The following is a 57,671-nucleotide window of genomic DNA, read 5'->3' as shown; positions in this document are numbered from 1 at the left end:
AGCCCGCGCTCGATGCCCTCGCCTGGGAAGCCCCGGCCGCCCCTGCGGTCAAGCCGGCCTCCGAGCGGCGCAAGGAAGCCAAGCTCCGCGGCTATGAAGGCGAGGCCTGCCCCGAATGTGCCAATTTCACGCTGGTGCGTAATGGCACCTGCCTGAAGTGCGATACCTGCGGCGGCACCACGGGCTGCAGCTGAGGATAGACTGAGAAAGTCCCAAGGTGCGATGGATGTCCTTGAACATCCATCGCTGCTGACGAAGATGGCGTAATTTCAAAGCCTTGGAAAATTCGGATGATGCACCCGCCAAACCTGTTTGGCGGGTGCATTTTCTTAAGGCAGCGCCTGATCGTGGCTCTTGCAGCCGCCGACCGGCCTGCTTACCGCCAACCGAGCGCGGGCGCGATCTCGGTCAAGATCGTCTCGATGACATGAGCGTTGTAGGCAACGCCGAGCTGGTTGGGGACGGTGAGGAGCAGGGTATCGGCCTCGGCGATCGCCTCGTCCTGCCTGAGTTGCTCGATGAGCACCTCGGGTTCGGCGGCATAGCTGCGCCCGAAGATCGCGCGAGTCCGCTCGTCGATGAAGCCGATCTGGTCCTCTCCATCGCCGCCCCGGCCGAAATACAGCCGGTCCTCGTCATTCGTCAGCGCGAAGATGCTGCGACTGACGGAGACCCTGGGCTCGCGTGCATGGCCGGCCTCTTTCCACGCCGCCCGATAGGCGCGGATCTGCTTGGCCTGCTGGATATGAAAGGCCTCGCCCGTCTCGTCGTTCTTCAGGGTCGAACTTTGCAGGTTCATCCCGAGCCTGGCGGCCCAGACCGCGGTTGCATCCGACGAAGCCCCCCACCAGATCCGCTCGCGCAGGCCCTCGGCATGCGGCTCCAGACGCAGCAGGCCGGGTGGATTGGGAAACATCGGCCGCGGATTGGGCTGGGCGAACCCTTCTCCACGCAACAGGTTCAGAAAGACCTCGGCATGCTGGCGGCCCATGTCGGCGTCGCTCTTGCCCTCCGCCGGCTGGTAGCCGAAATAGCGCCAGCCATCGATCACCTGCTCGGGCGAGCCACGGCTGATGCCGAGTTGCAGGCGCCCTCCTGCGATGAGATCGGCGGAACCGCCGTCCTCGACCATGTAGAAGGGATTCTCGTAGCGCATGTCGATCACGGCCGTGCCGATCTCGATGCGCTTGGTCCTGGCTCCCACGGCCGCCAGCAAGGGGAAAGGCGAGGCAAGCTGGCGCGCGAAGTGATGGACGCGAAAATAGGCGCCATCCGCACCCAGTTCCTCCGCCGCGACGGCCAGGTCGATCGACTGCAGCAGCGTATCGGCGGCAGATCGCGTTTGCGATTGGCTTGATGGTGTCCAGTGTCCGAACGAAAGAAAACCGATCTTCTTCATGCGAAATGTCTGCCTGCTGAATGCCCAAATGCGTCCGGCGGCGGGAAACGGCGCCGCTGCATTTCAGATATAGGGAGCTGAAGTCCATTCCAGCAGTCCCCCGGACCGGATCATCGGCTCGCGGCCCGTGACGGCAAATGGCCCCATCGAGCAGAGGACCTTGTCTGGCCATATCGAGCTCTCCTTGTGCCCCTAACGCTCCCAGCCTTGGCTGAACGGGAAACGCTCCGCCCAGATGGCCGCCAGCCGGGGATCGGCGTCCACCCGGCGTATTACCTCCGCCAGACCGGGCGCGACCTCATAGAAGCGCCGCCGCCCGGGCGACCAGCGCGACGCCGTTGCCACATAGAGGTCGAGAACCGATAGATCCTCACCGAGGAGATACTTTCCTGGACGCAATTGTGCCTCCATCAATTCCCAGCAGCGGGCAATGCGGTCGAACAAGCGAGCCTTGACGCCGGTGTGGTGCTCGGCGTGGTCGATGATGCGAGAAGGATTATCGGCAACCCAATAGAGGGCATAGATTGCCGAAGACACGAAGGTCATCCAACGCAGGAAGGTCGGCCGCGCTGGCTCGTTCAATGCCGGTGCCAATCGTGCTTCGGGATAGCGATCGGCCAACCAGATCAGGATCGCGGCGCTTTCGCTTATCACCTCGCCCGTCGGCAGGGCCAGCGCCGGCACTTGCAGCATGGGATTGATAGGGGCGAGTTTGTCTGCTTCCTCTTGCCCTTCCCAGGGAGAACATTCCTGCACGCGATAGGGCAATTCGAGAAGGTCGAGAGCCGCCTCGATCGGAACGGATCCCGAGCCAGCCGCTCCATAGACGACGAATACCTCGGTCACCGCTCTTCTCCTCACAGGGCGCGCTCAAGCGCCGGCCAACAAGCTCACCCGCTCCGAATCAAGACTCGGGGCTCATGGACTCCGACGTGCCTTCATTGAGAGGATTTGCCAATATCCTGGGCTTCAACGGAAGATATTCTGTGTCTTGAGCTCAAAAAAGGGGCATTTCCGGGCCAATTCCTGCCCTCTTGACCTCAAGCTCTTTACATCCCCGGCCATCGCCGCCATGCTCAGGAGGTTCGCAACCCACGAAAGGAGGTGATCCAGTGTCTAACCTTACGAAGATCCTGGAAATTTGCGCTGGCTCAGCCAAGGTGGTCTCCGCCACTTGACGTTCCAGCTACCGAAAACCTGGATCATCCCCGGATGATAAGGTGAGCGCTTCGGTGCTCCCGTCATCCGCAAGAACCGGCCGGCGCGCGAAGCAATTCGCGCGCCGGTGCCGTTTCAGGGTCTCACGGCTCCCTTCGCTGGCAATCATAGGCAGGATTAAAGCTACTCCTTGAGATCGCGGGGCACGCAGCCACAATCTGGAAGCATCGCGTTTGTCGGGACGAGCCCCCGCCTCCACCTCTCGCACAGCACTCCCCCGGACGCATGGTCGCAGAGCGGTTCCTCGGCAGCACCGATCCTTTACAGAAGAAGGCGCCTTGGCTACGCAGGTTTCGCGGCCCCTGCCCCGCGCTTCTCAACGCAGCGTCGGCGACGCGCCTTTCCGAGGACCTCCCATTGAGCCCAGCCGTCACGACCTATGCCGCTTTGGTGATCGCAGTGGTCCTCGAAATCATCGCCACCTCGCTCCTCAAGGCTTCGGAGCAATTCACCCGGCTGTGGCCGACGGTGATGATGGGGCTGTGCTATATGGCCGCCTTCTATTTCCTCTCCTATACGCTGCGCACCATGCCGGTCGGCATTGCCTACGCGCTATGGAGCGGCATCGGCATCGTGCTGATCTCGCTGGTCGGTCTCGTCATCTTCAACCAGTCACTCGACTTGCCGGCCGTCATCGGCATCGGCCTGATTCTCGCCGGTGTGGTGATCATCAACCTGATGTCGAAATCGATCAGCCACTGAAGCGTTTGCGATTTGGCGGAATCGCCAGGAATCGCAAAGACGCGTCGAACCAAAGAGTGAGAGCAAACAAGCGTTTCCGTCTAAACGCGCTTTGCTCGCGGCAGGCTCAAGCGCCCCAACGCGCAGGACGCTTCTCCAGGAAGGCCTCGACGCCCTCGGCGGCATCCTCCTCCATCATGTTCTGTGCCATCACCTCGCCGGCAAAGGCATAGGCCTCGCTGAGCGCCATCTGGTGCTGGCGATAGAACATCTGCTTGCCATAGCGCACGGCCGTGGGGCTCTTGGCCAGAATGTCCGCCGCCTTGGCCGCAATGGCGGCATCAAGATCGGTTTCGGCCACCGCCTGGTTGATCAGGCCCCAATCCGCCGCCGTTTCAGCATCGACGAAGCGACCGGTCACCAGCATGTCGAAGGCGCGCTTGGCCGAGACATTGCGCGACAGGGCGACCGTCGGCGTTGAGCAGAACAGTCCGACATTGATGCCGGAAACGGCGAAGCGAGCCCCCTGCGAAGCGATGGCGAGATCGCAGCTCGCCACCAGTTGGCAGCCGGCGGCCGTGGCGATGCCGTGTACCCGGGCGATCACCGGCACCGGCAGCGCCTGGATTGCCTGCATCACCCGGCTGCATTGGGCGAACAGCCCCTGATAATAATCGAGCCGGCGATTGGCGTGCATCTGGCGCAGATCATGCCCCGCACAGAAGGCCTTGCCGCTCGCCGCAAGGACGACGCAACGTACCGTGCGGTCGCCGGCGATCGCGTCGAGCGCCTGCTGCAGCGCCTCCAGCATGCCCTCCGAGAGCGCATTGAACTGCTGCGGCCGATTGAGAGTGAGAGTCGTCACGCCAGCCTTGTCCTGACGCAGCAGGATCGGCTCGGAGGGACGCTCCAACGGCGCGTTCTGGATCGAGACGGCGACAGTCATGGCAACACTCCGCAGCAGACTGGCCAGTCTACGCGCCTTGCCGTCACGCTCGCAATGTCAGACTGTTTTTCTCAGGCCGGCTTGCGAATACGCAGAACAGTGAACAGACGCACAGGCGCTACTTCACGGCGCTCGAGCAGCTGCGCCTCGGGGCGGCTGGCCAGCCAGTCGGTGATCACGGCATAGGGGAAATAGGGCCGCCAGCCGAGCCAACCACCCGCGCCGATCAGCGCCTTTTCCGCCCGCACGCGCCAACCGTCTTCGGCCGAGAAATGGTTGAGAATGATCATCTCGCCGCCCGGCCGGGTTACCCGCCACATTTCCTCGAGGACTTGCTGGGGCGAAGGCGCCACGCTGAGAAGATAAGGCGCCAGCACCACGTCGAAGCGGCCTTCCTGGAATTCAAGGGCCTGCGCGTCCATCACCCGGAGCGCCTTGACCTGGTCGAGCCCCTTGCGTTTGACCCGTTCGCGGGCGATGTCGAGCATGGGGCGGGCGAGATCGATGCCGAGGATGCGCAGATTATCCGGCATCAGCGCAAGCTCGAGGCCCGTGCCGACACCGGCGACCAGCACCTCGCCATTGTTGCCGGCTGCCTGGGCGACGGCCCGCGCCGCCGCCAGGCGCCCGGGATGGAACGGCCAATCAAAGAAAAGGTCGTAGAAGCGGGCCCAACGATAATAGGTGCGCGCATAGGACGGCTCCGCAGCCGTATTGCTATCTCTCCCAGCCCATTCCATCGGGAAAAGCCCTTTCACCTTGCCGACCACGGCACCACCCGGCCCAGCCGAAAGGTGTTCATGATCTTTGGCGCAAAACGTGCTTCGTTGAAAACGACGCCTTGCCGCCCCCTTGTTTCAACGCCCCGCCGATTAAGCCAAATCGCAAGACGCTTTCGCGGGTGATGGCCGGTTCCGTCCGGCGCCCGCCTCCCGAGCCGAATGCCGATTTCCAAGGCATCCGAATGGTGCCTCCTGCGCGACGGCATGGCACCTAGTCTGTTTACGCCTCTTTCTTTTCAAAATATGCCGTGAAGAGTCAAGGATTCGAATGCTCGTCTTCCCGATGCAATGTCGCAGCCGAGCCGATTACTGAAAAACTCGCAGAGTCATCCGCAGTTCCCTATCGAGGCTGCACCACTCGCCTTCCGGTTCAGCGCAGGAGCTTCAGCGATCCGGTCAGTGAGCGGATCCATTTCGTAGGGCCGGCAAGGCCGAGGCCGTCGACCTCCTCCTCGGCGAGATCTCGCTCGGGCATGGAGACGCCATACTCGGCGAACACATGCAGACTGCGGGCAAAGGCGGGAAACGGCACCACAGCCCGTTCATCGGCGGCAGGCAATGCCTTGAGCATGATCGCGCGGATGGTTTCACCATCCGCCTGCAGCACGGGCACGGGCCGGTTGGCGCTGACGTCGATGCGTCGCGCCCGACAGTCGACGAGCTGGGTCGCTCCCAATCCCGGCATCCGGGCACCGAGACCAACACAGACAGCGCCGACCGTATTGGCCACCAAGCCAATCGGCAGAGCGGGGTTGACGATGATGGCCAGGCGGATGTCGTCGCTCACGGAGGTCTCCTCGCTGCTATCGAAGAGGTAGGGATAGCGCAATTCCACCGGCCAGTCTTGCCTTTCTGTTCTGTTCTTTTAGAAATCCTGGTAGATTATACCTAATTTGTCATATCATAAGGTAGATCATGCCTCATCCTGATCTCGAACCCGCCGATACGCGAATCCTGACAGCGTTGCAGGAGGACGGGCGCCTCACCAATCAAGACCTGGCCGACAAGGTCGGGCTCTCGACCTCGCCCTGCTGGCGGCGCGTACGAAAATTGGAAGAGGATGGCGTCATCCAGGGCTACAAGGCCGTGCTGGACCGCCGGAGGCTTGGGCTCGGCGTGCTCGCCTTCATTCGCGTGAAGATCGACAGCCACAGCGAGGCGGAAGCCGAGGCCTTCTCCAACGAGGTCCTGCGGCTCGAGGAGGTCGTAGCCTGCTATTCGATCGCCGGCGATGCCGACTTCCTGCTCCAGGTCGTGGCGACAGATCTCGATGCCTATGCGCAATTCGCCATGGCTACCGTGCGCCGCCTGCCCCGCATCAAGGAAATGCAGACGACCTTCGTGCTCAAGGAAATCAAGCCGCTCCGTTCCCTGCCGGTCGAGCTGGCGGCACCCTGAAGCCTGCTCCTCTCATCCGGCTTGCAAGCCTCCCGCCGATGCCGAGCAAAGGCGGGAGGAACCGCTTCAGACGACAGCGCTGACCTGGATCTCGACCAGCAACTCGGGCGCGGCCAGGCGCGCTTCCACGGTGGCGCGCACCGGCAAATTGTCCTTGTCGACCCACTGGTCCCAGACTTCGTTCATCTGGTCGAAATGGGCGATGTCCCGCAACCAGATGCTGGCGCTGATCAATTTGGACTTGGAAGTGCCAGCCTCGGCCAGCAGCGCGTCGATCTGGGCAAGAATGTCGCGGGTCTGGCCGACAGTATCGGCGGTCTCGTCGCGGCCAGTGATGCCGGCGGTGGTGATGATGCCGTTGACGATGACGGCCTCGCAAAACCGCTTGCCTGGGTGCAGACGCTTGATCATGGAAGTCTCCTGTTGGAACGGGGTGTCAGAGAATGGTCTTACCGAAAGCCGAGAGGATGAAATTGGCGCATTCGGCACCAATGGTGGGGGGCAGATCGCGATCGATGCCCGAGACACTGAGTGAACGCAGTCGGCCACTGAGCGCCGCCATTTCCATGGCCGAATGGGTCTCGCGCACGGTGATGCCGCCGATACCTCCGCTCCAGTCCGACATGTCGGTGGCAGTCGGCGAATAGCAAAGATGGAAGCCACGCGTGCCGGCGCAGGCGATGGCGATCGCCTCGCGCATGGCATGGCGCAGCCCCACCGCGTCGATCTCCGCCATGGTGAAGATACGCATGCGCGAGGCCTTCAGTGCCTCGACCTCGCCCGGATCGGCCTCCCGCAAGCCGAGCAGCACGACATTCTCCGCCGCGATATGAGGCGGCAGGCGCGTGAGCAGGCGGCGCAGCACGGCATTTTCCGCAGGCCTCCCCTCGCTTTCGTCGGGCATCATCGCTGCCTCGGAGTCGATCCAGATCAGCCCGAGCGCATCGTGGCGCCGCCCCGCAGCCTCGACGAAGGGGATGAGATCGGCCCGCCCGGCAGCGGTGGAAAGCACGATCGAGGCGCCGGCCACGGCCGGCTCGAAACCGAGGCGCTCGATCCGCGCGCCAACATTGTGGGCGGAAAGCAGCGCATCGCCAACCTCGTCGGTTTCGACCGCATAGCCCCTGCTCTGCCCTTGCTCCATCACGTCCCGCATCGGAACTTTCTCCACATATTCCGACGTCATCACCGTCAGCAGCGCGCCGTAGTTCAGGCGGAAGCTGACATCCTCGCCCACCTTGAGCGGCGGGTCGGCCTCGGTGAGGTCGAGCACCAGATGGTCGCTGGAGGCACCCAGCACCCGGACGCCCGGCCGGGTCGGCATCAGGCCTTCGGCGATGACGTCCTCTCGCCCGATATTGGCAATGCCCCTGAGGCGATCGCCCTCGTCGATGAAGACGGGCACATTGCCGAAAGCATCGATGCCGGACTTGCCGATCGGCATGGAGGGTTTCACCTTCACCTCCAGCAATTCGCCCGTCAGCTCGAAGGCATCGCGGTCGAGCGCCTCCCAGGGCTGTTCCAGGAAGGTGTCGCGTCCGCCCTGCAGGATGGCTTCGCCGATCCTGAGATTGTTGACCCCGGCCGGCATGCCCCCCGCCAGCAGCAGTGGCAGCGAGGAGGAATTACCGCCCGAGACCCAGTCGAGATGTCGCCCGGTGACGCTTTCGACCTTGTAAGCGTGGGCGACGAGCTGGTCGAGATTCTCCCTGGTAGGGATGATGGCACCGAAACAGGTGAGATTGGTGCCGACGCCGGCGATGCGCACGCCGGGCAGTTCCATCACCGCTTCCACGGTCGGGATCAGGTCGTTCGGCCAGATCCCTTCCCTGAGATCGCCGAGATCCACCATCAGGATGACGTCGTGCACCCGCCCAAGCCGCTCGGCCACGCGCGAGACCTCGCGCATGAGTTGAAGCTCGGACTGTAGGCTGACGTCGACCGTGCGCACCAGTTCCTCGACACGTGAGGATGGCGGACTGCGCAGCAGCATGATCGGGCAGTCGATGCCGGCATCCCGCAGTCGGCGGATATTCTCGAAACGCGACTCGGCGATGCCGGCGACGCCCCCTCGCAGCATCGCCCGCGCCACCTGCGGCATGCCGCAGGTGCCCTTGGTCACGCCGAAGGGCGTGATGCCTGCCTTGGCACAGGTTGCCACGATGGTGCGGGCATTGTGTTCGATCCGGGCGAGATCGATGGCAATCTGGGGATCCGGCATGGCGTCAATTCCGGTAGAGCAGGCCTGCAGTGTCAATCTCCGGGCTGCGCCCGGCAACGAGATCGGCGGTGAGCTTTCCCGAGCCGCAAGCCATGGTCCAGCCGACATGGCCGTGACCGGTGTCGAGATAGAGATTGGCGTAGCGCGCCCGGCCATGCACCGGCACCGAGCCCGGCATCATCGGCCTGAGGCCGGCCCAGAGCACGGCCTTGCTCTCGTCGATCGCACCGGGGAACAGATCGTGCGCCGTCTTGAACATGGTGGTGAAATCGGCCGGCTTGTAGCTGCGGTCATAGCCGGCGAATTCGGCTGTGGAGGCGATGCGCAGCCGGTTGCCGAGGCGCGAATAGGCGATCAGCCGGTCCTCGTCGACCCCGCCCATGGTCGGGCCCTTCTCGTCGTCGACGGGAATTGTGGCGGTATAGCCCTTCACCGGATAGACGGGCACGTCGATGCCGATCTTGCGGGCGAGCAGCGAACTTTCGGGCCCGAGCGACACCACCACCGCATCGCAGGCCACCGGCCCCTGGTCGGTCAGCACGGCCTTGACCCTGTCGCCTTCGGCATCGAGGCCGGTCACATTGGTCTTGAAGCGGAATTGCACGCCATGGCGCTCGCGAGCGAGCTCGGCAAGGCCGCGGGTGAACAGGCAGGAATCGCCGGTCTGGTCCATCGGCGAGTAGACGCCGCCGGCAATCTGCTGCTTGACCGCGGCGAGCCCTGGCTCCAGCGCAACAAGGCGCTCGCGGTCGACGACCTCGATCTTGAGGCCACGCTCGGCGATGTAGCCCATATGCTTGGCGCCGGCTTCCAGGCTTTGCTGGGAGCGGTAGAAGTAGAGGATGCCCCTGCGCTTGTCGTCATAGGCAAGGCCGGTCTCCTCCTGCAATGCGTTGATGCATTGGCGCGCATAGAAGGCGAGCCGCAGCTTGACCTCTGTGTTGGCATTGGCACGGGCCTGCGTACATTGCAGCAGGAAGCGCCAGGTCCAGGCCAGGAAATTCGGGTCGAGGGTGAAGCGGACCTTGATGCCCATGTCGGGCTTGTAGAGGGATTTGATGAAGGTCACGAGCGCCGCCGGCGATGCCCAGGCGGTCGAGTCGCCCGGCGATACCAGGCCGGCATTGCTCTGGCTGGTACCGCAGGCAACATCGGCATGCCGCTCGATCAGCGTGACCTCGTGGCCATCCTTTGCCAGATACCAGGCCGCCGCCGTACCGACGACACCGCCCCCCAGAACGACAACCCTCATTACGCCTCCCTTACGGAGTTTTCCCCCGTATTATCAACTTATTATCGTACCAAGCGGATCTTCTTCCTTATCCTTGGCAAGAGAGGCGCTCAGCTCACCGTCCCTTGCTTGAAGGTCGGCGCAAAGCCACCGGAATCGCCGTCGTTGAAGCGAATGACACGCGCCTCCTCCTGAAACTCCGCACAGGACTGCCGCCAGATCACCCCGGGCCAGACCAGTTCGACCGAGGCGTCCTGTGGCCGGTAGAGCGCCGTATAGAGCGTGCCGTAGCCCCTGCCATAGGAGGTCTGGTAGACGGGCGGCCGCAGGAAGCCGGCCAGGACGTTCTCGGTGCTCTGATGTAGGGCCAGCGCCTTCTCCAGGGCTGCCTCCCTCTCCACCGATTTGGTGGTCTGGGCATGGCGCGCCCATTCGACGCCGTGCTGATGGTTGGTGCTGACGAGCTTGGCCACCACCTCGGCGGGACGGTCGGGATTGACATAGACGGTGGCGTGATGTCCTTGGCGATCGATCAGTGCCACCGAATAGGACATGTGCACCGGAATGCGCCGCAGCATCTCGATCGCCTCGGCGGTATCAGAGGCGAATTCCAGCACATAGCGCAACACGATCGGAATGCCGAAGCCAGGCCCCGCCGCTGTCCGCCCGCCGAAGGAGAGCGAGACGGCAAGGCCGTCCTCGTTGATGCCGTCGAGCACGCCCCACAGGCAATCGACCACCGCCACCACCCGCTTGCCGTTGAGGCGGGTGGCGAGCCAGGAGCCCTCCAGGAGACGCGGGCTGTAGTCGTAATTGCGGATGAGGGCCGGCTCGGGACTGGTGATGAGCGCCTGCGAGCAGCCGCCGACATAGACCGGCGGACACCACATCGACAGGAAGCGGGCTTCCAGGTCGCCATCGCCCGCTGCCGACACGATCGCTTCATAGGCCGGCAGCAATTCCGGCATATGGGCACGCATCGCCTTCAGGCTCGACAGATAGGTCGGGCGGGCCCTGATGCCGTCCCGCATGAACCAGCGGCTATAGGCATGCCAGTGACGATCGAACAGCTGGCGCCATTTGGCACCGGGCTGGTCCTCGTCCACGGCTTCGAACAGGAGATCCATGATCGCACTTACAGGATCTTGAAGGAGCTGGCCGATGGCGTGTCGTCGCGCTGGACTTCCGTCAGCGGCTTGGTGGCATAGAGCCGCTTGATGCCCTTGATCCAGTTCAGCGCACGCTCGTTCAGGTCGAACTCGTCGTTCATCACCCGGCCTCGCGTGATCAGGATGCCGAGATCAGCCCCCTCATAGCGATAGTCGCCGGGGCCTGTGATGCGCAGGAAGAAAGCCTCCTGTTCGTTCTCGATGGCCTGGCGGTGATAGTCGAAGCGGTCATAGGACACGCTGCCGTCGGGCGCCATGTGATAGATGCCCGACGAAGGCGCGTGGGTGACGATGTCGACGATGTCGTCGGTCGCCTTGATCACCACCTGCGACCAACTGTCGATGAATTCCTTCTGGGCCCAGCGATTGTTCAGTTCCTCAACATCGATCTTGTACTTGATGCCGGAGAATTCCATCAGGTGGAACATGAAGAGCGGCGCATCGGCATAAGCGAAAGCCGCATGATTGGTCATCGACGAGGCGCCGCAGATGCGCGGGTTGAGCTCGCCCAGATAGACTTCGTTGTCCTTGACGTCGATCAGGAAGTCGAGGTCGAAATAGCCGCGGTACCCCTCTTTCACCAACTGGTTGCCGAAGCGATAGGCCATGTCGCGCGCCTTGGCGCGGATGGTCTCGGAGAAGGCGCCGGGAAAGATCTCGTTACCGCACCAGCCGCCCTTATAGGGCGTCAACTCGGGCTGACCGACGACTTCGGTGAGCAGCGGACCGACCAGCGTGCCGGATTTGGTGGCGCAGGCTTCCATGGTGGCGCCCCGGCACTTGATCCGCTTCATGATCTTGACCTCGTCCTCGGCCGAGATCTCCTTGGCGTATTTGTTGTAGTCGTCCTCGCTGGCGATGAAGAAGGTGGTGTGGCCGCTGTCACCGAAGGCAGTCTGCACCACGAGATCGGTGCCGATACCGGCCTTCTTGGCGGCGGCCAGCAGTTCCTCATAGCTCTTGGCGCCGGCCAGCGTATTGGGCACGGATGGCACCTTGGCCTTGTTGCCTATGCGCACCGTTTCCATCTTGTTGTCGCAGCGCTGGCGCAGCGACGCCTTGGGGAACCATACCTCGATGCCGAGATCGTTGCAGATCTCCTCGGTCGTCTCGTCGAACATCAGGAAGGTCGCCACCGCCCTCCCGCCGCGGCGCTTGATGTAGTCGATCACTTCCTTGTGCTGGAGAAGATAGTTGTTGATGTCCTCGATACTTTCGAATTCAGCGTGAGGGATCTCGCTGGGAACGAAGACATTGGGGTGCCGGCCGTCGAAGCAGTCGATATAGCTGATGAATTTGAAGTTCCTCACCCATTCATCAATGCCGATCAGGTTGAAATTCGTCGCCGATATGAAATAGATCGGCTGCTCGTTGCGATGCATGACAACGCGCAGATCGGCAACATTACGAATGGTCTTCATTGCGAACCCCTTATGCTTTCCTGATCTTATCTTGTGCTTCTTCTTATACTTTTTCTTGGGCATACAGTCAGAACCTAGCAAATTTGCTCGCTACCGTGTCAAGCGTGTCGTGACGTGCTTGACCTCGAGATAGGAAGACATCCCCCACGGCCCGAGCTCGCGCCCGATGCCGCTTGCCTTGAAACCACCCCAGGACGTCTGGACGAAGATCGCCTGCGGGCTGTTGATCCAGACATGGCCCGATTCCAGCGCATCGGCGACGCGATTGGCCTTGTCGAGATCTTCGCTGACCACGGTGGCGACCAGGCCGAAATCGCTGTCATTGGCGAGTGCAACGGCTTCGCTTTCACTGCCGAAGCTGCGCACGCAGAGGATGGGGCCGAAGATCTCCTCGCGCCAGAGCGAGCTATCGGCGGGAACATCGCCGAAGATGGTCGGCTCGACGAACCAGCCCTGGTCGAGCCCGGCCGGCTTGCCGCCGCCGGTCAGCAGCTTCAGGCCGTCGGCCTTGCCGCGCTCGATATAGGACAGCACCTTGTCGTGCTGGGTCTTCATGGTGATCGGGCCGATCTGCGTCGTCTCATCGAGAGGGTCGCCCGGCTTGAGAGCTCGCGCCGCGGCCACGACCGCCTCGATAAGGCGCGGTGCGATCGAGCGTTCCACCAGCAGACGGGAGGTGGCCGAGCACATCTGGCCGGCATTGAAGAAGATGCCGCCCAGCACGCATTCCACCGCCTGGTCGAAATCGGCATCGTCGAAGACCACGATGGGCGATTTGCCGCCGAGTTCCAGGCTGACCGATTTGGTACCGGGCGCACCAGCTGCCATCACCCGGGCGCCAACCGCATTGGAACCGGTGAAGGAAATCTTCGCCACGTCCGGGTGCACCGTCATCGGCGCCCCCACCCGCTCGCCCGTCCCCGTCACGATGTTGAGCACGCCGGGCGGCAGGCCGATCTCCGCGGCGATCACGCCGAGTTCGAGCTCGACCACCGGTGTGATCTCGGACGGCTTCAGCACCACGGTGCAGCCGGCCGCCAGCGCCGGCGCCACCTTCCAGGACGTGGTCACCAGCGGGAAATTCCAGGGCACGATCAGGCTGGCGATACCGGCCGGCTCGCGGCGCAGGCGCGCGCCGAAGGCCGCATCCGGCACAGGCACGGTTCTATTCTGGCTGGCTTCGAGATCGGCGGCCAGTTCGGCATAATAAGCGAAGGATGCGGCCGCATCCGCCATATCGATGCGCGCCTCGCCGAGCGGCTTGCCATTGTTGCGCGAGGAGATGCGAGCCAGTTCCTCCGCCCGTTCGGTCAATCGATCGGCGATGGCCTTGAGATAGTGCCCGCGCTCGCGCCCACCGGCAGCGCGCCAGGTCGGGAAAGCCGCCTTGGCCGCCTCGACGGCCTTGGCAACATCGGCGGGGCCGGCCGCCGCGACCTGATGATAGGCAGTGCCGCAATAGGGATCGAACACCGGGATCTGCCCAGGCTCGACCGGATCCTGCCAGCGCCCGTCGATGAAGAGCTGGTGCTGCATGGCCGGCCTCACGCGTTGAGGGCTTGAGCCAGCGACGAACCGGCCCGGATCTCGATCACAGTGGGCACGTTGCGCGTGGCAGAGGCGGCAAGTTCCTGCGTCAGTTCCTCGATGGTGTCAGGCAGTGCCGCCGCACATCCAAGTGCACGCGACAGGCCGACAAAGTCCGGCGTGAAGATGTCGACGCCGATCTGCGGGATGTCCCTGTCCGCCATGAAGGCCTTGATCTCACCATAAGAGGTGTTGTTCCAGATGATCACCGCCGTGGCGATCTTCGCTTCGACGGCGCTCGCCATCTCCTGCAGCGAGAATTGCAGGCCGCCATCGCCGATCAGGCAGACGGAGGGCCGGTTCGGGGCACCAAGCTTGGCGCCGAAGGCTGCCGGCAGGCCGTAGCCGAGCGTGCCGTAGCCGGTGGAGGAGTTGAAATAGGATCGCGGTTGCGGTGCCTGATAGAACTGGTTGACGGCGTAGACGGGCTCGGTCTGGTCGCCGGCCACCACCGCGTCCGGCAGCGTCCTGGTCACGATTTCCATCAGCTTGCCGTGAACGCGGCAGGCCGGCCACAGACCCGCCTCGACCTTCGCTCGCACGGCCTTCGCACGTGCTTCGCCATCCCCCGCCGGGCGTCCTTCGCCAAGCGCGGCCAAAAGCGCTGCCGAGGCCAGCTTGGCATCGGCCGCGATCGGCAGGTCGCAGCGCAGGCCGGCCGCGAGCTGGAGCGGATCGATGTCGATGCGGATCAGCGGCCCGCCGAATGTCAGCGGTTTGGGCTCGGGATACATTTCCGTCTCGCCGAACTCGGTACCGATGGCAAGGATCGCGTCGCTGGCCGCCAGTTCCGCCAGCAGCGGCTCCATGCCGAGATTGCCGTTGAGGGCGAGAGGATGGCCGGGTTTCAGGATGCCGCGGCCATTGATGGTGGTGAAGACAGGCGCATCGAGCCTGCCGGCGATGGCGGTGATCTCGGCCGTCGCATCGGCCGCGCCGCCTCCAGCCACGATAAGCGGGCGCCTGGCGGCTTTGAGGATGGCGGCGGCCTTCTCGACATCGGCGGCGGCGGCAGAGGCCTTGGCCGGCAATGGCCAGGCCTGTGTCGACAGATGGCCGGCGGGCGCAACGATGACATCGAGCGGGATCTCGATATGCACCGGGCGCGGGCGCTGCGAATTGAACACGGTGAAGGCACGCGCCATCACCTCGGGAAGCTGGGTGGGATCGAGCAACGTATGGCTGAAGGCAGCGACCCCGGCCACCAGGTTGCGCTGGGAGGGCAGCTCATGCAGCCGCCCCTGCCCCATCGCCAGTTGATCCCGTGCATTCACTGCCGAGATGACCAGCATCGGCACCGAATCCGCATAGGCCTGGCCCATGGCGGTGGCGATGTTGGTCATGCCGGGACCGGTCACGATGAAACACACGCCGGGCTTGCCCGTCACCCTGGCATAGCCGTCGGCCATGAAGCCGGCGCCCTGCTCGTGGCGCGGCGTGACATGGCGGATCTTCGTGGCCGGCAGGCCCCGATAGAGCTCCACCGTGTGCACGCCTGGAATGCCGAAGATCAGATCGACGCCGTAGGACTCCAGCAGCCTGACAAGGTATTCGCCGGTGGTGAGGGACGAGCCTGACATGTGATGCACCGATTTTTGAGATCTATCGCCGCTGCACGCCGGGAAGCACGCAGAGCATTTCGAACAGGAGATTGGCCGCGGTGATCGCGGTATTGCCGGCCGGATCATAGGGCGGCGATACCTCGACGAGATCGCAGCCGACCAGGTTGAGGCCCCAGCAGCCGCGGATGATCTCGAGCGCCTGTATGGTGGTGAGGCCGCCGATTTCCGGCGTGCCGGTGCCGGGGGCGATGCTGGGATCGAGGCTGTCGATATCGTAGGTCAGATAGACGGGCCCGTTGCCGACCTGGGCGCGAACCTCTTCCATCAGCGGCGTCAGTGACTTGTGCCAGCACTCCTCGGCCTGCACCACGCGGAAGCCCTGCTCGCGCGGCCAGTCGAAATCGTCGGCCGCATAGCCGGTGCCGCGCACGCCGATCTGCACACAGCGCTTGGTGTCGAGCACGCCGGCCTCCACCGCCCGGCGGAAGGGCGTGCCGTGGGCGATCGGCTCGCCGAACATGTGCTCGTTGATGTCGGCATGGGCATCGATATGGATCAGGCCGACGGGACCGTATTTTTCGGCCATGGCGCGCAGGATCGGATAGCTCAGCGTGTGGTCACCGCCGAGCGTCAGCGGCCGGCAGCCGTTCTTGATGATGTCGCGATAGGCGTTGGTGATGATGTCGACGCATTTGGGCAGGTTGAAGGTGTCGATGGCGACATCACCGATATCGGCGACCTGCAGGCTGTCGAACGGAGCGGCACGGGTGGCCATGTTGTAGGGACGGATCATGCAGGATTCGGTGCGGATCTGTCGCGGTCCGAAGCGCGTGCCCGGCCGGTTCGAGGTGCCGATATCCATGGGAATGCCGACGAAACAAGCGTCCAGCCCTTCCGTGGTCGGCTGCGTCGGCAGCCGCATCATGGTGGCGGGGCCGCCGAAACGCGGCATCTCGTTTCCACCGAGCGGCTGGTTGAAGGATTTGGCTGTCATGACTTCCTCCGATGGAGCCGGCGCTCGCCACCCCCGCGACCGCCCGCATCCTGAACTTCGAGTAACTGGGAACAAGGCCCCCAGTTTCTGGTAGCCGGTAATCCCCTACTCGTCCACGCGCGGCAGGATGAGGCAGGGCACCGGGGAATTATGCGCGATCTTGCTGGAATTGGAGCCGAGGAACACCCGCATCACAGGTCCGAGGCTGCTCGATCCCACCACCAGCAATTCGGCATTTGCCCAGAGCAGCGAATCGAAGGCGGCTTTCCAATTCTTGCCGTCACCGATCTCCCCTGAGATCGCGACCGGGCCGTCCCAATGATCAAGAACGGCGGCCTGTGCGGCGCTCGCCTGTTCGCGCAGGGTGTTGGAGACGATATTCTCGGCATCATAGCCTGCGCCAGTCGGATACATCTGCTTGTCGCGCACCACCAAAGTCACCAGGCGCAGGGGAACGCCGAGCAACTGGGCAAGCTCAGCACTGCGCCGGGCCAGCCCCGGCGAGGTGGCGCTGCCGGCAAAGGCGCAGCTCAGCCGCCGTACCTGTGTCCTCGCATCAGCCGAATACCCCCTCGGCGCCACGGCAACCGGCAGATGAGCCGAGCGCAGCACATCGGTGGTGACATGCCCTTCCCCGAAACGGCCGAGCGGAGCGGCACGGGTCGACCCCAATACCAAGCAATCCGCATCGATGTCGGAGGCGACCTGCAGCAGACCGTCACGCGCCGATGGGGCGGAGACGATGACAAATTCGGCCTGGACGTCGGCAGGCAGGCTCGCTCTGGCTTTCTCCTGCGCCTTGGTGGCGTGCTGGTGCAGGAAGTTGCCGTATTCGCCATCGACACGAGCCGGCGAAGGCGGCCCCCAGGTATCGGGTGTGACGGTGCATACGACCAGGGAGGCGCCGCAGGAACGCGACAGTACCGCGCCGAGGGCGAGCGCCTCGCGCCCGCCCTGATCGGCGGAAAGGCCAACCAGATATTTCATTGGGCTGCCTCGCCGACTGCATTGTCAGGGGCCTCCAGCCGCGAATGGCGGGCCGAATAGGTAAAATAGAGCAGAGCGGCGATGGCGATCCACACGCCTGTAATGGCGAAGACGATGCCGCTCAGCCTCAGGATGAGATAGATGCAGGCGACGATCGAGAGGATCGGCAGGACAGGACCGAACGGAACCCGGTAGCCGCGCTGCATGTCCGGCTGGGTATAGCGCAGGATGAGCACGCCGGCTGAGACCACGGTGAAGGCCACCAGCGTGCCCATGCTGGTGAGATCCCACAGCAGCCCGGCCGGAACGAAGGCGGCGATCAGCGCGACGAAGACCGAGACGATGACGGTGCAGGCGACCGGGGTCATGGTGCGCGGGTTCACATCATGGAAGATGGCCGGCAGCATACCATCGCGGGACACCGCGAACAGGATGCGCGACTGGCCATAGAGCACGATCAGCGTCACCGAGAAGATCGAGATCACCGCACCGGCCGCCAGAAGATTGGCGGGCCAGCTCTGGCCCGTAATGTTCTGCAGGATGGTGGCAAGGCCGGCTTCCTGCCCGCCGAACTGGCTGGCCGGCTGCACGCCGAGGGCCGCGACGGCCACCAGCACATAGAAACTCGTGACGATCACCAGGGCGGAAATGATGGCCAGCGGCAGGTTGCGCTTGGGATTGATCACTTCCTCGCCCGCCGTCGACACCGCGTCGAGGCCCACGAAGGTGAAGAAGATCGAGGCCGCAGCCGCCTGCACGCCGTTGAAGCCCTTCTCGCCGAAGAAGGGCGTGAAATTGGTGGCGTTGAAGGCACTGCCGGCAATCACGATGAACAGCGTCAGCACCGCCAGCTTGATCAGTACCATGATGGCATTGGTGCGCGCCGATTCCTTGGAACCGCGCAGCAGCAGCAGGCAGCACAGCGCCACCAGGATCACGGCGGGCAGGTTGATCAGGCCGGAACCATCGGCGAAGAAGGCCATGGCAAAGGGGTTGTCGCTATCGGGAAGCGTGATCGGTCCCTTGGTCATCCAGCCCGGCAGCACGATGCCCGTCAGGTTGCTCAAGAGCTTTTCGACATATTCGGCCCAGCCGACCGCGACCGCTGCGGCGGAGATGCCATATTCGAGCACCAGGCAGGCGGCCACGAAGAAGGCGACGCCCTCGCCCAGCGTGGCGTAGGCGTAGGAATAGGAGGACCCGGAGACCGGGATCATCGAGCTCATCTCGGCATAGCACAGCGCCGACAACCCTGCCGTGACGGCCGCGATGACGAAGGAGATCACCACCGCCGGGCCGGCAACGGGCACCTGCTCGCTCAGCACGAAGAAGATGCCGGTACCGATCGTGGCGCCCACGCCGAACATGGTCAGCTGGAACAAGGTAATGGAGCGACCGAGATGACCGTGGCCATCACCGCTGTCGGCAGTATCGGCGACCAGTCGGCTGACCGGCTTCTTGCGGGTGAGCCGCTCGATGAGGGATGACGCCATGCTTTCACTTCCCCTGGATTGCCCTTGCAGGTGCCTTCTTATTGTGCGCCAGTGTAGCTCCGGGCCCAGCAAAAGTGCTGCCAAATTTCCGTCACATTTCAACACTTGCTGCTGCCGGAGCATGGCGGCACGCAAGTTTGTGCCGCTCGGGGGCCGTGCTCCGTCTTGACGAGATCACCCGCAAGGTATCCTCATGCCGCCTTGAAAGTGGGCCCGCTGGAATCGCGGCGGGCGGTCGAGCGGCAGGGAGCGAAGCATATGAAAGACGACGATGGCTCGATCCGGCTCGACCAGGTCGACCTGCGCATCCTGGCGCGTCTGCAATCGGATGCCCGCGCCACCAACCAGGAACTTGCCGACGCGGTTGGCCTGTCGCCCAGCCCCTGCCTGCAGCGTGTCAAACGTCTCGAAAAGGCAGGCGTGATCTCCAGTTATCACGCCAGCATCGACATCGCCAAAGTCTGCCGCCATGTCGACGTCATCGCCGCCGTGACCTTGAACAGCCATGGCCTCGACGACTTTCTCACCTTCGAAAAGATGGTGATGGGCATGCGCTATGTGGTGGAATGCACCAAGGTCAGCGGGCCGATCGACTATCTGGTGCGCTTCGTCTGCCCCGATATCGGCTCCTATCAGATGCTGTCGGACGAATTGCTGAAGCTCGGCCCCAAGATCGGCAATCTATCGAGCTATATCGTGCTGAAATCGACCAAGCCGTTCAAAGGCGTGGCGCTCGACGACCTCGTCGCTCCACAGCCTCGCACGACGCCCCGCTTGGATTTCTCGGCGAAAACCGCTACCCGGCAAGCGGAGTGAACCGATGAGAGCTGGAAAATCATGTCAGGCCTTCACCCCGAGGTGAACGATCTCTCGCCTTCTGCCCCGCGGCGCGACAATTCCCGTTTCCTGATCGCCGGCATCCAGATGCCGGTGCCCGTCACCGGCCAGAACATCGCGGCAATGGCTGCACAACTGGAAAAGGCGATGGCGCTTTATCCCGGGGTCGACATGGTGGTGTTCAGCGAACTCGCCGCCCACGGCCCGCTGCATGCCTGTGCCTCCCCCGACCCGCAGGCCGACGAGGCCATCTTCCAGGCCCTGGCCGCCAAGCACCGTATCTGGATCATTCCGGGCAGCGTCTTCGTCGAGCGCGAGGGCAAGACCTTCAACCATGCCGTGGTGATCAATCCCGCCGGCGAAATCGTCGGGCGCTATGACAAGATGTTCCCCTTCATGCCCTTCGAGGCGGGGGTGACCGGCGGCAGCGAGTTCCTGATCTTCGACGTACCTGGCGTCGGCCGCTTCGGCTTGTCGATCTGCTACGACATCTGGTTCCCGGAAACCACGCGCTCGCTGACCTCAGCCGGCGTCGAGGTGCTGATCCATCCCGTGCTGACAGGCACCACCGATCGCCAGGCCGAGCTCGCCATCGTGCAGGCCACGGCGGTGATGTTCTCCTGCTACGTCTTCGACGTGAACGGCCTGGATGGCGGCGGCATCGGCCGCTCGCTCGTCGTCGATCCAACCGGCGTGGTGCTGCATCAATGCGGCCAGGCCACCGAGATCTTCCCGATCAACATCGACCTCGGCCTTGTCAGGCAGGTCCGCAATGAAGGCGCCAATGGCCTCGGGCAGGTGCTGAAGTCCTTCCGCGACAAGAATGTCGTGCTGTCGACCTACGCCGACAACGGTGCCTCAGCCTATCTCGACAGCCTGGGGCCGCTGGTCCCGATGCGCAAGCGCGACTGGGCCTGAGCGGTTCAGAGCATCTCCAATCCCTGCTTGCGGCGTGGCGGCGCAAAGGCAGCGTCGAGGCTGGCGCGATCGGCATCGCTGAGCTTGATCGTCAGCGATCCCAGATTCTCCTTCACCCGTTCGGGATGGCGGCTCTTGGGGATGGCGACGATCCCGGGCTTGTCGAGCACCCAGGCGAGCGCGATCTGTGCGGGGGTCGCCCCATGGTCTCGCGCGATCGCGTCCAGCACCCGGTTCCTGGCCAGCGCTCCCTGCTCGATGGGGGAATAGGCCATGATCGGCATGGAGCGCTCGCGGCAATAGCCGATCAGGTCGTACTCGATCCCGCGTCGCGTCAGATTGTAGAGCACCTGGTTGGCTTGGCAGTCCGGGCTGATTGCCTCGACCTCCTGCATGTCGTCGACGTCGAAATTGGAAACGCCCCAGCGCAGGATCTTGCCGGCCCGCTTCAGTTCGTCGAAGGCCGCGATCGTCTCTTCGAGCGGTGTCGAGCTGCGCCAATGCAGGAGATAGAGGTCGATGCGGTCGGTGCCCAACCGCTTAAGGCTCTCCTCGCAGGCGCGAACCGCCTGGCGGCGACCAGCATTCGAAGGCAGGACCTTGGAGACGAGATAGACTTGGTCGCGCCGTCCCGCGATCGCCTGTCCGACGACCTGCTCGGCACCGCCGCTGCCATACATCTCGGCGGTATCGATCAGGCCGATGCCGAGGTCGAGCCCGGCGCGCAAGGCGGCGACCTCGGCTCCGGCCTCCCGCCTCGCCTCGCCCATGCCCCAGGTGCCGAGCCCGAATACGGGCATAGCGGAACCATCCGGCAGCCGGGTGGTGGAAATCGTCATGGTCTTACTCCCCGTATCGGCGCCCGGGATACTGCGATCCTTGCCGCAGCGACGATCCTACCGCCCGCTCCGCCGGATTTCGACCCCTATCCGCCGGTCACGCGCGACCAACTGCCAAAAGAGAGTAACCGGCATGGAAAGCGGCAATTACCCTCGCTTCTTGCCTCGATACCGCCGATTTTCCCTACCTCTTTGCGGTAGATGAAGAAGAAAAAAGGAGTGACGGAAAGGCCATGCCGGCGATCGGAACCGACAGGCTGCGGCGGTCGCTAACCCCCTCAAGGCCTCTCCTCACGTCATCCGGCACTATGACGGCGGCATGACAGCTACGTCTCCTAGCCGCATGGTGGAATGGATTGCTACTTTCGGCCGAGGCGAAAACCGTTTTTCCCACACCACCCCAAAAATACCCCGCAAATTTGCCGGTCTGCATTTTGAGATCGATTTCATTAAGTTGTGTGAGAGCAATCTACCTTCCATTCGCACGACCCCAGTGAGCTAGGCATCCATGAAAGAGCCGAAAGACCCGGCCATCGCAGCGGCACTCGAATATGAGTTCGCGACGCATGACGCGATGGCCAATCTCAGGGACCGTAGATCCCCGGCAAAGGTCAAGGCCTGCCTCCGCTGGGCCGACGCCCTGCTGCAACTCGAAGCCCTGCCCGAATCCGACCATCGCCGCGCCGGCGATTTTCTGGCCATGCGCGGCAAGATTCCGATCGAGGCCCGCAGGATCATCACCGATGCCATGGTGCGCCTGGATGCCGCTGCCATGGCGGCCGAGTGCCGCTTCGCCAAGACGCAGACCAAGCACTGATCCCGATACATTTGAACCGTCTCCGAACCGCACCGCGCGCCCTCGCACGCGGTGTCGTCGTGTTTGACGGCCTATGGTGGGGTGTCGAGGCAGGCAGCAGAGATCGGAATGTCGGCTCGGCCGGGCGGACCTAAAGTCATCGTGAACCCATCATGATGACGAAAGGACGAGCCTATGTCCGGCCTGCCACGCCCCCAGCCTGCTTCCTTGCCTGTTCCAGACGACTATGGCGCCGACCGGATCGCCTCCTATGATTGGCAGGGGCTGACCCGCCAACTCGACGATTATGGTTGCGCCGTGTTGGATGGCCTGCTCTCGCCGGAAGAATGCCGGGGCATCGCCGATCTCTATACGCAGGAGGCGCATTTCCGCAGCCATATCCATATGGCAAGGCATGGCTTTGGCCGCGGCGAATATCGCTACTTCGCCTATCCCCTACCAGCGCTGATCGGTCAGCTCAGAACCGCGCTCTATCCCCGCCTTGCTGCCACCGCCAACGCCTGGAACCGGCGCATGGGCATCGAGACAGCCTATCCGGCGGCCCATGCCGATTTTCTGGAGGCCTGCCATGCGGCCGGCCAGAACCGGCCGACTCCCCTGCTGCTGCAATACGGGCCCGGAGACTTCAACTGCCTCCACCAGGATCTCTATGGCGACCTCGCTTTTCCGATCCAGGTCGCCATTCTGCTTTCGCAACCCGGCCTGGATTTCACCGGCGGCGAGTTCGTGCTTACCGAACAGCGTCCCCGCATGCAGAGCCGGGTCGAGGTCGTGCCCTTGCGCCAGGGCGATGCCGTCGCCTTCGCCGTGCACAACCGGCCAGTCCAGGGCAGCAGAGGGTCCTATCGCGTCAATCTACGCCACGGTGTCAGCCGCGTTCGCTCGGGACAGAGGCACACATTGGGCCTCATTTTCCACGACGCCCGATAAGGCGGCACCGGGAAGGCGGCATGCTCCGCCTTCCCGGTGCCTGGCGATCAAGGTTGCGCCGAGGCAGAAGAACGCGGCACGATCTCCTGGCCATTGGGCGTTGCGCCGACGCGATCCACTCTCACCACGTCGCCGGGATAAACCGGGTCCGCTTCGTTCGCCTCGATGGTCTGCGTCTTGTCCCCGACCCGCCGGATGATGGCAAAGGTCAGCTTGCTGTTGATGTTGCCGATCTGGGAGACAACGGCCTGCGGCGCCTGCACCTCGGCGTTGTAGATGAGTCCCTGCGTCGTCGTCGTCTTCTCGGCATTCACCGAGATCTTGCTGCGGACGTCCGATATCTCGGTCAGAATGTCGTTGCGCCGCTTGTTGTGCAGGTCGACGACATCGCGTTCGGCCTTCGAGATATCCTGCTGCGCACGCAGGATCAGCAGATCGATATCCAGGCGGTTGCTTTCGAATTGCGAGACGTTCTGATCCAGCGCCAGTTTGCGCGAGGCGACGGCCAGCCCCTTGGACACCAGGCCGTTGACGTTATCCAGTTCCTGCTTGGCCAGGTCGAGCTGGCGCTCCAGGGATTGGCTCTTGGCCTTGAGGGATTCGACCTCGGAACCGAGCAGCTTCTTGGTCTGGTTGATCGCATCCTCCTGCGAGCGCAATGCCTGCTTGCGCGCCTCGAACAGGAGCTGCTCCTCCTTCATCATCTGGGCGATCTGCGGCGTGTCGGCCTGGCTCATCAGCTCCTTGGGGAAGGTAATGGTGTCGCTATCCCGCAATTCAGCGTCGAGGCGCGCTTCGCGCGCCAGCAGCCCCAGCCGTTCCACCGCCAGGGTCCGTAGATCGCCGCGATTGACCAGGCTCTCGCGCTGGAAGCTGAGAAGTCCGAAATCGGAGACACGCAGCACGCCCCCCGCCGTACTGATGGCCTGGAGTACGGTGAGGCCGGGCTTGTAGGGATACTGGCCAGGCGTTGTCACCATGCCCAATATGTAGAAAGGCCGGTAGGTCGACACCTCCACCGAGGCATCCGGCCGGTTGGAGAGGCCGATGCTGGCCTGCAGCTTCTCGCCGATCAGGACAGACAGGTCGCCCGTGCTCTTGCCCGCCGCCGGGACCTCGCCGATGAGCGGCAGGGATACGTTGCCGGACGCGCCCACGACGAATTCGCCTGTCAACGCCGCCCATTCATGCACCTCGCTCGAGGAGGCGCGCCAGTCATAGACCCTGATCTTGAGCTTGTCTTCCGGCCCAAGCAGATAGGGCTCGGCCAGCGCCGTCGTCGCAACACCCATCGTGGCAACCACTGCGGTCAACAAGCCTGTCACCAGGCGACGCAGGCTTGCGCGTCGTGTTTTGCGGCAAAACGAGGCCCTGTGAAATGCTGAGAAACTCATGAGGTTCAATACCGTCCTTCAATGAACAGGCCTTACGGGAAGGCCTGATCCGGTCTGCTTTGAAATAACGCAGTGATGCAGTCACATCGACTATGCCTGCATGCTTTTTTCATGCACGCGCCGCTCGACATAGGCTCGCATTTTCTCAGTGAAGACTTCCTTGCCGAAACCCGCCGCATGGGCCGTAATCGCCGAGGGGTCGATATCCGTCTTTTCCAGGCGCTCGATCGCATCGATGATGGCTTCCACGCTCTGAGTTTGAAAGAACACCCCGGTCCTGTCGGCAATCACGGTTTCCGTCGCCCCTCCCCGCCCATAGGCGATCACGGGACGCCCGCTGGCCATCGCTTCCACCGGCACTATGCCGAAATCCTCCTCGCCGGGAAACACCAGCGCCCGGCAGCGGGCATAATGGTGCTGCAGCGCGCTGAAGGGCTGCGGTCCCAGGACCGAGACGGTCGGCCCGGCCATGGCCTTGACCTTGGCGAACATCTCGCCGCCGCCGATGATGACGAGTTTCCTGCCGGTTCGGTTGAAGGCCTCCACCGCCAGGTCCGGCCGCTTGTAGCTGACCAGTTCACCCACCATCAGATAATAGTCTTCGAGTTCGGACGTCTCGACGGGGCGAAACGCCGCTGTATCGACGGGTGGGAATATGACATCTGAATCGCGTCGATAATAAGACTGGACGCGGCGAGCCACGGTCTTCGAATTCGACACGAAATGATCGACGCGTGACGCAGAGGCTGCATCCCAGTTGCGAATATAATGCGCGATCGGGGGCATCATCATGCGAGTCAGGAAGCCGCTACGCTCACGGTAGTCGTGGAACATGTTCCAGATATAGCGCATGGGCGAATGACAATAGCAGATATGGACTGCATCCGCCGGCGGAACGATACCCTTGGCCGGTCCGGATTCGCTGCTGATCACCAGATCGTAACCGCGAAGGTCGAGATTCTCGAGAGCCATCGGCATCAGGGGCAAATAGGATTTGTAGAGGCGATGGGCAGCCGGCAGACGGCCGATGAAGGATGTCGACACCTTATGGCGGCGGATCACCGGCGATACGGCATCGGGCCGATAGACATGGGTGAAGATGTCGGCCTGCGGAAAAAGCTCGCAAAGCGCTTCGATGACCTTTTCGCCGCCGCGCATGCCGACGAACCAGTAGTGTACGATTGCAACTCGCATTGCACCAATTCTTCCTGCGGGCCCCAAGTCGAATGCCCAATTCAAAGCACAAATACAGTTTTCGCAGCTGGCACCAAAGCATTCGGGCGTACGACGAAGGGGGTAATCCGCCCCATCCCGCCGGAGCACGAAACGCCCGGCAAACTGTGACGGGGTGACCGCAAGCCTTGCGGATTAGCACATGCGCGCCGGCCACGATGTGCGTTCTAGCACACATCCCGCCTGGGTGGGCTATTCGGCCATTTTTGGCCTGAAACCCGCCAAATTCCTAGCGAGTCCCCGCAAGACTGCGCTTTCGATACTATCCTTTCTCTCCCTTTGAAGGCACCCTCCGCGACCATGATGCGCTCGCGGCGGTTCCGAAAGCGGGGCGATCCTATTCGAGAGGCTAGGATAGGCTACCTATACACTCCCCCGGGATAGGGAAAAATACGGCGGAGAAGCAGAAAATTAGGCCAGCCTACCTTCCAAAGAGATAGGCCTAACTCGTTTCTGCGACGCAACATCACCCTTCACCTACCTCCTAAACAGTATGGATTTAATCAAACTCTATCCTTTTTGGATAGGGGTATGCCTCCAACTCAACGCAACGGTAGGTACTAACCCCCCCAAATTCCAATAGCCCTAATCCTTGATTTCCAACACGAAATTCAGCAATTCAGGATCAATAAATTCATCCAAATCAAAACACGCTTCGGCTTGTGTTTACAAACGTCGGCAAAAACTTCCAAACGCCGCACCAAGCCCGATTTTGTTTTGGTTGCCGCAGCGCAACATGCTGAACGGCAACTCCACCCGGGATGAATAACATAGCGTAACGCAGCACTCTGACCGAGGCGAGAGATGGAAAACTTGGCTAGCTCGAACAGTCTTAGCCGTATACCCGGCAAGGACGATGCTTCCTTGTTCAAATCAAACAAGCAAAGAAGCGGCCTATCCCTTGAATTGGCAAAGGGAGGCAAGCGCGTGCTCGACATTGTCACTGCCTCAGCTGCACTCGTCTTCCTGCTGCCACTTTTCATGCTGCTGCTTGGTGTGCTGCTCGTCCTTCAGGGCCGGCCGATCTTCATTCGACACAACCGTGTTGGTCGTGGCGGCGCACTCTTTCCGTGTCTCAAGTTCCGCTCGATGGTGACGAACTCGGACGAGGTGCTGCGCGAGCATCTGGCCGCCAACAGTGCGGCCCGCCAGGAATGGGAAGAGACCCACAAGCTCAAGAACGATCCGCGCATCACGCCGCTCGGCCAGTTCCTGCGGAAGTCCAGCATCGATGAGCTGCCCCAGCTCCTCAACGTTATCCGTGGCGACATGAGCCTCGTTGGTCCCCGGCCGATCGTCCGCGACGAAATGGTGCGCTATGGCGCCCATATCGAGGACTATCTGAAGGTACGGCCCGGTCTCACCGGCTTGTGGCAGGTCAGCGGCCGCAGCGACGTGTCCTATCAGCACCGTGTCAGCCTCGATGTCCGCTATGTGCGGGAATGGAGCCTGTGGAGCGACATCGTCATCATCCTGAAGACGATTCCCGCCGTGTTGCGTCCCTCCGGCTCCTATTGAGCTTGGTCCAAGAGTCGGCCGCAGTTCAAGCGATCGAATAACTGTCAGCCTTGCGCCCGAAGCACCACCGACTTCGGGCGTCTTTTTTTGACCGCAGCGGCTGGCTCAGCCACCGTCCCGCGCGCTGGTCCTCAGGTCGCTTGCATCGAAAGGGAAGGCCTGCGATGAACGTCGACACATTGCCGCAACCGAGCGCCATTGACCCGGCCTTCGCCTCACGAACTCCTTCGGCAACCATGATCGAGCCTCTTTCCTTTGCGATCAACGGGCGCTTCCTCACCCAACCGGTCACCGGCGTGCAGCGCTATGCGCGGGAAATCACCGCCCATCTCGACGAACTCCTGCATCAGCAAGGAGCCCGGGCCAGCCTCTATCTGCCTGGCAGCAGTGACGTTCCCGCCTATCGAACCATCCAGACCAGACGGTCCCAGCGCTTGCGCGGGCATTTTTGGGAACAGATGACACTGCCCCTGCTCGATCGCCGCTTCCTGCTGAATTTATGCAATCTGGGACCGGTTGCTCGTAGCAAGCAGATCGTCTGCATCCATGATGCCAATGTCGCCAACATGCCGACGAGCTACAGCCGGGCCTTTCGCGCCGTTTACGGGACGCTCCTGCCCCTGCTCGTCCGGCGCGCCGCCGCGATCACCACGGTCTCGCATTTCTCGGCAGGAGAGCTTGCCCGCCATTTGCCGATCGCTCGCGAAGACATCGTCGTTCTGCCCAATGGTCACGAGCATGTCTTTCGCTGGAACGCATCCCGCTCCTCGATTCGCACCAAGCACCGGTTCGAACGGCCCTACGTCTTCATCATCGGCAGCCGCGCCCGCCACAAGAATGTCGCGATGGTGCTCGATCTCGCACAGGCTCTCGACGAGCGCGGCATCGACATTGTCTTGACTGGCGGCCAATCCAGCATTTTTGCCGCGGAGACACACCAGACTCTTGCGCCGAACGTACGTTTCATGGGTTTCGTCGACGATGACGACCTGGCAGCCTTGCTGCAAGGCGCATTGTGCCTGCTGTTCCCCTCCTTCACCGAGGGATTCGGCCTGCCGATCGTCGAAGCAATGGCGCTGGGCTGCCCCGTGATCTCATCCGATCGAGCCAGCATGCCGGAAGTGTGCGGCGATGCGGCATTGCTGGCGCCGCCCGACCAACCCGCCGCCTGGCTGCGGCATATCGAGAATCTGGCCGCGTCCGAAACCCTGCGTTCGACGTTCGCCGAACGAGGGCGCAAGCGCATCGAAGCCTATTCGTGGCGGAAATCGGCCCAAGGCTATCTCGACCTCATCCGCGAGAGGCAGTCCGGAAAAGCATGACGTATTCCAGGAAGTCATGCCGTCGCCACAACATGTTTTCAGCGTATGATTTGAGCTTGGCCTGCCCCGAACGGGCGTGAGCCAAACCTTCCACCATCATGACCAATAGTATTGCGAGCCAAGCATTGCGACTTGCCTTCCCTAACTCTATAAGCGCGACATTCGACCTGAACTCTGCATTGCCTGCGCGGAACCACCCGCGCGGCAGCGCTCTGCCTCCAGGCTTTCCGCAATGTGACATGTTCGAGCGCGCTCGAACCGGATCGTTGGGATTGCCCGCGATCCCGTCGTTCCAATGTCGCCCTGTTCATGGATTTTGTTGAAGGTTCGAGGCCGCTGACATGCTCTATCTCAGGCCGCTGAATGATCAGCCCACGAGTTTCGGCTTGCGCGACATCCTTGTCGAGATCATGCGCTATGCCCGCGGCCTGGTGCTGTGGTTCATCCTCTGCGTTGTCGCCGCGATCATCTACATCGTCAGCACCCCGCCGGAATATTACGCAGCTTCCTTCGTGATTCTGGAGCCCAGAAGCTCGTTCTCGAGTTCCCAGGGGGTGGATCCGGGCCTTCTGCAGACCAATCTCGATAATTCGCAGATCGAGAGCCAGATCCAGATCGTGAAGTCCGAACGGGTTCTGCGCCTGGTGTTCCAGACGCTGAATCTGCAGAACGATCCCGAATTTGTCGGCCCGCTGCCGGCGCAGGGCGTGACGCCGGATCTGGTCAAGCGCCACGATGCAGCCGCCTTCACCACGTTCAGCGACCGCGTCACGGTACGTCGAATCGGGCAATCCCTGGTGCTTGAGATCGGCTATCGCTCAAAATCCGCCGCCAAGGCCGCTTCGATCGCCAATTCGATTACCGCAGCCTTCATCCGCGACCAGATCGATGCCAGGTCGCTATCCATGCAACGCAACAATGAATGGCTGCAAGGGCGCATCGACGAGATCAAGGGACAGCAACAGGCCATCGAGGAAGCGGTGCGCAAGGGCGTCCTGCCTGATCGCCAGTTCTCTGCCTCCGACGCCCGCATCATCAGTTCTGCCGCAGAACCCCTTTCGAAGGCTTATCCGCAAACGAAACTGATTCTGCTGCTGGCGGCTTCCTTCTCCCTGCTGACGGGTCTCGGCGCGGTCAGTATTTTTCACACGCTCAACCGCACGCTGCGCGCCAAGCGGCACGTGCAGCGCGAGCTCGGTCTCAATTGTATCGGCATCATCCCCTTTGCGACCGACGAGCGCGGCTCCGGCCTGCCGCACAGCCTTGCCGACCTTCGCCGGGATCTGGCCAAGCTGCCGAAAACATTGATTGCCGCGATCAAATCGCTGCGGCTACTCAGGCGGCGCCAAACCGATTCGGGCGACAACTACTTCGCCTATGCCACCTCGAAAGCCGGCACGCTTTCCCCTTTCGCCGAAAGCCTGAGAGCCGTGCGCACGGCGGTCATGGGCAAGGAACAGAGTTCCGGCGCGCGTGTGATCGGCATCGCATCGTGTCTGCCCCATGAAGGCAAATCCACCATCGCTGCCAACCTGGCCCATCTGTTTGCCGCGAGCGGCCGCCACACCATGCTGATCGACTGCGATCTGCGCGACGACGCGCTAAGCCGTCACTACGCGCCGGATGCCCGTTATGGCCTGAGCGAAGTCCTGCAACAGCGCGGCAAGCAGATCACCGCCTCCGCGATCAATCTGGTTCCTCGTCTCGACTTCATTCCCGCGAACAGGGCTGGCGGCTCGGTCGATATCGATCTCTTCATCGGTTCATCCGTCATGCAGGAACAACTCAACGCGCTGAACGCCTATGATTGCGTCATTGTCGATCTGCCTGCGATGAGCCTGTCTTCCGACGTCAAGGCGGTGGCACCGCTCCTTGATACGATGATCTTCGTCATCGAAGCGGGCCGTACCACCAGTGACGACGTAACCGAGGCTCTCGATACCTTGCAGCAGGCCAATGGCAAGGTGATGGGCGCCGTGCTCAACAAGGTGCCGAGGCGCGATTGGCCGGTACTCCTGCGCCGCCCGCGCGCCTGAGCTGGCACACCGGGTCTATCGGGGTCGTTCCCTCAGCGTTGCGTCTTTCGTCAATTCAGAATCGCTACTTTGTCATCCTGCGATCCGGGCCAGCATCCCTCTCGGGGATCCTGCTCGCACGGCCGCAGCAGCAAGAAACGAACTCGCTTGCCGTTTGGCCGATGGATGCCAGTAGCGACGCCATTTGCCATCGCAACCAAGCCAATCGGCTTGCCTATTTACCCCAACGTTCGCCTCCGCCTATTTCGGGGTACCGCCTTCGAGTTAGAGAGTACCTAAATCGGTCCCGACTTTCACTCGCTTCCTATCAACATTGCTAGATTGAATCAGAGCAGGGCTTGCAACATTCTGCAGATGCTCATGATGGCATTGCAGTGCTCTAGACCAAGGAAATACCAGACTGAATCGTCGAGGTGGCGGCAATTCACAAGTCTTTCCTTCGCGGAACATCCTGGTTTTGTCAGGCATGACCAACGGACATCGGTCGAATTCATGATCCCAGGGACGTGCTCTTCATTCTGTCATCCCTGACAGTAGCTGCCTGAATCTTGGACAGAATTCAGTCATACCCTATCCGTTCATACGTTGTGTGAAGTGTACGAATTGAAGCCTACAAATCTATCTCCCTCGGTGCCCTTGAGGCAGCTTGGTCAATCATATGGCCCCACCATGGTAGTAAACAGTCCACCAGGACAAATCGCTCTTATAAACCATAGGACATTACAGCGCGACTGCATCAGCCGTGTCCTGGCGGTAGAGTTTCCTGAACGAAAAATCTTACCATTCGCGCGCCTGGACGAATGGAATGCCGTTGCGGATGCACATGAGGAGGTCTCGCTCGTCATCATCTGTGAAGGCGAAGCTCCGAGTGATCTGACCTCGCTGGCTGCAGCAACCGCGCATATGCCCTCAGCCGCGATCATCATCCTATCGGACTCCGAGGACCCAGCCAGTATTTTCAGGGCTCTCGACCTCGGTGTGAAAGGCTATATTCCCAGCACGCTCGGTGCCGAGGTCGCCATCGAGGCAACGCGCCTGGTCATCGCCGGGGGTGTTTTCGTGCCTGCCGCCAGTCTGATCCGCGCTGCGGCCGAGCCGGCTCTCGCCCGTCAGGAGCAGCCTGGCCGAAACTATCCGCGCATTTCCCCCCGCCAATTGTCGATCATCGCTGCGGTCAGTCGCGGCAAGTCCAACGCCGCCATTGCGACTGAGCTCAACCTGCGCGAAAGCACGGTCAAGGTCCATATCCGCAACATCATGAAGAAGTTGAAGGTGAAGAGCCGGACGGCAATTGCGCACAAATCCCGCGATATCCTGCGCGCCGAAGGTTATGAGCTCAACAGCGCATCGGACATGCAGCGCCTCACCTTGGATATCGCCCGGTCTTCCTGACAGGCAGCCATCTTTCTTCACTCCGTCGGAACTGAGAAGGGAATCGGCAGCAGACCCCGATGGCGGCTGTCCGCCTTCAGACGTCAGAGCCGCAGCCTATCGGCAACCGGCTCTGTCCTGCTCTTGCCGTGCTGGTGGCGTCGGTCTGCCAGCACGGCCTCATATCGGTTTTCCCGGCAGCTTGCCTGCCCCGCCCTGTCCCAGCGGAAGGAAGAGGCCTTCCTTTTGTCCCTGCCAGACCAGCACCCGGTTGCGTCCCTGCTGCTTGGCCCGATACAGCAACTTGTCGGCCCAGCCCAGCAATGCAGTAGGCTTGTCCGTCTGTGACACGAACGCCACCACCCCGCCGCAGCTGATGGTTACCGCTTCGGCAGTCCGTGACCTGGCATGCGGCAGATCGAGATCGAGCACCGCCTGCCTCAATCTCTCCAGCAGTGGCTCCAGTTCATGGAAACCCGGCAGCAGCATCACGAATTCCTCGCCACCATAACGGGCGACGACGTCGTAGGGGCGGCCGACGGCCCGCGCGAGCGCCTGGGCAATCTGCCGCAGCGCTTCGTCGCCAGCGCCATGACCGTAATGGTCGTTATATTCCTTGAAATGATCGACATCGATCATGGCAACGCTGAGCGGATCGCCGGAACGGACGGCATGCCGCCAGGCCAACTCGAAAGCCTTGTCGAAATAGCGCCGGTTGGCGATCCCGGTCAGGCCGTCTCTTTCGGACAGGCGCTCCAGCTCATTGCGTTGCGCTACCAATTTGAGATGGTTGCGCACGCGGGCCCTGACGATGGCGGGACTGATCGGTTTGAAGACATAGTCGGCGGCGCCCAGCGAAAGCCCACGTTCCTCGTCCTGTTCATCCGTGAGGGCGGTGATGAAGATCACTGCGATATTGGCGGTCCGAGGCTCGGAACGCAGTCGGCGCAGTACCTCGTAACCATCCATGCCGGGCATCGAGACATCGAGCAGGATCAAGTCGATGCTTCGTTCGTCCTGCGCACGCTGCAGAGCGGTTGGCCCATCCTTCGCCAGGAGTATTCGACATTCACGCTGCAGCAGCTCTGCCAGTATCGTCCGATTGATCCGGTCATCGTCGACGATCAGCACCGTCTGCGGAAAAACATCACTCACTCTTGAGATCTTTCAAACACCCGTTGTTCCAGATCGGCGTTCAATTGCCGCAATAGGGTTTCCGCTTCAACCAGTTCAAGTTCCTCGAAATGGCTCAGGATCGCTCTTGCTCTTTCGACTTCGATGGTTCCGGAGAGCTCGGCGATAACCTCATCCAGAATGGCATATGCGGCATAGTCACCGCTTTGCAACAAAGGTTTTGCGGCTGCGATGAGGTCAAGAACCTTGCGCAGACCGCCGCACACCGGCCCTGACCTCCCGGCTGTAGTTTGTGCTGCAATACGATCGATCTGACTGAGCAGCAATGCCAGATCGTTCCGGAACGCGGGAAGAAGAAGCCGGACCTCATCGAGGTCCCCATCGCGAGAAATCTCCTCGATCTTAGCTGCGGCCGCACACAATTCATGGGCATCCAGATAGGAGGCAGCCCCTCTGACGGCATGCGCCAGTGCCGCAACGGCTGCGACATCCCCTCGCAATGCCGCCTGATCAAGCTGCGTGGGAGCTTCTTTGAAATCGCGAACGAACCCTTGGAGCAGGCGTTGCAATCGCTCGCGGCTATTGCCCAGGCGTTTCTGAGCCGCAGATAGATCCACGCCGCTCATTGACGCGAAAATATCCCCCGAAACAGGCCCTTCCGTCATGTCGGGTGTCTCGTTTCCGGAATCCTGTGCGAAGGATGACGCAGGAAGCAATTCCATCAATGTCCGGTAGAGGGCCAATTCGTCGATCGGCTTGGTCAGATGCGCGTTCATGCCTGCCGCGAGACTGGCTTCACGATCCTTCGTGAGGGCCTGAGCGGTCAAGGCAATCAGGGGCAGACAAGCCCAGCGCTCTTGTGCGCGAATCCTGCGTGTGGCGGTCAGGCCGTCCATTTCAGGCATGTGGACGTCCATCAGGACGGCGTCGTAGGCCGCCGTTTCCAGCTTGTCCAGGGCGTCGCGACCATTCACTGCGGTGTCCACGTGCATGCCGGCCAATTGCAGGAAGTCGCCGACGACCTCCCGATTGAAGGCATTGTCGTCCACGACCAGAATGCGCCGGCCCGCGAGTGCCACCCGGATCTCGTCTTGCGCCTGCGGCGGCAAGATCTCGCCCGTCTCCTCGCCAAGAACGCCAGAGGTCCCGTTCGCGGCATCGTGAAAGACCCCGACGATGGTGTTGAACATCACCGACACGGTGACCGGCTTGACCAGCACGCCGTGCAGACCGAGCTGCTCGGCTCGTCGAAGCACCTCTTCACGACCATAGGCCGTCACCATCAGAACGGCCGGCGTGCTCTTGAGCCTTGCATCGGTCTTGATCCGCGCCGCGGTTTCCAGGCCATCCATGCCGGGCATGCGCCAATCCATCAGAACGACTTCGAAGGGCCGTCTCTCCTCGCGGGCCTGGCTCAGCGCCGCCAATGCGGCCTTGCCGGAATCGACGACATGGCTCTCCATGCCGAAATCATGCACCATCCCTGCCAATGTTTCGCGTGCACTGGCATTGTCATCGACGATCAGGACTCTTTTGCCCTTCAATTCCCCCGAACGCAGAGTCCCCTCATAGGGGGCGGCGCTACGGGGTGACCTGAGCTCGACCGTGAAATAAAAGGTGCTGCCCTTGCCCAGAGTGCTCGACACCCAGATTTGCCCGTCCATGCCTTCGACGAGGCGCTTGCAGATGGCCAGCCCGAGGCCCGTGCCGCCATATTTGCGCGAGACATGCCTCTCCGCCTGAGCAAAAGCCTGGAACAGGCCGGAGACCTGATCGGTACCGAGGCCGATCCCGGTATCCTGCACGGCAAATTGTAGCCGTACGGCGTGTGAGGCATCCGCCTGGCTGGCGTCGACCGACACCACGATTTCACCCTTATGGGTGAATTTGACGGCATTGTTTACCAGATTGATCAGCACCTGCCCGAGCCGGAGCGAGTCGCCGACAAGGCGGGAAGGCACATCCGGCGCCACGGCATAGATGATCTCAATGCCCTTCTCCTCGGCTTTCATGGCGGTCACGGCGGAGACTGATTCAAGCACGGCCTCCAGTCTGAATTCGCTTTCCTCCAGCTCGAGCTTGCCCGCTTCGATCTTTGAGTAGTCGAGAATATCGTTGAGGATGGAGGTCAGCGTTTGTGCCGATGCGCTGATCTTGTCGAGATAGTTGCGCTGCTTGGGGTCCCGCTCGGCCTGGAGTGCCAGCCGGGTCATGCCGAGCACCGTGTTCATGGGCGTGCGGATTTCGTGGCTCATTACTGCCAGGAACTCACCCTTGGCTGCCTGGGCAGCTTCTGCGGCCTTGCGAGCCTGGATCAGAGCCTGGGCCGTGCGCCGCTCCTCGGTGACATCCTGGTTGATGCCCAGCGCGCGCAATACCGAGCCGTCATCGGCACGAAAGACTTCGGCCTGGCCTCGAATGTGCCGGATGGCGCCATCGGGAAGCACGATCCTGAATTCGCTCTCGAATGTGCCCGTCCTGGCGATGGCCTCCTGCCATTGTGTCAGCACCCGGTCGACGTCGTCGGGATGGAGCAACGAAAGCCAGCGCTCGAGGCTGCCGTCGAAAGCGTCGTGCTCCAGCCCGTAGAGCACATACATCTGGTCATCCCAGATATATTTCTGTTCCCGGGCATTCATGTCCCATATGCCCACGCCGCCGACCTTGATCGCAAGCTCCATACGCTCCTTGAGGGCAACGATGAGATCCTCGGCCTGCTTGCGCGCGGTGATGTCCTGCATGACACCGTCCCAGATCACCGTGCCATCGGCCTGGTAGCGGGGAGCGGAACGGCAGTGGAGCCAGAGAATTCTGCCATCGCGCGTGCGGGATCTGAACTGGCAGTCGAAGACGTTGCCGCGCGAGAGCGAATCTTCGAGCAATGCGTTGTAGCGAGGCAGGTCGTTTTCATGGATCGTTTGAACGAAAGCCCCTCGCCGTTCCATGATCTCGCTGGCCGGCACGCCGGTCAGCGCCAGGATGCCGGCGCTCACATAGGGCAGTGACAATTTTCCGTCGGGCGTCTGCACCAGGCGATAGACGGCCCCATGCGGCAGGTTGTCGACAAGGGAGCTGAGCTGGGCTTCCAGTTCCTTGCTTTCCGTGATGTCGCGCATGAGCCAGATGGCATGATCGCCAACCTGGGTTGCCGCCACTTCCGCCAGGCGCGGCGCTCCGTCCTTGCGGAAAAAGCCGGACTGACCGGTGCGATAGGTCCGGCCGGCCCGATCACCGCTCGAATCGGAGACAAGAGCATCCAATAGATCGCGACCGAAAAGCCGCGACCACGCATCAGGAATCGATAGCTCTTCCCTATGGTACCCGGTGAGTTCTTCGGCAGCACGGTTGACCAGGATCCCGTCACCGGTCACGAAAGCGGCCCCGATCGGCAGGTTTTCCATCATCTCTGACAACCACCGGACGCGCGCCGACAATTCCATTTCGATCTGCTTGCGCGCGGTAATGTCGGTGTGGGTTCCGATGATGCGCAGAGGCGAACCATCCTCGTCGCGCTCGATGGCCTTGCCGCGATCGAGAATCGTGCGCCAGGATCCGTCCTTGGCCCGCATGCGCAACTCAATGACGAAGTCCGGAGCTTCGCCGCTTATGTGCCGTTCCACCGCCGCCCAGCTCGCCTGCAGGTCGTCCGGATGGATGCGATCGACGAATTCCTTGAGCGTGGGCCCGATTTCGTTCTCGGCATGCCCCAGTATTGCCTTCCACTGCCGAGAATAGAAGACATTCCCGGTACGCAGATCCCAATCCCACAATCCGTCGCCCGCACCATTGAGCGCAAATTCCCAGCGCGCCTCGCTATGGCGCAAAGCCGTCTCCGTGGCGCGGACATCCGTCATGTCGCGAGAAACGCCGATCAAGCCGATCACGTCGCCATTCTCGTCGCGCCTTGGAACCTTGGTCACGAAGAAATGGCGCCTGGCGCCGTTGACGACGAAGGTTTCCTCCATGGTCACGACCTTGCCGCGCGCCATGATCTCCCGATCGGTCTGCAGGATCCGGGCCGCATTTTCCGGATCGATAACGGCCGTGAGATCCTGCCCCAGGATCTCGGGCGCCGGCCGCCCCAGGAAACGGGCCGTCGCCTGGTTGAGCATCACGAAGCGGCCTTCGAGATCCTTCAGGAAAATGGCATCCGTGGTGCCATCGAAAACCGTCTGCAGCAGATCGGTGGTCTTGCGCAGCTCGGCCGTGCGCTCAGCGACTCTGACTTCGAGCTCGGCATTGTGCCGGCGATTGGCATTCTCGGCCTCGACCCGCTCGCTGATGTCGCGCACGGTGGCAAAGAAGGTCTTCCGAGCCTGATAGAGATGGCAGGAAAGCCGAACCTCGACTGGGAAAACCGAACCATCCTTGCGGCGATGCCTGGCATAAAGTGTCGTCGCAACGCCCGGCTCGGCCTCGGCCCACACGCGCCTCGCCCATGCCAGGTCGAAATCCTCGACGATGTCCGGCACCGACATCCGCAGGAGTTCCTCCCTGGTGAAACCAGTGCTGAGGGTTACGTGATGGTTGACGTCGAGGAATCTTCCCTGATCGTCGTGGACGAAGAAATCGTCAGCCACGTGCTCCAGCAGCAAGCTGAAACGATTGTCGCCAAGGCGCTTTTCGGTTTCGATCCGTTTGCCGTCGCGCTGCACCTCACTCCCGCTGAGGAAGAGCAGCCTTACATCATGCTCGATCTCGTTCCGGAAACGGATGAGCAGGCGCTGATAGGTTGAGGAGAACCCCGCCTCACCCTGTTTTTGAACCATCAGCGTGCCGAAGACCTCTCCCTTCGGCCCTCGGATCGACGCGCCGAGGAAAGCCTGTCCCGCCGCGATTTCGACGACAGTCCCTGCCCGTCGGCTTTCCAGATCGGAAGCGTTTGCTCCATGTTCGCCGGTTTCGCGTGCAATCGCCGTGCTGAAACGCTGGAGAGCGACCTCGCTTGCCGTCGAAGCGGCTCGATGTGCTTGACCTGGCCCATGGCTGACGGCGATGATCTCGCCGCCTTCGCCGAGCCCTCGCATGACAAAGGCAGTCGCGTGCTCCAGGAGACCGACCAAGATATCGGCGGCGGCGACCCATCCCTCGAGAACAGCGGCAGGAATGGCCAGCTTGCTCCTGTCCGCGATATTCCCTTGCCGATCGTTGCTTCGCCTGTTCGAAGACATGCCTGCTTCCCTTTGAAACGCGCTGCGCAGAGAAGCTGCCCATCACGCAAGGCACGGCGCCAGGGCCAATCGATCACGACATCGAGCCATCGCCATCCGGAGCAAAACGCCTTCAAGCCTGAATGCGCCTTGCTCCAGCTTCCTTGTGTGGCCGCATCCTTTTCCAGGCGGCTACATCAACTCGCAAAACGTTTCAGCTTCCCAGGGCCCTGAGCCAACGCTCGAACGACGGCAGGCTGTCTGCGTCCCGGGTCCCCTCCTTCATCAGGCGGCTCGGCGCAGGCGCGCTGCGAGCCTGACGTGGACTGTAGCTGAACTCCCGGCTGAAAGCGCGGCTGAAATCGGCTGCGGAGGCAAATCCGAAACTCTCGGCAATTTCAGCGATCAGGCGGCGGTCCGAGGGATCACTGAGTGCGGCATGGGCAGCAAGCAGGCGTTGCTTCTGGATATAGTGAACCACGCCGCCGCTCGGCTCGAACAACTGGTAGAGATGGGTGCGTGATATGCCGAGCTCCCGGCACAGCAGCTCAGGGGTAATGGCGGTCGTCTGCAGATTGCTGCGAATGAAGCGGCGGGCACGTTCCATGGGTGCCACCGTTCCTTGCTTGCTGGCCACCACCGCCCGCTCTTCGGTGGAAGCCACGCAAGCCAGGATCATATCCCTGGTGGCATTGACCACACCGAGTAGGTCATCCTTGCTGAACTCGCTCAGCCGTGCCTCCACGCTGTCAACATGACTGACCAGCAGGCCAGCAAGGTTGCGCGACAAAATCCGGTTGTTGTTGGCATCGAGAATCGCAGTGGAATCGGCAAAAAGATCGCGTGGCAAATACAGGGCCAGGCTCTGCGATTCGAGCATCCTGCCCCGGAAAGCATGGCCCAGAGAACGGATCTCTACCGTTCCCGGCTGGCTCTCGGCGACACGCCCACCGACTTCGGTCCAGGCTTTTCCCTCGCGCCGGAAGGTAATCACCCAGTGGTCGACGAGACTGGAACGAAGCTTGGCCGCGGAGCGGTGGTAGCTGTGGGCAGCTGCCTTCTGCTGCACAACCAGCATGCCGCCGAGATTCCATGCGACCTGACGCGCAGCAAATCCCTCTTGCGCCGTTACGCCATCGGGCAATGTCAGATCGGCGAGCGGCGCATTGAGCATCTGCCAAGCATCGAACTGCTCGCCAGGCGGGAATTCGTCGGTCGAAAAAATCAAGGGCGTCAGTGCAGGCGGCGGCGGGCTGTCATTTTGCTGCGCACTGGGTTGCCGCGACCAACGACGGCGTTCCTTGCCGGAACGCGACGCCTGGGCTCCTGAAGCCGGCCGCTGATCGTTGCGGGACGCGCCATCGTCCATTCTGCTTTTCTCGCTTTCGCGGCAGGCTCACGCAAAAGCGGGAGCTCACATATTTGCCGACGGCGCCTCGCGGTGGCGGCCGCACTCGTTATTATGAACAACAACGGAAATCTTCAAAAGAGACTTTTCAGCACGCCTCGCCCACCCTCCTTTATCTTATGCACAAGTGAACTGCCGCATCCTGCCTGTTGCCGAAGGCGGCATGTCGCACGGTAAGGTTGCGTCTCGCCCAGGGGATATTTCATAAAATCATACCGCTCTGACTGCCAGATCATAGAAATTCTTTTCGATTATACAGAAGCGCAATTCCGTCGCAAATTCCCCCTGCCCCCTCGCCGCAGCCACTGCTGGCGCACGCGAACAGGAGGTAGATATACGGCAAAAGGGCTCGAATCCTCGATCTCCTATCCCACACCGGAACTGGCAAGGCGTAGGGGGGCCCTACGCCGTTGGAGTCACTTCTCTACCAAGTCCGAGCCTGACTGCCTCGGAATTTGTACTCACTGCTATGTCTGCGGACTCCAAGCTAACGACCAAATCATCGATCTCGCATAACTTGCCCCTTAGTCAGCATAGTACCAACACGTTGCGGATTGAACATGAACATCGCCCTCACAAACGCTTCCACCATCCTCGACAGGCGGCGGCCCCTGCAGTACCAGCGCGACAGGCGGGTCTTCGATGAGGGCGGTGTCGAAGCTTCTTCCGTCCGCAAGGACAAGGACGCCGCGGCTGAGAAGGCCACGATCAGCATTATCAACGACAACACCTTCACGCGCGACTGCCTGACCCGCTGCCTAGGCGACGCCGTCAGCGAATTTCAAGTCCGTGCCTATGGAAGCATTCGCGAATGGCAGGATGCAGCGGCCAAAACCGCTACACCGATCATCCTGCTGTGCGCCACTGGGCGCCAGGCAACCGAAGCCGCGCTTCACCAGGGCCTGGATAGCATTCTGCAGGCAGCGGCCGACGCCAGGGTGATCGTGATCTCCGATGTCGAGGATCCAGCCGGCATGGTCGCTGCGTTGGAACGTGGCGCCAAGGGCTATGTCCCGATGAGCCTTGATCTAGACGTGACCGTCGGTGCCGTCAATCTCGTCAATGTCGGCGGTACGTTCATTCCCGCCAGCAGCCTGCTTTCCGCGCGGAGCGCCAGTTCGCCTGCTGCGGAAGCCAAACCGCAGAGGCGAGCCTCTGCCTTGCTGACTGAACGGCAGCTGACCGTACTTGAAAATCTTCGCAAGGGTGACCCGAACAAAGTCATCGCTCACAAACTCAACATGAGCGAATGCACTGTGAAAGTTCACGTACGGAACATGATGAAGAAGATACAGGCTCGCAACAGAACCGAACTCGTCTGCATGACCAGCGAGCTCTTTCAGTCTTGAAATCACGATAAAACGCGATCGAAACCTGGAAACTACCGACACGGAAAGTCTCGAATAGCCTGACAAACACTGCCCCGACCTCGGATCCCGATGTGCCCAATGCCGATCACCGATGAAGTCTTAACAAGACCACTGACGTGCTATAGCATTATTGGCGACCTCGATTTCGTAGTCTGCTGCACCGAGGTGCGCCAATGATTGTCAGGCACGACAAGGGTACATTGGGAAGAAGCATGCCGCTTACGCGTGACAGAGGCATTCATCTCCTCGGGCGTTCTGTTCAGGAGAGCGACAAGGCAGTGGCAGTTCTCAATGCCAGGCGCGAAATCGTCTGGATCAATCCCAGCTTCAAAAAGATGCTCGGATATCAATCCGAGGACGTGATCGGCCGCCCGCTGATTTCAGTGCTCGTCAGCAAGGCCACCCCTTCGGCGACTCGTCTCAGCCTCGAACGACTCGTCAATGCCAAGCGTGGTGGCCTGGAGGAAATCAACGGTCACGACAAGTTCGGCAACGAAATCACGCTTCTGATCTATACCGATCATATTCGCGATATCGACGAGAACGTCTCGGAGACAATCGTCACCATTCACAGCAATACCCCTGCACGCATGATCCAGACACTCCAGAACACGGTGTTGGAAGAGCTGGTTTCCGGCGCTTCGCTGGAGAATGTATCGGAATTCATCTGCAAGAAAGCCGAATTCATCACGCGGGACGTCATCTCGACCATTCTGAGGGTGGATCAGAACGGCCTGCTGCATCCCCTCGCTGCCCCGAGCCTGCCCCAATATTATTCAGACGCTCTGGATGGGATCGCGATCGGTCCCAGCGTCGGCTCGTGCGGGACGGCGGCCTATTTCGGCGAACCCGTGCTCGTCGACGATATCGAAACCAATCCGCTTTGGGCGCCTTACAAGGGCCTGGCGTTGCCCTTGGGCCTTCGAGCCTGCTGGTCCGTCCCGATCAAGCTGCGGGATGGCCGCGTTGCCGGCACTTTCGCCTTCTACTTCCGGGAAAAGCGAGGGCCCAGCTATCTGCACGAGGAGATAGTCTCGGCCTGCGTCCATCTCTGCGCCCTGGCGATCGAGCAACATGAGGCCAAGGAGCACATCAATCGCCTTGCCTATTTCGATATGCTGACGGGCCTGCCCAATCGCCGTCAGATCTATCAAAAGGCCAGCCAGACGATCGCAGAAGCCAGCGAGAAGCAAGGCAAGATGGCGCTGCTGCGCCTCGACATCAAGCGCTTCAAGGACATCAACGATACCTTCGGCCATTCCACGGCCGACCAGATCCTCGGCCAGATCGCCACCCGCCTGCAGAACCAGCTTCGGCCCATCGATATTGTCGGACGCTTTGGCGGCGATGTCTTCGTGATTATCCTGCCCGACGCGGACAGCGCCTACGCCACAATGGTCGCCAGGAAGCTCGTTGACGCTGTCGCCAAACCCTTTGCGATTGCGGATCTGCTGCTGCCGATCTCCATCAGCATCGGCATCAGCCTTTATCCCGACAACGGCACCGATGTCGAGACACTGCTGAAACGAGCCGATTCCGCCGCCTGCAAGGGCAAGGCAGCCGGGCACGAAGCCATTTTCCTGTACGAGCACGAGGTTGTCGACGGCGCGCAGGAGCGGGTGATCCTGGGCGCTGCCTTGCGCGAAGCTGTCTCGCAGGAGCAATTGCGCTTGCTCTATCAGCCCCAAATCAATCTCGCGGACGGCACTCTACACGGTGTCGAAGCTCTCATACGTTGGGCACATCCCGTCCTGGGCGACATTTCCACCAGCCGTTTCATCATGATCGCCGAGCAGATCGGCCTGATCGATGAAATCGGGATCTGGGCTCTCAGCGAGGCCTGCCGCCAGATGGCTGTCTGGCGCGCTGCCGGCCACCACATCCCGGCGATTTCCGTGAATCTGTCCCCCTTGCATTTCCGCAACAGAAATCTGCCGGACGTGGTGGCTCATCTGATGCGCCAATACGATATTCCCAAGCACACCTTGATGCTTGAGATCACCGAGGGCGTGATGATGGACGATCATCCGACCACTCTGGCAACCATCGCTGCCATCCAGGCGCTCGGTGTCGGGTTGTCGATGGATGATTTCGGCACCGGCTATTCAAGCTTGAGCCGCTTGACGCATGTCCCTTTCTCCGAGTTGAAGATCGATCGCAGCTTCATCGAGGGAATGGTAACCGACCCCAGCGCGCGTGCCGTGGTGACGGCAATCAACAGCATTGGCCGGAGCCTCAACATCGCGGTCGTCGCCGAAGGCGTGGAAACCGAAATGCAGCAGCAAATGCTGCGGGAGCTGGGCTGCGAGATCGCCCAGGGATATTTGCTGAGCCATCCCTTGAAAGCCGCCGATCTCGAAGCCTGGCTGCAGGAGAAGCAAGGCGGCGCACTGCCGCCTGCTTCGCGACGGATGAAAACAGAGACCCTGCCCGCCTAACTCAGCTCGCACAACTTGGCCGCCCTGACTTGTTTAGCCGCGGAAAGCCGAACCTTCATGTCGACGGTCGATGCGGGACTGCTCCGCCCCCTGCTGCCCGCAAGTATTCCCGATCCGAATTGCTGCACCGCGCACGCCTCTCATCAAGGTCGGCAACCCGACCGCCAAAACAACACCGCCCCGATGCCATTACGGCATCGGGGCGGTGTATCGACGTCGGCGACTAGAGCAAAGCGAGTTCATGACTGAACGCTAATCGGCTCTAACTCTTTAGTTTGACGCGCCTTTGCGATTCTTGACGACTCCGTCAAATTACAAAATGCTATAGGCGCGGCGTCTTAGAACAACTCATTGGTCAAGAAGGCAATCTCGGTGCGATTGCGCGCCTTGATCTTACGCATGATATTACGAACGTGCACCTTGACGGTGCACTCTCCCATGTTGAGCTTGTAGGCAATGAGTTTGTTCGACTCGCCTTGGCGCAAGCGGTCGATCACCTCGAGCTGCCTCTGCGTAAAGACAGTCTGGCGAGAACGACCGCTGGTTTCGCCTTCCTCATTCACCTGGGCGCCTTGAGACCGCGACGACAGCAGACCGCTCGCCGGAACGAAAGTACCGCCGGCACGCACCAGTCGAATAGCAGCAATCGCAACATCGAGATTGGAACTCATCGCGATGTAGCCTTTCGCGCCCCGTTCCAAGGCAGCCACGATCTCCGTCGGTTCCTCATAATCGGAAACGAGGATGACCCGGGCTTCCGGTGCCGTCTGGATGACAAGATCCAGATCGCGCCGTATGGCCGTGTCAGTGGCCTTCCGTCCCGTCGCGCAGAGAAGGACGATCGGCATGGTCACAGCTACACCAGCCTCTTCCCAATCCGCGATACGCGAATATCCTTCCGTAAAGAAATTTCCTTCACTCGCAGCAAGACAACGCATCAGGCAGCTGCGCGAGAGAGCATTCTCATCAATGATGACAATCCGGGTTTGCAAATCCTGGTCGAGTTTGCCAGAAGCGGAGTCATCTTGAAGGCTGTCTTCCATACGTCCCTCCCTCCTAAGCTCAACAACAGAGGAAGATGACTTCAACGGCAGCACTGAACCTACCGCAAATGGCATCAAAGCTTGGCTACTCGCGGAATAATCAGTCACAGTCTCAATCTCCAAACAAGTCATCCGACAAATACCACGCGCATGCTTGAAAAAGCGGCACCATGGCAGTCAATATTCTGGCAACCAGCACGCTCAATTCTGAGCATTTTTTGTTCTATGCTTGGATTAAAATACCCATATGCCGCCAATCGACGCAGCAACAGTCAAGCATAGTTTTTCAAGCTACTTACTACTATGTATCGGCCTCTTTGTAAACTCCGTAAGAATGCCAAGTAGCACATGGAGTTTTGTATGATGCGTTACGTTAGACCCCAGGCTCCGTGACACCGACGTGATACTTTTAGGAGGCCAATCCGTCCAAAGTACGGCGTCGACGTATTAGCTCGCCTTATGCCGTTAGGGAAGCATTGTGTTACCTGTCGAACAGGTAAAATTGCACTTCCCGCCAACAAGATATTCCTGTTTGTCGAAGGCACAGCACCAAGCATGCGAACAGCAGCGACCTATTGACCCGTCTCGCATGCGTTCAAGAAACACTCTTTCCTTTCAACAGGTTAGAAGAAAAACCTTCCGGAATCACAGTGGGAGCTTCCAGGCTTTGCCCGTTTGATTGCCCCAGCCAACCGCAGACTTTGAGGAAAACCATATCCTCCATTTCCGACATCGACGCGCCTGCCGTCGACGGCGAAGGCGCCGTCGGACCGAAACATGTCGCTTCGTGGCGATTTCGTGACCCTCGAATGCGAGTTGCGAATCACATCCACGCATCGATCGTGACTCCGGCGCGATACGGCTGGCCGCTCTCTCATTGCGTCGCCTCCATCACCGGTGACTTGGCGAATACGATCTTGACGCGATCATCCCGCGAAGCGATCAGCTTGCCGAGATCGGATTTTTCACCGGCGACATACTGGTCCAGAAAGGCGCCGGCATAGGTATTCACCGCCTCGACCGTGTTTCTGGCGCTCGGCAACAGGGACGCAATCCGCGCCAGGAACGATCGTTGGGAGACATCGACGAAGCTCTGGTGCCGGCTCCCCGCCATGACGAGGAAATATCCGCCATATCGCTCCATATTGGCCAGAACATGCGTGTAGTCTTCGTCGGTCAATTTGGACGTCATGCGCAGCACGGTATCGCCTGAATTGAGATCGGCTGCCGTCGGCAACGGGCTATCGTCGCTGATTTCGAGAAAAGGACGACTCAAGCCGAGCCTGCCGACATCCCCGAACAGCCAGCCATCGAGGTTGACTGCCGCCTTGAAACGCGGGTCCTGCCTGCTGGTTTCCGCAGCGACCGCACCACCAAACGAATACCCCATGATGCCGACCCGCTCGAAATCGAGCCTCCTCAGCACGAAGGCGACATCGCCGTCTTCAGCACAGGGTGCAGCTGCCCGCAAAATATCGAGGACGACGCTATTGTCCCTGGCAAAAGCACCGGCTTTGAGGTTGACGGCTGCCCGGGTGCGCACGAACGCTTCCTCGCCCGAAAAGTCGACGAACTGCCTGTAGGCTTCGGGATCTATCTGATCGACTCCGATCACCACATAGCCGCGGTGAACGAGGGCGTCGATCTGGTTCATATGACCTTCGACACTGCCGCCCCAGCCGGCATTGAAGAATATGACGGGCGATCGGGACGTGGCCCCAACGCCGGCGGCTTGCTTGGCATACCAGGCTCTGACAGCAAGGCGACCAGCGACCTCGCGCGGCAGAGCGTCGGATTTGTCGCCACACAACCCAGACAATGGCACCAGCGTAGCTGCAACCTCGGGGTCGCCGGCCCGAGCGAGGTTGGCGACACCGAGACCGACTGCGAGCAATGCAGCCCCGAGGCAAAGCACTCCCACGAGCCCCTTTCTTCTGCTCGACCATACCGGCGATCGGATGAGAGAGGCTGGCATGGAGATCCTCAGCGGCCGGGGAGCTGTTTGAGTGTTGCGTTGATGACGTCGCCGATCGTCCTCGACGCCGTGCGGCGAATAAGCTCCTCATGGGTCGCTGCCACCGAAGCCATGGTGACGCCCTTCGATGTCAGGGCATTCCAGCCCATGGTTCTGTCAAGGAAGTAGCCGAGCGGCATGTTCTCGTTGTGGAAGGCGAGGATCGGCATGGGAAGCGGCGTGCCGCCTTCGTCCCGGCCGGCCTCGACCACCCAATGGCCGATTCGTGCGTCGTCATCCGGCCCATCCTCGAATGATTTCCGGCCGAACACCGCTTTCAGGAAGAGGCGAATGCGCCTCAAGGCGTGTCGGCGCTGTTCTGGGCCGCCGACGAGGCAACGGGCATAATAAAGCCCCGACTGGATCTGGTAGGAATATCGTCCCAGCATTCCCTTCAGCCGCGACTGACGCTTCGAATAGCCAGGAGCCCAGGCATCGAGCGTCACGAATAGCTCGATTGCGTGCCCCCTCTCGATCAAGCGGCGGGCGACGGCGACATTGAGCCGAGCCGCAGCGCAAAAGCCGAGCAGGACATAGGGGCCGTGCGGGCGCACTTCCTCGATGATGCGCACGCAGTGCTCCACCATCTCCGCCCGGCTGGTTTCCGCGCCTCCCTCGACGAAAGCCGGCAACGGAACCGAAATGAAGGGCTGATCCTCTCCCAGATGGTTGACCAGTTCCTGGTAAATGAAGGTGTCGTGCAAAGCGAAGATGGGCGTACTCGCGCCATGCGGCTGCATGACCACGGCCCCCCTCGCCTCGGTAACAACAGGTCCGCCCAGAAGTTTGGCCAACTCGCCAATGGTGGGATGGCTATGCAATTCGTCAAAGGAAATGCGTTTGCCGAAGACCTTCTCGACCCGCGAAAGCATGCGGAACGCCGATAGTGAATGCCCGCCAAGCGCGAAGAAATTGTCCTTCAGATTCAGGATCGGCACCTTGAGGATGTTGACCCAGATGTCCGCAAGCTCGGCTTCCACGCGCACATGGCCATCGGGAAGCCCGGATACGTGCGCAGATGCCAACTGCGGGGCAGTCGCGCGAACGGGCGTGGGGCTGGCTCCCTCACCCACCGGCCGATCCAGATCGGCAACGAGGCTGCCGAGCAGGTCCTGCAACTGGGCAAGAAATCCCTCCACCGTCTCCTTGTTATAGAGCGAGGCGTCGTATTCGCAGGACATGCGCCAGCCATCGGGGCGCTCGACGAAGAAGAAATTCAGATCATAAAGCGCGCCCGGCGAAACGGACGGCATGTCGATCAGGCTGAGTTCCGGGCGCTCATCGGTGGGTATGAACGAGCGCTGGCAGATCAGGTTGACGGAGAACAGCGGATTGCGGCCGGGCTCGCGCGCCGGTTTGGCAATGGCGATGATGTCTTCGATCGGCATATGCTGGTTGAGCAGCGCGCCCTCGATGACGTCATGCATCTGGGCCAGCAATTGCCGGAAGCTGGGATTTCCGGAGATCCTGGTGCGCAGGGGCACGGTATTGATGAAGGGTCCGACAATGTTGTTGAGCTCGACCCGGTCTCGCCCGGCGATCTGCGTACCGACCGTAATGTCCTCGGAGCCGCTGTGGCGATGCAGGAGACACATCAGCGCGGCTGCCCCGACCATGAAGAACGTGCAGCCTTCCGCCGTTGCCAGGGCCGACATCGCATCGGTCAGCGTGCGGGGCAACTGGCGCCCCACAATGAGCGCCGGCGCAGCCCCTGCTCCCCCGCGTGGCTTGTCGGCAGGTAGATCGAAGCGCTTGAACCCGGCCAGTTGCGAGGTCCAATAAGCCCGCTCGCTTTTGAGCGTGTCCGCTTTCATCCATTCGCTCTGCCACGCCGCGAAGTCGGCATATTGCAAAGGAAGATCGGCCAGGTTGGGCGCGCGCAGCCGCAGCCGGGCCTGGTAGAACTCCATCATGTCACGCGCGATGATCCCCACCGACCAGCCGTCACAGGCAATGTGGTGGACGGTAACCAGGATGATGTACTCCTCGGCCCCGACTTTTAGCAGGGTCGCACGAAGATTGGGCACCCGCGTAAGATCGAAAGGCTTGCGCGCCTCGATCTGGCTGATGCGCTCTCCTTCCTCGTGACGGCTCGCTTCCGGCAGCAAGGTCAGGTCGATGACCGGAAGCTGGATCGATGCGTCGGGATGAACGAGTTGCTCGGGCTCGCCATCGACGTCGCGATAGCTGGTGCGCAGGATCTCGTGACGGTCGATCACCGCATTCAGTGCTTGCTGGAGCACGGCGACATCAAGCCGGCCACGCAGGCGCCAACGCACGGCAACATTCAGCGCCGGGTCTTCCGGGGTGATCTGGTCCAGGATCCAGAAGCGTGCCTGGGCCAGCGAACAAGGAAAGGCATAGAGGTCCGTGTCGGCCTCCTGGGGGCCGATACCGATGTCGTTGCCTGTTTCAGAACCTGCCATCGGCGTCACCGTTCCGGAGATTGCAGAGCGCTGGCGGCAACACGACGGCTGCTCCTGGCTACGCGAACGAGTTGCGGGAGCTCCGAAGTCTCCGCGGCCGGCGACACCCCGGCGAGCGTGGCTGCTGCCTTGGCGATATTGCGCTGCTGCAGCAGGGTCTTGGCCGACAGGGCCAGCCCGGCCTGGTTCGCCCGCGCCACGATCTGGAAGATATGGATCGAATCCGCGCCAAGCATGAGCAGGTCATCCGCCACGCTGATTCTCCCTTGTCCAAGGACCTCGGCACAAATGTCCGCCAGGATCGTTTCGGCTTGATTGCCGGGGGCGACATAAGTGCTCGACAGCTCGTTCGCGGATGCCTCGCTCGGCTTGGGCAAGGAACGGCGGTCGAGCTTGCCGCTCGACCCACGCGGCATGGCATCAAGGCGAACCCACTGGCTGGGTATCATATAATCAGGCAGGTCCCGGCCGAGGGCATTGCGAAGAGCCTCGATGCTGGGTGCGCTGGAGGCTGGCGCCTCGTAATAGGCCACAAGCCTGGGATCCCCCGGATTGTCTTCGCGCAGGATCACCGCATTGACGCCGAGACCAGCCTTGCCGATCGCGGCCTCGATCTCGCCGAGTTCGATGCGAAAGCCCCGCAACTTCACCTGATGGTCGTTCCGCCCCAGGAGTTGAAGGCGGCCACCCGGCATGAGGCGGGCGAGGTCGCCCGTACGATAGAGCCGCGCCCCAGGCGTGCCTGAAACACCGTCTGCAATGAACTTTTCGGCAGTCAGGTCGGGGCGGTGGAAATAGCCGCGGGCGACGCCATCACCACCGATATGGAGTTCGCCCACCACGCCGAGCGGCTGCACGCGATCGAACTTGTCGAGCACGTGGAATTGCGTGTTGGCGATAGGATGGCCGACCGTGATCGGATCCGGGCCCGGACGGATATGGGCGACCGAGGACCAGATCGTCGTCTCGGTCGGGCCGTACATGTTCCAAAGCTCGCCGCCGTTCTGGACCAATTGATCTGCCAAGCTGCGCGGCATTGCTTCGCCGCCGCAGAGCATCTTCAGTTTCGGCGAGGGCTTGAAGCCGGATTCCAGCAGGATCACCCAGGTGATCGGGGTTGCCTGCATCACGGTGGCACCGCAGCTTTCCAGACGCTTGAGCAAGGCCTGGCCGTCGGCCGTCTCGCTTTGGGGCGCGATGACCACGCTGCCCCCGCAAGCCAGCGGCAGATAAAGCTCGAGCGCCGCGATGTCGAAGGAGATCGTGGTAACGGCCAGCAGCCGGTCCTCGGCGGTGAACCCTGGCACCTGACGCATCGAGGCCAGGAAATTGGCGACGCAAGCATGCGTCACTTCGACCCCTTTGGGCTTGCCCGTCGAGCCGGAGGTGAAGATGACATAGGCAAGATCCTCGCCGGTCGTCCTGGCGCCCGACACCGGCAAGGGTTGGCGTGCGGCAATCGCGTCGCGATCGCGATCGACCAGGACCGTTACGGCGGCAACCGAAGCAATGTCTTCATAGGCTGCCTGGGTCACCACGGCGGCAACCTCGGCCTCGGCCAGGATGCCGTTGAGCCGGGCTGCCGGATGATTGGTGGCGAGCGGAACATAGGCACAGCCGGCCTTCAGCACGGCCAGCAGGGAAACAAGCATATCCAGCGAGCGATCAACCAATACGGCGACACGCGCGCCCCTGCCGAGGCCGCGATCGTGCAAATGCGCCGCGAGCTGGCCGGCCCGCCGGTCGAGTTCGCCATAGGTGAGTTGCTGGTCCTCGAAAAGCGCAGCCAGGGCCTCCGGATTGGCCGCCGCCTGGGCTTCGATCAGCCCATGAACGGTGAGCAGGCTCGGATCGGACGGCGCGGGCAGAGAGGGGCCAGCCAGGGAGGCCGGCACATCGCCGGCAGCCAGCAACGGCAAACGCTCGATCGGGGTCGTGACGTCGTCGGCGATCGCTTGCAGCAAGGTGCGGTAATGCCCCAGCCAGCGGCGGACCGTCGCCTCGTCGAAGAGATCGGCGTTATAGTCGCAATCGATGCGCAAGCCGTTGGCCGACTCCGTCACATTCGCGAAGAGATCGAAGGTGGAGAAGCGCTTGGGGTTGGGAACGACCTCGGTCGTCAGGCCCGGAAAAGCCAGATCTCCGCCCAGGCGTTCCAGATTGAACTGAACTTCGGCGAGCGGCAGCCTGCTGGCGTCGCGCGGGAGCGTCAGCTTGCGCAGGACGGTGCCGAGCGTGCAACTGCGATGGTCATAGGCCTCCAGCACGCTCTGCTTGGTGGCAGCCAGAAAATCGGCAAAGCTCGTGCCATCCTGCCAGCTCGCACGCAGCGGCAGCAGATTAACGCAATGTCCGACCAGAGCCCTGTCGTCCTCGACCAGCGACTGGCCGGCCGCCGGTATGCCGACCACCACTTCATTCTGGCCGGCAAGGCGGCCCATCAGGATCTCGAACGCGGCAAGCAGCGTGGCAAACAAGGTGCTGCCGCGCTTGGCCCCGGCCTTGCGAACCGCCTCATAGAGCGGCCTTTCGATGGCGAACTGGACCGACCCGCCATTGAAGGTCTTGATCGGCGGCCGCGCGCGATCGCTCGGCAGTTCGAGGGGCGGCGGCGCGGTGCGAAACTGCGCGACCCAATAGTCTTCATCGTCAGCCACTTCCTTCACGGTCTGGGCGTAGCTGCTGAAGGGGAGCGGTTCGGCCAGCACGGGCTGGCTGTTCTCGACCCGGGCGCGATAGAACTCCGAGAGTTCGCCGATCAGCACGTTGATCGACCAGCCATCACAGACGATGTGATGGGCGGTGAAGACGAGGACATGCCGATCCGGCGAGAGCCGAACCAGTTGGCCACGCACCAGCGGGCCGCCGACGAGGTCGAAGGCTGTCCTGGCATCCTGTTCGATCCGCGCCTTCAGAGCCTGTTGTGGCGAGGCCTCTCCGGAAACATCCACGAGGGGCAGTTCCAGACGGAGCTCGGGCGCGAAGCTCATGCGGGTACCGGTCGCATCGAAATGGATGCGCAGTGCATCGTGACGCGCGATGACGTCGTTGAGCGATGCGCGCAGGGCTTCCGTGTCGAGAGGCCCTTCGAAACTCAGGCTGATGGACTCGTTGAAACCACAGGAGGCCTCGTCGCCAAGCTGCGCCGAGAGCCAGACCTCGGTCTGGGAAGCGGTCGGTGCAATGGGGCCCGTAGGCGTGGCCGTTTTGGCTGCCATTCCGGTCTTGCCGTCACCGCCCGCAAGCGGAGGGCCGCCGGGCAACATGCCGTCGGCCTGCATGGCCTCGATGCTCTCGCGGAAAGCCTGCACGATCCGCGCGACATCCTCGTCCGTATGCTCCGTGGTCAGGAAGCAGGGGAAACCCTCATGCACATAGATGCCGCGGGCACGCAGATGATAGTAGAGCAGGCTGCCAAAGCGATAGTCATGGCTCGGATTGATGTAGAACAGGCTGCCATAGCTCGGGACCGGCAGGGACAGGCCGCACTCGGCGAAGCAGGCTGAAAGCTGCTCGGCCAGGCGTCCCATGCGGGCCGAAACCTCCTCCTGCAAGGCCGGTCCCCTGGATTTCAGATGCTCGAGCACGGCCTCGAGCGCAGCCAGAACCAGCGGATGGCGGACGAAAGTGCCGGCGAAGAAGGTGACTCCGACCTCCGGGTACGAATCGTCGCCGTAGCGCCAGTCGCCACCGTCGAGCGCATCCATGAAGCTTGCCTTGCCGGCCAGCACGCCGACCGGCAGCCCGCCGCCGACCACCTTGCCGTAACAGGCGAGGTCGGCCTTGATGTCGAACAGGTGCTGCATACCCGCAGGATGCATGCGGAAGCCCGTGACCACCTCGTCGAACACCAGCGCGGTGCCGGACGCTTCGGTGACGGCGCGAACCTGCTTGAGGAATTCGACCGGGCGCAGGTCCGGGCGGCGGCTCTGCACCGGCTCGACCACCACGGCGGCGAGTTCATCCGCATGCCCGTGGATCCAGGTGAGCGCTTCGTCCGAACCATATTCCAGTACCGTGACGTTCTCCACCGACTGCGGCGGGATACCCGGTGCCACCGGCAGCGAGCGATGTTCGCCCTGGCGGACCTGCCCCCTGACCAGCACTTCGTCGAACTGGCCGTGATAGTCGCCGGCAAACATGACGACGCGCTTGCGTCCGGTGACCGTACGCGCCACGCGCATGGCGGCCATCACGGCTTCCGAACCGGTATTGCAGAAGGTGGCGCGCTCATTGCCGGTCATCTCGCAGAAGAGAGCCGCAACCTTGCCCGCCCTGGCGGATTGTGGGCCGATGGCGAAGCCTTCCTGCAACTGCCGGTCGACCGCCTCGACCACGAAATCGGGGGCATGGCCGAACATCGTCTGGCCATAGCCGTTGACCAGGTCGATATATTCGTTGCCGTCGACATCCCAGATCCGCGAGCCCTTCGAGCGGGCTGCAATCACCGGATAGACCATCTCCTTCCAGTCCGGATTGAAGCCGGAGGCGGCGCGTGGGTCGGCCAGGACGTTGCGATAGTCCTGCGTCAGCTGCTTGGAACCCGGGCTGCGGGCATTCCAGAGCGAGGTGAGCGCCTCGATATGGCTGCGCTGGCGGGCATCGAGCCCCTGGTCCTGCGACTTCTGGGTGTTCTTGTAGACGGCGAAGCGCGAAGGCAGTTCCTTGACCGGAGCCGCATCGGCCTGGGGCGCCGCGGCAGGCTGCGGGGTGTCCGCGGCCTGAAGCGCTGGCGCGGGAGAAGGAGCTGCGGGCGGCGCCATCACGGCCTGGACGGCAGGAGCCTGCAATACTGCCCCACCGCGCAGCACCTCGAGCTGCTGCTGCATCAGATGCGCCATGACCTGAAGCTGGTCGCGCATCAAGCCCTCCACGCCAGCTCCCGTACCGGCAAGCGGCAATGCTGTCGAAAGGAGAGGCGCAGGTTGGCCGATCGGCGAAACAGCGCTGGGAGACGGTGCCGCGTCCGGCGCTACCGCAATTGGGGCTGGTGCAGGTGCAGGTGCGAATTTCTCGGGCGGCAACGCCGCTGCAACATGCTCCGTCAGGGCCTCGATACTGCCGAGATCCCCCAGAAGGGCACGGAAGGTGATCTTGAGGCCGAACTTGTTCAGGAGCTCCTGGGCAGCCTGGGTCAGGAACAGGGAGTCGAAGCCCATTTCCAGGAAGGTCGTGCCGGGTTCGGCAGAAGCCACATCCTCGCCGGACAGATCGGCGAAAATCGAGATGATGGCGGCTTTGATGGTCTCGGTGCGGGCGGTCATGTCGGACATCACGGTTTGCTCGGGGAGCGGCATTGCGAGGATTTCGGCAGGCGGCGAACCAGCGGGAAGCGCCGGTTCGGATCGTGGAGCGGCCGGCGGGTTGGCCGCAGGCACGGAAGCCGTCTGGCGGGCGGGCGGCTCGATCCAGTGGCGCGTGCGCTCGAAGGGATAGGTCGGCAGAGGCACTCTGCGCCGCGTCGTCTCGGCCGACTGCAAGGCCCAGTCGACGGCCACGCCGGCGGTCCACAATCGACCCAGGGCCTCGGCCATGACGTCCTGGTCGCGCCGCTCACGCGCAGCGTCCGGCAGGCAGGAAACCACCACCCTGCCCCTCGCCGCGCCCTGCAGCGACAGCGTGGTCAAGGTGTTGCCGGCACCGACTTCGAGCAGGACCGCCGCCGTATCGCCGAGCAGGAGCGACAGGCCGTCGGCGAAGCGTACCGGCTCGCGGAAATGCCGGGCCCAATAGTCGGGCGACGTGGCGGCCTCGGCCGTGATCCACTGGCCCGTCACGCCGGAGACGTAGGGAATGGTAGGCGCCCTCAGTCCGATCTTGCGCACCTCCTCGGTGAAGGGCCCGATGATCGGATCCATCATGGGGGAGTGGAAGGCGTGCGAGGTGTGAAGCCGCCGGCTGACGACTCCGCGCGCCTTCAATCGCGCTTCCAGCGCATCGATGGCATCGTCCGGCCCGGACGCGACGCATAAAGCGGGACCGTTGATCGCAGCGATGGCGAGATCGGCCCCGAGCAAGGGCGCAAGTTCCGCCTCGGCAAGCCTGACCGCCAGCATGCCCCCCGAGGGAAGGTCCTGCATCATGCGACCACGGGCGGCGACGAGCGGCAGCACCTCTTCGAGCGTAAAGACGCCGGCAAGGCAAGCCGCGACGAATTCACCAACGCTGTGCCCGATCATCGCGCGCGGCACGATCCCCCGGCTGATCCACAGCCGTGCCAAAGCATACTCGACCGCGAAGATCGCAGGCTGGGCATAGCAGGTGGCTGCCAGGCGCTTGTGATCATCGGCTTCGCGCCTGGCCGGATAGAGCAGCTCCTTGAGATCGCGTTCCAGATGAGGGCGCAGGATCGCCGCACAACGGTCGATGTCGGCCCGGAAGCCCGGCTCGGCTTCGTAGAGGCCCCGTCCCATGTCGGGATATTGCGATCCCTGTCCGGGGAACATGAACACCACGCCGGGATCGCCGGCGGCTTTGAAGGTGCGGGCCGCCGGGTCGTTCAAGGCGGCGACGGCTGCCGGACTATCGCTGGCAGCGGTCGACCAGCGATAGTCGAAGGCTTTGCGGCCGAGCTGCAGCGTATGCGCAACGTCCGCGAGTTCCAGCCCGGGGTTGGCAGCCAGATGCCCGGCCAGGGCCGAGCGGGCCTTGCCCAGAGCTGCTTCGCTGCGGGCCGACAAAGTGAGAATCTCGACTCCCTTGCTCGCCAGGCGCGGCGCCGGCATCGGCGCCTCTTCCAGCACCACATGCACATTGGTGCCGCCGACCCCGAAGGCGCTGACCCCCGCACGGCGCGGCTCCGGCCCCTCCTGCCAGTCGCTCAGGGCCGCATTGACGAAGAACGGGCTGTTTTCGATGCCGAGACGCGGATTGGGCTTCTTGAAGTGCAGGGTCGCCGGCAATTGGCGGTTCTCGAGGCTGAGCGCCGTCTTGATGAAGCCGACCACGCCAGCCGCCGCATCGAGATGGCCGATATTGCTCTTGACCGAGCCGATCGCGCAATACTGTCTGCCCTCGTCGCCCGTGGCGCGGAAGGCCTTGGTCAGCCCGGCAATCTCGATCGGGTCTCCGAGCGGCGTTGCGGTGCCATGGCACTCGACATAGCTGATCGAGCGAGGATCGACGCCGGCATTGGCATGCGCCATCATGATGGCGGCAGCCTGGCCGTCGGAGCTCGGCGCGGTATAGCCGACCTTGGCCGAACCGTCATTGTTGACGCCGCTGCCACGTACCACGGCGTAGATATGATCGCCGTCGGCAAGCGCATCCTCGAGCCGCTTCAACAGCACGGCGCCGGCACCGCTCCCGAAGACGGTACCCCTGGCGTCGGCGTCGAAGGTACGGCAATGCCCATCCTCCGACACCATGCCGCCTTCCTGGGTCAGATAGCCGCGCTTTTGCGGGAAGGTGATCGAAACGCCGCCGGCAATGACCATGTCGCTCTGGAACAGCAGCAATTGCTGGCAAGCCTGCGCGATCGCCATCAGCGAGGTCGAGCAAGCCGTGTTCAGGCTGAAGCTTGGTCCGTTCAGGTTGAACTTGTAGGACACCCGCGTCGCCAGAAATTCGCGGCTGGCGCCGAGCAGCATCGGATATTGCCCGACCTGGAAGGCATTGGTGAAATCCTCCGACACGTTGCGATTGCCGACGACGTGGTGGAGGAAATAGGTGTTCATGCTGCAGCCGGCGATGACGCCGATGCTGCCGGGATAGCTCGCCGGATCGTAGCCACCGTCCTCGAGTGCTTCCCAGGCGCATTCGAGAAAGATGCGGTGCTGCGGGTCGGTCAGTTCCGCCTCGCGCGGATACATGCCGAAGAACTCCGCGTCGAAATACTCGACATCGGACAGGATCGGCCGGGCCCGGACGAAATTGGGCGCGCGCCGAACGTCTGGCCCGAACGTGTCTTCGAGTTCGCTGTCCTCGAAACGGGTGATCGATTCCACGCCATTGCGTAGATTCTGCCAGAACTCGCCGACGGAGCGGGCACCGGGAAAGCGGCCCGCCATGCCGATCACCGCGATGGCGTTGAGGGGAGGATCGGAGATGGAGCTCACCTTGCCGCTCCCATCTGGCGCTGGCGCATGCGCTGGAGCGCCTCGGCCTGCTGGCGGGCGCGCAGATTCTCCGGCCTGGCGGCCGGGCTCGCGGCAGGCTCGGAACTCGAGCGGATGAAATTGGCGAGAGCCGTGATGGTGGGACGCTCGAAGACATCGCTCAGGCGAAGCTCGGGATGAATGCTCTCCTGGATTTCGCTGAGAACGGTCAGGATCTGCAGCGAACTCCCGCCCTGGTCGAAGAAATTGACCTTGGTGCTGACGTCGGGCACGGACAGAACACGCGACCAGATGACCGCGATCTTCTGTTCGAGTTCGTCGCGCGCC

The 57,671-nt window shown here is 62.1% G+C and carries 40 protein-coding genes and 1 pseudogene (2 of these 41 only partly in view); 14 read left to right on the top strand and 27 right to left on the bottom strand.

The genetic code is table 11. From position 1 onward, the window contains the following. Positions 1 to 194, top strand: partial view of a vitamin B12-dependent ribonucleotide reductase gene (locus BA190_RS28555; RefSeq protein ID WP_068296002.1) — the 3' end only. 3,568 nt of this gene lie to the left of the window's left edge; the window shows 194 of its 3,762 coding nt (coding positions 3,569–3,762); the start codon falls outside the window, past its left edge; it ends in the stop codon at positions 192 to 194. A 182-nt stretch (positions 195 to 376) separates the two neighbouring features. Here the strand turns inward: BA190_RS28555 and BA190_RS28550 are convergent, their stop codons facing one another. After that, positions 377 to 1,399: an LLM class flavin-dependent oxidoreductase gene (locus tag BA190_RS28550; protein WP_068296000.1), complete on the bottom strand. Its 1,023-nt coding sequence runs from the start codon at positions 1,397 to 1,399 to the stop codon at positions 377 to 379. 192 nt (positions 1,400 to 1,591) lie between these two features. Next, complete coding sequence (locus tag BA190_RS28545) at positions 1,592 to 2,245, bottom strand: glutathione S-transferase family protein (RefSeq protein WP_068295998.1); 654 nt, start codon at positions 2,243 to 2,245, stop codon at positions 1,592 to 1,594. A gap of 729 nt (positions 2,246 to 2,974) precedes the next feature. On the opposite strand from BA190_RS28545, the gene BA190_RS28540 reads away from it, so the two are divergent. Beyond that, complete coding sequence (locus tag BA190_RS28540; RefSeq protein ID WP_068295995.1) at positions 2,975 to 3,319, top strand: multidrug efflux SMR transporter; 345 nt, start codon at positions 2,975 to 2,977, stop codon at positions 3,317 to 3,319. Positions 3,320 to 3,425: 106 nt separating this feature from the next. Here BA190_RS28540 and BA190_RS28535 read toward each other — a convergent pair whose 3' ends face one another. The 3 genes from BA190_RS28535 to BA190_RS28525 form a co-directional block, all read right to left on the bottom strand. Then, entirely contained in the window at positions 3,426 to 4,244 is an 819-nt protein-coding gene (locus tag BA190_RS28535) for an enoyl-CoA hydratase (RefSeq protein WP_068295993.1), read from the bottom strand. Positions 4,245 to 4,315: 71 nt separating this feature from the next. Next, positions 4,316 to 5,002 (bottom strand): class I SAM-dependent methyltransferase, encoded by a 687-nt coding sequence (locus BA190_RS28530; RefSeq protein WP_156771741.1) that lies wholly within the window; start codon positions 5,000 to 5,002, stop codon positions 4,316 to 4,318. Between the two features lie 394 nt (positions 5,003 to 5,396). After that, complete coding sequence (locus tag BA190_RS28525) at positions 5,397 to 5,813, bottom strand: DUF2000 domain-containing protein (RefSeq protein WP_068296330.1); 417 nt, start codon at positions 5,811 to 5,813, stop codon at positions 5,397 to 5,399. Positions 5,814 to 5,941: 128 nt separating this feature from the next. Here BA190_RS28525 and BA190_RS28520 point away from each other — a divergent pair, with 128 nt between their 5' ends. Then, complete coding sequence (locus BA190_RS28520) at positions 5,942 to 6,424, top strand: Lrp/AsnC family transcriptional regulator (protein ID WP_068295989.1); 483 nt, start codon at positions 5,942 to 5,944, stop codon at positions 6,422 to 6,424. Positions 6,425 to 6,490: 66 nt separating this feature from the next. Here BA190_RS28520 and BA190_RS28515 read toward each other — a convergent pair whose 3' ends face one another. From BA190_RS28515 to BA190_RS28470, 10 genes are all read right to left on the bottom strand, one after another. Then, positions 6,491 to 6,835: a RidA family protein gene (locus BA190_RS28515; RefSeq protein ID WP_068295987.1), complete on the bottom strand. Its 345-nt coding sequence runs from the start codon at positions 6,833 to 6,835 to the stop codon at positions 6,491 to 6,493. 25 nt (positions 6,836 to 6,860) lie between these two features. After that, positions 6,861 to 8,645, bottom strand: a complete 1,785-nt coding sequence (locus BA190_RS28510; protein WP_068295985.1) for an alanine racemase — start codon at positions 8,643 to 8,645, stop codon at positions 6,861 to 6,863. 4 nt (positions 8,646 to 8,649) lie between these two features. Continuing rightward, on the bottom strand, positions 8,650 to 9,897 hold the full coding sequence (locus BA190_RS28505; protein WP_068295983.1) for a D-amino acid dehydrogenase: 1,248 nt from the start codon (positions 9,895 to 9,897) through the stop codon (positions 8,650 to 8,652). An 89-nt stretch (positions 9,898 to 9,986) separates the two neighbouring features. Next, positions 9,987 to 11,003 carry a C45 family autoproteolytic acyltransferase/hydolase gene (locus tag BA190_RS28500; protein ID WP_068295982.1) on the bottom strand — a complete coding sequence of 339 codons (1,017 nt, stop codon included), beginning with the start codon at positions 11,001 to 11,003 and terminating at the stop codon, positions 9,987 to 9,989. Between the two features lie 8 nt (positions 11,004 to 11,011). Next, positions 11,012 to 12,466, bottom strand: a complete 1,455-nt coding sequence (locus tag BA190_RS28495; RefSeq protein WP_068295981.1) for a biotin carboxylase — start codon at positions 12,464 to 12,466, stop codon at positions 11,012 to 11,014. A gap of 90 nt (positions 12,467 to 12,556) precedes the next feature. Next, complete coding sequence (locus tag BA190_RS28490; protein ID WP_068295979.1) at positions 12,557 to 14,002, bottom strand: aldehyde dehydrogenase family protein; 1,446 nt, start codon at positions 14,000 to 14,002, stop codon at positions 12,557 to 12,559. An 8-nt stretch (positions 14,003 to 14,010) separates the two neighbouring features. Next, positions 14,011 to 15,633 carry a 5-guanidino-2-oxopentanoate decarboxylase gene (locus tag BA190_RS28485; RefSeq protein ID WP_068295977.1) on the bottom strand — a complete coding sequence of 541 codons (1,623 nt, stop codon included), beginning with the start codon at positions 15,631 to 15,633 and terminating at the stop codon, positions 14,011 to 14,013. 22 nt (positions 15,634 to 15,655) lie between these two features. Continuing rightward, the gene (gene speB, locus BA190_RS28480) at positions 15,656 to 16,609 is read right to left on the bottom strand and encodes an agmatinase (protein WP_068295975.1); all 954 of its coding nucleotides are present in this window, start codon (positions 16,607 to 16,609) and stop codon (positions 15,656 to 15,658) included. Positions 16,610 to 16,714: 105 nt separating this feature from the next. Next, a complete protein-coding gene (locus tag BA190_RS28475) occupies positions 16,715 to 17,596 on the bottom strand; it encodes a universal stress protein (protein WP_068295973.1) in 882 nt (293 codons plus the stop codon). Continuing rightward, a complete protein-coding gene (locus tag BA190_RS28470; protein ID WP_068295972.1) occupies positions 17,593 to 19,089 on the bottom strand; it encodes an APC family permease in 1,497 nt (498 codons plus the stop codon). The genes BA190_RS28475 and BA190_RS28470 overlap by 4 nt, the downstream gene beginning before the upstream one ends. Before the next feature lie 258 nt (positions 19,090 to 19,347). Between BA190_RS28470 and BA190_RS28465 the strand changes: the two genes are divergently transcribed. Continuing rightward, entirely contained in the window at positions 19,348 to 19,905 is a 558-nt protein-coding gene (locus tag BA190_RS28465; protein ID WP_082980109.1) for an Lrp/AsnC family transcriptional regulator, read from the top strand. Between the two features lie 21 nt (positions 19,906 to 19,926). After that, positions 19,927 to 20,844: a carbon-nitrogen hydrolase family protein gene (locus BA190_RS28460; protein WP_202908537.1), complete on the top strand. Its 918-nt coding sequence runs from the start codon at positions 19,927 to 19,929 to the stop codon at positions 20,842 to 20,844. A 5-nt stretch (positions 20,845 to 20,849) separates the two neighbouring features. Here BA190_RS28460 and BA190_RS28455 read toward each other — a convergent pair whose 3' ends face one another. Next, positions 20,850 to 21,683 (bottom strand): aldo/keto reductase, encoded by an 834-nt coding sequence (locus tag BA190_RS28455; protein ID WP_068295968.1) that lies wholly within the window; start codon positions 21,681 to 21,683, stop codon positions 20,850 to 20,852. Between the two features lie 508 nt (positions 21,684 to 22,191). Here BA190_RS28455 and BA190_RS28450 point away from each other — a divergent pair. Both BA190_RS28450 and BA190_RS28445 read left to right on the top strand, forming a co-directional pair. Further along, positions 22,192 to 22,500, top strand: a complete 309-nt coding sequence (locus BA190_RS28450; protein ID WP_068295966.1) for a hypothetical protein — start codon at positions 22,192 to 22,194, stop codon at positions 22,498 to 22,500. 174 nt (positions 22,501 to 22,674) lie between these two features. Beyond that, positions 22,675 to 23,430 (top strand): 2OG-Fe(II) oxygenase, encoded by a 756-nt coding sequence (locus BA190_RS28445; RefSeq protein ID WP_068295964.1) that lies wholly within the window; start codon positions 22,675 to 22,677, stop codon positions 23,428 to 23,430. Positions 23,431 to 23,477: 47 nt separating this feature from the next. Here the strand turns inward: BA190_RS28445 and BA190_RS28440 are convergent, their stop codons facing one another. Beyond that, on the bottom strand, positions 23,478 to 24,734 hold the full coding sequence (locus tag BA190_RS28440; RefSeq protein ID WP_245314988.1) for a polysaccharide biosynthesis/export family protein: 1,257 nt from the start codon (positions 24,732 to 24,734) through the stop codon (positions 23,478 to 23,480). A gap of 180 nt (positions 24,735 to 24,914) precedes the next feature. Beyond that, the gene (locus BA190_RS28435) at positions 24,915 to 26,018 is read right to left on the bottom strand and encodes a glycosyltransferase (RefSeq protein ID WP_068295961.1); all 1,104 of its coding nucleotides are present in this window, start codon (positions 26,016 to 26,018) and stop codon (positions 24,915 to 24,917) included. A gap of 843 nt (positions 26,019 to 26,861) precedes the next feature. Here BA190_RS28435 and BA190_RS28430 point away from each other — a divergent pair. From BA190_RS28430 to BA190_RS28415, 4 genes are all read left to right on the top strand, one after another. Then, on the top strand, positions 26,862 to 27,575 hold the full coding sequence (locus BA190_RS28430) for a sugar transferase (RefSeq protein ID WP_068295959.1): 714 nt from the start codon (positions 26,862 to 26,864) through the stop codon (positions 27,573 to 27,575). Between the two features lie 164 nt (positions 27,576 to 27,739). Next, positions 27,740 to 28,897, top strand: coding sequence for a glycosyltransferase family 1 protein (locus BA190_RS28425; protein ID WP_068295956.1), 1,158 nt, complete (start codon positions 27,740 to 27,742; stop codon positions 28,895 to 28,897). Positions 28,898 to 29,238: 341 nt separating this feature from the next. Next, positions 29,239 to 30,933, top strand: a complete 1,695-nt coding sequence (locus tag BA190_RS28420; RefSeq protein ID WP_068295955.1) for a tyrosine-protein kinase domain-containing protein — start codon at positions 29,239 to 29,241, stop codon at positions 30,931 to 30,933. Positions 30,934 to 31,602: 669 nt separating this feature from the next. After that, the gene (locus BA190_RS28415) at positions 31,603 to 32,325 is read left to right on the top strand and encodes a response regulator transcription factor (protein ID WP_082980093.1); all 723 of its coding nucleotides are present in this window, start codon (positions 31,603 to 31,605) and stop codon (positions 32,323 to 32,325) included. A 159-nt stretch (positions 32,326 to 32,484) separates the two neighbouring features. On the opposite strand, the gene BA190_RS28410 is transcribed toward BA190_RS28415, so the two are convergent. The 3 genes and pseudogenes from BA190_RS28410 to BA190_RS37265 form a co-directional block, all read right to left on the bottom strand. After that, a complete protein-coding gene (locus tag BA190_RS28410; RefSeq protein WP_068295951.1) occupies positions 32,485 to 33,459 on the bottom strand; it encodes a diguanylate cyclase domain-containing protein in 975 nt (324 codons plus the stop codon). Next, on the bottom strand, positions 33,456 to 36,878 hold the full coding sequence (locus tag BA190_RS28405; protein ID WP_245314976.1) for a PAS domain-containing hybrid sensor histidine kinase/response regulator: 3,423 nt from the start codon (positions 36,876 to 36,878) through the stop codon (positions 33,456 to 33,458). Before BA190_RS28405 ends, BA190_RS28410 begins: the two co-directional genes overlap by 4 nt. A 51-nt stretch (positions 36,879 to 36,929) precedes the next feature. After that, positions 36,930 to 38,207: pseudogene (locus BA190_RS37265) on the bottom strand (PAS domain S-box protein); the annotation flags it as partial. A gap of 120 nt (positions 38,208 to 38,327) precedes the next feature. Here BA190_RS37265 and BA190_RS36965 point away from each other — a divergent pair. Further along, entirely contained in the window at positions 38,328 to 38,822 is a 495-nt protein-coding gene (locus tag BA190_RS36965; protein WP_245314974.1) for a hypothetical protein, read from the top strand. Here the strand turns inward: BA190_RS36965 and BA190_RS28400 are convergent. Further along, positions 38,803 to 39,957, bottom strand: a complete 1,155-nt coding sequence (locus tag BA190_RS28400; protein ID WP_068295947.1) for a helix-turn-helix domain-containing protein — start codon at positions 39,955 to 39,957, stop codon at positions 38,803 to 38,805. The two genes, BA190_RS36965 and BA190_RS28400, sit on opposite strands and share 20 nt — an antisense overlap. A gap of 599 nt (positions 39,958 to 40,556) precedes the next feature. Between BA190_RS28400 and BA190_RS36960 the strand changes: the two genes are divergently transcribed. Together BA190_RS36960 and BA190_RS28390 are read left to right on the top strand one after the other, a co-directional pair. Beyond that, complete coding sequence (locus BA190_RS36960; RefSeq protein WP_068295946.1) at positions 40,557 to 41,345, top strand: response regulator transcription factor; 789 nt, start codon at positions 40,557 to 40,559, stop codon at positions 41,343 to 41,345. Between the two features lie 194 nt (positions 41,346 to 41,539). Further along, positions 41,540 to 43,804: an EAL domain-containing protein gene (locus BA190_RS28390; protein ID WP_082980092.1), complete on the top strand. Its 2,265-nt coding sequence runs from the start codon at positions 41,540 to 41,542 to the stop codon at positions 43,802 to 43,804. A 338-nt stretch (positions 43,805 to 44,142) separates the two neighbouring features. On the opposite strand, the gene BA190_RS28385 is transcribed toward BA190_RS28390, so the two are convergent. From BA190_RS28385 to BA190_RS28365, 5 genes are all read right to left on the bottom strand, one after another. Further along, positions 44,143 to 44,847, bottom strand: a complete 705-nt coding sequence (locus BA190_RS28385) for a response regulator transcription factor (RefSeq protein WP_068295944.1) — start codon at positions 44,845 to 44,847, stop codon at positions 44,143 to 44,145. An 874-nt stretch (positions 44,848 to 45,721) separates the two neighbouring features. Continuing rightward, on the bottom strand, positions 45,722 to 46,768 hold the full coding sequence (locus BA190_RS28380; protein ID WP_162275244.1) for a dienelactone hydrolase family protein: 1,047 nt from the start codon (positions 46,766 to 46,768) through the stop codon (positions 45,722 to 45,724). A gap of 62 nt (positions 46,769 to 46,830) precedes the next feature. After that, positions 46,831 to 49,287 carry a condensation domain-containing protein gene (locus BA190_RS28375; RefSeq protein WP_068295938.1) on the bottom strand — a complete coding sequence of 819 codons (2,457 nt, stop codon included), beginning with the start codon at positions 49,285 to 49,287 and terminating at the stop codon, positions 46,831 to 46,833. 5 nt (positions 49,288 to 49,292) lie between these two features. Then, positions 49,293 to 57,344 (bottom strand): hybrid non-ribosomal peptide synthetase/type I polyketide synthase, encoded by an 8,052-nt coding sequence (locus BA190_RS28370; protein ID WP_068295936.1) that lies wholly within the window; start codon positions 57,342 to 57,344, stop codon positions 49,293 to 49,295. Next, positions 57,341 to 57,671: the 3' portion of an amino acid adenylation domain-containing protein gene (locus BA190_RS28365; RefSeq protein ID WP_156771739.1), read on the bottom strand. The gene runs 1,568 nt beyond the window's last position; 331 of the gene's 1,899 nt are visible here — the last part of the coding sequence; the start codon falls outside the window, past its right edge; the stop codon is at positions 57,341 to 57,343. Before BA190_RS28365 ends, BA190_RS28370 begins: the two co-directional genes overlap by 4 nt.

The sequence above is a fragment of the Labrys sp. WJW genome (genome assembly GCF_001676615.1).
Taxonomy (GTDB): domain Bacteria; phylum Pseudomonadota; class Alphaproteobacteria; order Rhizobiales; family Labraceae; genus Labrys; species Labrys sedimenti.
The sequence above is the reverse complement of the archived record's forward strand: the minus strand, read 5'-3'. Positions and strand labels throughout refer to the sequence as shown.

What these genes read in the sequence shown, in the direction of transcription:
- BA190_RS28535 (WP_068295993.1), bottom strand. Translation starts at nt 4,244, where the DNA reads ATGACTGTCGCCGTCTCGATCCAGAACGCGCCGTTGGAGCGTCCCTCC.
- BA190_RS28430 (WP_068295959.1), top strand. Translation starts at nt 26,862, where the DNA reads ATGGAAAACTTGGCTAGCTCGAACAGTCTTAGCCGTATACCCGGCAAG.
- BA190_RS36965 (WP_245314974.1), top strand. Translation starts at nt 38,328, where the DNA reads ATGTTCGCCGGTTTCGCGTGCAATCGCCGTGCTGAAACGCTGGAGAGC.
- BA190_RS28465 (WP_082980109.1), top strand. Translation starts at nt 19,348, where the DNA reads ATGAAAGACGACGATGGCTCGATCCGGCTCGACCAGGTCGACCTGCGC.
- BA190_RS28385 (WP_068295944.1), bottom strand. Translation starts at nt 44,847, where the DNA reads ATGGAAGACAGCCTTCAAGATGACTCCGCTTCTGGCAAACTCGACCAG.
- BA190_RS28375 (WP_068295938.1), bottom strand. Translation starts at nt 49,287, where the DNA reads ATGGCAGGTTCTGAAACAGGCAACGACATCGGTATCGGCCCCCAGGAG.
- BA190_RS28435 (WP_068295961.1), bottom strand. Translation starts at nt 26,018, where the DNA reads ATGCGAGTTGCAATCGTACACTACTGGTTCGTCGGCATGCGCGGCGGC.
- BA190_RS28455 (WP_068295968.1), bottom strand. Translation starts at nt 21,683, where the DNA reads ATGACGATTTCCACCACCCGGCTGCCGGATGGTTCCGCTATGCCCGTA.
- BA190_RS28390 (WP_082980092.1), top strand. Translation starts at nt 41,540, where the DNA reads ATGATTGTCAGGCACGACAAGGGTACATTGGGAAGAAGCATGCCGCTT.
- BA190_RS28490 (WP_068295979.1), bottom strand. Translation starts at nt 14,002, where the DNA reads ATGCAGCACCAGCTCTTCATCGACGGGCGCTGGCAGGATCCGGTCGAG.
- BA190_RS28470 (WP_068295972.1), bottom strand. Translation starts at nt 19,089, where the DNA reads ATGGCGTCATCCCTCATCGAGCGGCTCACCCGCAAGAAGCCGGTCAGC.
- BA190_RS28500 (WP_068295982.1), bottom strand. Translation starts at nt 11,003, where the DNA reads ATGGATCTCCTGTTCGAAGCCGTGGACGAGGACCAGCCCGGTGCCAAA.
- BA190_RS28505 (WP_068295983.1), bottom strand. Translation starts at nt 9,897, where the DNA reads ATGAGGGTTGTCGTTCTGGGGGGCGGTGTCGTCGGTACGGCGGCGGCC.
- BA190_RS28550 (WP_068296000.1), bottom strand. Translation starts at nt 1,399, where the DNA reads ATGAAGAAGATCGGTTTTCTTTCGTTCGGACACTGGACACCATCAAGC.
- BA190_RS28405 (WP_245314976.1), bottom strand. Translation starts at nt 36,878, where the DNA reads ATGGAATTGTCGGCGCGCGTCCGGTGGTTGTCAGAGATGATGGAAAAC.
- BA190_RS28495 (WP_068295981.1), bottom strand. Translation starts at nt 12,466, where the DNA reads ATGAAGACCATTCGTAATGTTGCCGATCTGCGCGTTGTCATGCATCGC.
- speB (WP_068295975.1), bottom strand. Translation starts at nt 16,609, where the DNA reads ATGACAGCCAAATCCTTCAACCAGCCGCTCGGTGGAAACGAGATGCCG.
- BA190_RS28475 (WP_068295973.1), bottom strand. Translation starts at nt 17,596, where the DNA reads ATGAAATATCTGGTTGGCCTTTCCGCCGATCAGGGCGGGCGCGAGGCG.
- BA190_RS28420 (WP_068295955.1), top strand. Translation starts at nt 29,239, where the DNA reads ATGCTCTATCTCAGGCCGCTGAATGATCAGCCCACGAGTTTCGGCTTG.
- BA190_RS28520 (WP_068295989.1), top strand. Translation starts at nt 5,942, where the DNA reads ATGCCTCATCCTGATCTCGAACCCGCCGATACGCGAATCCTGACAGCG.
- BA190_RS36960 (WP_068295946.1), top strand. Translation starts at nt 40,557, where the DNA reads ATGAACATCGCCCTCACAAACGCTTCCACCATCCTCGACAGGCGGCGG.
- BA190_RS28450 (WP_068295966.1), top strand. Translation starts at nt 22,192, where the DNA reads ATGAAAGAGCCGAAAGACCCGGCCATCGCAGCGGCACTCGAATATGAG.
- BA190_RS28425 (WP_068295956.1), top strand. Translation starts at nt 27,740, where the DNA reads ATGAACGTCGACACATTGCCGCAACCGAGCGCCATTGACCCGGCCTTC.
- BA190_RS28485 (WP_068295977.1), bottom strand. Translation starts at nt 15,633, where the DNA reads ATGTCAGGCTCGTCCCTCACCACCGGCGAATACCTTGTCAGGCTGCTG.
- BA190_RS28510 (WP_068295985.1), bottom strand. Translation starts at nt 8,645, where the DNA reads ATGCCGGATCCCCAGATTGCCATCGATCTCGCCCGGATCGAACACAAT.
- BA190_RS28415 (WP_082980093.1), top strand. Translation starts at nt 31,603, where the DNA reads ATGGTAGTAAACAGTCCACCAGGACAAATCGCTCTTATAAACCATAGG.
- BA190_RS28445 (WP_068295964.1), top strand. Translation starts at nt 22,675, where the DNA reads ATGTCCGGCCTGCCACGCCCCCAGCCTGCTTCCTTGCCTGTTCCAGAC.
- BA190_RS28400 (WP_068295947.1), bottom strand. Translation starts at nt 39,957, where the DNA reads ATGGACGATGGCGCGTCCCGCAACGATCAGCGGCCGGCTTCAGGAGCC.
- BA190_RS28460 (WP_202908537.1), top strand. Translation starts at nt 19,927, where the DNA reads ATGTCAGGCCTTCACCCCGAGGTGAACGATCTCTCGCCTTCTGCCCCG.
- BA190_RS28515 (WP_068295987.1), bottom strand. Translation starts at nt 6,835, where the DNA reads ATGATCAAGCGTCTGCACCCAGGCAAGCGGTTTTGCGAGGCCGTCATC.